Below are 55,395 nucleotides of genomic sequence, written 5' to 3' on the forward strand. Positions count from 1 at the left end.
TCCGCAGGCACGGGGCTCGCGCCGTCGTTGCTCACGGAGAGCCGGGTCCGGTCGCCGACGTTCCGCAGCCGGATGGAGCACCGGCGGGCCGCGCTGTGCCGCAGCAGGTTGGTGACCGCCTCACGCAGGACGACCGCGAGCTCGTGGTCGACCTGCCGGTCGAAGGGACCCGGCGAGGCCAGCACCGTGACCTTGACCCCCAGCGAGATCAGCAGGCCACGGACGACGGTGAGCTCCTCCAGCACGGACAGGCCGGAGGCCTCGCGGCTCAGCTTCCGGACGTCCGCGATGGACTGCCGCGCGATGTCGAGCACGTCGCACACCTCGCGCCGCGCCTTGTCGTCGTCGCGGCCGATGAGGTGCGAGGCGAGCTCCGCCTTCAGCGTGATCGCGGAGAGCCCGAGCCCGATGACGTCGTGCAGGTCACCGGCCAGGCCGGCGGACCGCTCCGGCGCCCGCGACCGCCGGCGCCGGGCCCGCCGGACCAGCACGGCGGCCAGGACCACCCCGCACGACAGAGACGTGATCAGTGCCGCGGACCACGGCAGGAACACAGCGGCCACCACCGTCGCGACGGCAGCCGTAACCCACGCCGCCCAGAAGACGGCGCTCCGATGACACACAAGCCAGACCCGCACAACAATCCCCCGTTTCGGACCGACGCAAGCGGTTGTCAAATACGTTATACAGCTCCCATGTGTGCTCGATGTACATCAATACGTCGCGGTTTCAGCACGGCTGCCCCCGCAACGGCTCCCACCAGCCGCGATGCTCCCGATACCAGTCCACGGTGGCGCGCAGCCCGGTCCCGAAGTCGCGCCGCGGCCGGTAGCCCAGCTCCTCGGCGATCTTCCGGCAGTCGACCGAGTAGCGCCGGTCGTGGCCCTTGCGGTCCGCCACCCTGCGGACCATCTCCCAGCCGGCGCCGCAGGCGTCCAGCAGCAGCTCGGTGAGCTCCAGGTTGCTGAGCTCGGTGCCGCCACCGATGTTGTAGACCTCCCCCGGGCGGCCCTTCCTGCGGACCAGCTCCACGGCGTCGACGTGGTCGCCGACGTGCAGCCAGTCGCGCCGGTTGCCGCCGTCGCCGTAGAGCGGGACCGGGCGCCCGTCGAGCAGGTTGGTCACGAAGAGTGGGATGACCTTCTCCGGGAACTGGTACGGACCGTAGTTGTTGGAACAGCGCGTGACCCGCACGTCCATGCCGTGGGTCCGGTGATAGGAGAGCGCCAGCAGGTCGCTGGAGGCCTTCGCGGCCGAGTACGGCGAGTTCGGGCGCACCGGGTCGGTCTCCGGCCACGATCCGCGCGCGATCGAGCCGTACACCTCGTCGGTGGAGATGTGGACGAACACCGCGTCCTCGCCGTGGTGCCGCCGCGCCGCCTCGAGCAGCGTGTGGGTGCCGAGCACGTTGGTCCGTACGAACGTGTCGGAGCGGTCGATCGAGCGGTCCACGTGCGACTCCGCGGCGAAATGCACGACGGTGTCGTGGGCGGCGACGATCCGGTCCACCACCGCGGCGTCGCAGATGTCGCCGTGGACGAAGCCGAACCGTGGATCCGCCTCGACGTCCGCGAGGTTGGCCCGGTTGCCGGCGTAGGTCAGCAGGTCCAGCACGGTCACCCGGACGTCCCCGAGGTCCGGGTCGCCGAGCAGCCGGCGGACGTAGTGCGAGCCGATGAAGCCCGCGCCGCCCGTGACGAGGATTCCCGCACCGCTCATGAGGCGAGGTGCACGGTGCTGTGGTCGCCGAGCACGAGCCGGTGGGCGGAGGGGGTACGGGGCGCCGGCGCCACGGTCGCGCTGCGCCCGATCAGGGACGCCTCGATCCGGCGTACCCCGTCGATCCGGGCGTTCTGCAGCACGATGGAGAAAGCCACCTCGCTGTCGTCGATCCGGCAGTTGTCGGCGATCGAGGTGAACGGGCCGATGTAGGAGCCGGTGATCACGGTGCCCGCGCCGATCACGGCGGGGCCGACGATGCGCGAGCCGCACACCTCCGCGCCCTCCTCGACCCGCACGCGGCCGACGATCTCGCTGGCCGCGTCGACCTTTCCGGCCACCCCTGGCTCCAGGGTGTCCAGCACCGAGCGGTTGACCTCGAGCATGTCCAGCACGTTGCCGGTGTCCTTCCAGTAGCCGCTGATGGTCGTCGACCGCACGTCACAGCCCTGGTCGATCAGCCACTGGAGGGCGTGCGTGATCTCCAGCTCGCCACGCCGGGACGGCTTGATCGACCGCACCGCCTCGTGCACGGCGGGGGTGAAGAGGTAGACACCCACGAGGGCCAGATCGCTCTTGGGCCGCGACGGCTTCTCCTCCAGCCGCAGGACACCGCCGTCCGGGCCCAGCTCGGCCACCCCGAACGCGGTGGGATCGTCGACCTTGGTCAGCAGGATCTGGGCCGCGGGCCGGTCGGCGCGGAACCGCTCGACGATCTCCGTGACGCCGCCGACGACGAAGTTGTCGCCGAGGTACATCACGAAGTCGTCGGCGCCGAGGAAGTCGCGGGCGATGAGCACGGCATGGGCCAGGCCCAGCGGCGCGTGCTGGGGGATGTACGTGACGTCCAGGCCGAAGCGGGAGCCGTTGCCGACCGCCGCCCTGATCTCGCCGCCGCCGTCGCCGACGATGACGCCGACCTCGCGGACACCGGCCTCGGCCAGGGCTTCCAGGCCGTAGAACAGCACCGGCTTGTTGGCCACCGGCACCAGCTGCTTCGGGGACGTGTGAGTGATCGGCCGCAGACGGGTTCCGGCACCACCGGCCAGCACGAGAGCCTTCATGCTCTCCGACGCTAGGGCCGTCCCCTCGAGTACCGCTGGGGGCCGGTACGCCGCCCACCCGGAGAGTGAAGCATGTGAATTTTTCATACCTCAGGTGGTGATGTCATCACTGGGCCACTCTCCGCCACAGTGGCACCATGCAACGAGGTCAATACCATGCGCACACGGCGCTAGTGCGCCAATGGAGCGAAAGGGAAGACATGCAGATTCGGGTACTCGGATCGCTCAATGTGACCGAGAGGGGAATGTCGGTCGTGCCCAGCGCCGGCAAACCCCGGCAGGTACTCGCCTTGCTGGCCCTCCGCAACGGACACACCATCTCCGTACCGACCCTGATGGAGGAGATCTGGGGCGATGCGATCCCCCGCAGTGCGACCACCACCCTGCAGACGTACATTCTCCAGCTGCGCCAGCAGCTCGCCCGCAGCCTGCCCGCCGGCGGCCGGACCGCCAAGGAGGTGCTGAGCACCAGCTTCGGCGGATACCGGCTCGAACCCTGCACCGAGTACTTCGACCTCGGCGAGTTCGAGCGGCTGGCCGCCCTCGGCGACGCGGCACTCGACGAGGGCGACGCCCCTCGCGCGTCCGACCTGCTCGGGCGGGCGCTGTCGCTCTGGCGGGGCCGGCCGTTCCAGGACGTACCCATCGGGTCCGTGCTTGCGACGGAGCTGCTCGGGCTCCAGGAGGCCCGCATGCGCGTCCTGGACCAGCGGATCGTGGCGGACCTCCGGGTCGGCAAGCACGCGACGCTCATTCCGGAGCTGCGCAAGCTGACCGCCACGAACCCCCTGCAGGAGAACCTGCACGCGCAACTGATGCTGGCGTTGTACCGCTCCGGGCACACGTGGCGGGCCCTGGACATCTTCCAGCAGCTCCGCAAGACGCTCGTCAGCGAACTCGGTGTGGAGCCCTCGCACCGCATCCAGGGCCTGCACCGGGCGATCCTGGCCGGCGATCCCGCGCTGGACCTCGAACGCGTCTGACCGCTGGGCCGGATCCACGAAAGTCCCGGTCCAGCGGGAGGGACCGGGGTCATCCGCCGAATCGGCACGACGCTGCACCGGCGCTCGAGCAGCACTCATCATGCTGCCCGCAACGGGCCGGTGCAGCGTCCGGTCGCGAGCGAAAGGATCGTCACCCATGAGTCTGCGACTCGTCGAACTGGACGAGGGATTCTCCTGCTACGTCAGCGGGGAATTCGAGGCGCGCTTCATCTACGCCGAGATCTTCCAGGACCACAACTACGACCACGAAGCTCTGCCCGAGCGCCCGGTCATCGTCGACGTCGGCGCCAACATCGGGTTGTTCTCCCTGTTCGTCAAGCGCCGCTATCCGCAGGCGTCGGTGATCGCCTTCGAGCCGGCGCCGGAGAACGTGGCGGCCCTGCGCAAGAACCTGGACCTGCACGAGGTGGACGGAGTCTCGGTGCACCCGGTCTGCCTGGGGGCGCAGCCGGGCGAGGCCCAGCTCACGTACTACCCGCAGATGCCGGGGAACTCCACCCTGCACCCGGGCGAGAAGGAGCTGCAGAAGTCGCTGATGAGCGAGCGGCTCGGGGCCGAGCAGGCCACCACGCTGTTCGCCAGCGCGCAGATGACGGTCGGCGTGGAGCGGCTGTCGGACGTGCTGTCGCGCGAGCACCCGGAGGTCACGGCCGTCCACCTGCTCAAGGTGGACGTGGAGGGCGCCGAGCTGGACGTCCTGCGCGGCATCGACGACCGGCACTGGCCGCACATCGGCACCGTCCTGCTCGAGGCGGCGGACTTCGGCGACCGGCTCGAGGAGGTCACCGGGCTGCTGCGGAGCAAGGGTTTCGACGTCTCGGCCGAGCCGGTCAAGTTCATGTGGGAGGAGCTGCGCTTCCACTACGTCACAGCGACGCGGAAGGCCTGACGCACGAAAGCGGGCGGGCCGGCATCACGCCGGCCCGCCCCCTCATGCGCCCGCTACTCCCACTTGGGGAGCAGGCCCGAGTCGGCCATCTCCGCCAGGGGACGCGCGCACCGGTCCTTCTCCGACATCACCGGCGGCTCGGTCAGGTCCCACGGCAACCCCAGTTCCGGATCCAGCGGATCGACCTCCAGCTGGGTGCCGGGCACGAAGACCGTGGAGACCGCGTACGAGACACAGGTGCCGTCGGCGCGGGCGTGGAACGCGTGTCCCACACCGTCGGGAATGTAGAGGGCGCGCCGGGACTCCTGGCTGAGCTCCGTGACCACGTACCGTCCGAAGGTGGGTGAACCCACCCGCAGATCGACGATGATGTCGCGGATCGCGCCGCTGACGCAGGTGACGAACTTCTCCTGGCCCGGCGGCACGGTGGCGCTGTGGATGCCCCGCAGCGTGTTCCGTCGCGAGATCGAATAGTTGATCTGCCGCACGAGGAAGGGCCGCCCGAGGCGCTCCTCGAGCAGGTCGGCACGCAGCAGTTCCAGGAACGCACCACGGTCGTCCCGGTGCAGTTCCGGTTCGATCACGTACGCCCCGGGAATCGCCGTCTCGGTGATCCGCATACCCTCCTCCTCCTAGCTCCGGTGCCGCTCGGTCAGCGCCCGCAGCACGTCGACGATCTCGTGGGGTGCGGGCGCCTGCCGGAGCTCCCGCCGCAGCGACTCGGCACCCGCACGCAGGGACGGGTCCTCCAGGACCCGCCCCAGCTCCTTGCGCAGCACGTCCACACCGAAGCCCGCGCTGTCGATGACGATCCCGGCCCCCCGGCCGGCCACGAACCGGGCCGTCGTCGCCTCACTCCAGAACGGCATCGGCACGATGATCTGGGGTACGCCGAAAGCCGCCGCCGCGGCGAACGTGCCCCCGCCGCCGTGATGGATGACCGCCGCGCAGGTCGGCAGCAGATGCGCGAGCGGCACGTACTCGACGAGGCGTACGTTGTCCGGCACCTCGCCCACCGTCGCCAGCAGGTCCGCGTGCAGCGTGGCCACGACCTCCACCTCCATCGCGGCGAGCCCCCGGACCACCTCGTCGAACGGCACCCCGGACTCCCGGAACAGCTGCCGTCCGCGGCCGCCGATGCCCAGCGTGAGACAGACGCGGGGACACGAGGGCCGGCCGCGCAACCACTCCGGCAGCACCTGGGACCCGTTGTACGGCACCCGCTGGATCGGCTCGTAGTGCAGGTCCAGCGGCAGCCGCAAGGCCGGTGGCATCGGGTCGATCGTCCACTGCCCGAGCAGCAGGTCCTCGGTGAACGGCAGGCCGTGCGCGGCGAGCATGGGACTCATCAGGGCCGCGACCGGATCGTCTTCGGTGAGCTCGCCCGCCGCGGTGCCGTGCGAGTGCCGCCACTGCGACCGCAACCAGGCGATGTTGTCCTGGCCCCAGAGGAACCGGGCGTGGGCGGCACCGGTCAGCCTGGCAGCAACCGCCGCGGCGACGCAGAACTGGTCCCACACGACGAGGTCCGGCTCCCAGCCGCGGCAGATGGCGAGCAGGTCGTCGAGCATGGGGGTGAACAGCCGCAGCATCGACGTCAGCCCCGACCACTGCCGTTCCCAGCCGTCGGCGTGGGCGGTGTCCAGCGACAGCGCGTCGCTGAGGGTGTCGAGCATCGCGAAGTTGTCGTTCCACCGCATCGCGTCGGCCAGGATTTCGCTCGAGGCGAACGGCACGGCCGCCAGGCCCGCCTCGGTGACGAGCCGCGTGGCATCCGGGTGGATGGCGACGCGCACCTCGTGACCGGCGTTCTGCAGGGCCCACGCGAGCGGGACGACGGGATGGACGTGGGCGGTCGCCGGAAAGACGGTGAACAGGACACGCACGGGCTGCTCCTCAGGCGGTGGTGAGCATGTCGGACAGCGAGGCATCGAGGTCCCGGCGCGGTTCCCAGCCGAGGAGCTTGTGCGCCTTGGCCGTGTCGAGCAGCAGCAGGTCGACGTCGCGGCGGGCCGTACCGCCCGGCCGGTCGGTGATCCGCACCGGCAGGCCGCTGAGCGCGACCAGCCGGTCGACGAGGTGCCGGACCGGCAGGGCACGGCCGGAGCCGATGTTCAGCACCTCGCCCCGCACCGCCTCGACGGGCGCCGCGGCGGCCGCGACGACCGCGTCGGCGAGGTCGCGGATGTCCACGAAGTCGCGCTGGGCGGTCAACGGCGGCAGATCGAGCTCGAGCACCGCACCGGCGGGGCGCGGGCCGCGGGCGAAGTCGGCGAGCCGGCCCGCCACGCCGCCCAGCAGGCTGCCGCGCGGCAAGCCGGGGCCGGTGGTGTTCGCCGCTCGCAGCACCACGGCCGCCGGCTCGCCGTCCCGGCTCGCCGCCAGGGCGACCTCGGTGCCGCGCAGCTTGCTCCGGCCGTAGTCGGTCACAGGCCCCGTCGCGAAGGTCTCCGGCGTGGGACCGTCGCCGGCCCCGGCTCCGTACTCGTGAACGCTGCCCAGCTGGATCAGCAGGGGTGCCGGTCGCAACCCGGCCAGGCCCCGGGTCAACCGGCGCACCAGCTCGACGTTGCCGGCCTCCAGCTCCGCCGGGGTGGGCTGCCACACTGCACCGGCACAGTTGACGACCACATCGGCGCGCGAGCGCCGGACGAGCCGCGCGATCTCCTGCGGGTCAGTGCCGGTGATGTCGAGGACCTGTGCGGGCGGGCCGGGGCTGCCGGGCATCCGGCGGGCGAGGACCGAGACGTCGGCGCCCACCGCCGTCAGCGCGGCGCACACGTGCCGGCCCACGAAGCCGGTACCGCCGATCACCAGCACTCTCCGGTTCACCAGCTTCGTCGTCATCGCCATGCCGTCCCCTCGCCAGTGCCGTCTGTCCGGACACGATCACCGCGTCCTCTCGATTCCGCCTCGCGCTGGGATCGAGCGCGGCGGTCCACGGGCAGTCGAGCCTGCTTCGAGGCGACCCGGCGACAGTGCCCCGGAGCGGCACATACAGGCGCGGAGAGGAACGACATGGCGGATCGAGACGAACAGTCGGCCGAGCACGGGGCGGCCACCCGGGCGGCGCCCGGGCGCGCGTACGCGGTGGTCGCGGACGTGACCCGGTGGCCACTGATCTTCGGGCCGTCGGTGCACGCCCAGGTGCTCGAGGCCGGCGAGCGCGAGCAGCGGATCCGGCTGTGGGCCACCGCGGGCGGCGAGGTGCGCAGCTGGGTCTCGCGCCGCCGGCTGGACCCCGAGCGGCACCGGGTCGACTTCTCCCAGGAGAACCCGGCTCCGCCGTTCGCCTCCGTGGGGGGCTCCTGGCACTTCGAGCCGGCGGACGACGGCTGTCACATCGTGCTCGGCCACCGATGGTCGACCACCGAACCCGGCGCCGGCACGCGGCAATGGATCACCGAGGCCCTGGACCGCAACAGCAACGAGGAGGTGGCGGCGGTGCGCTACTGGGCGGAGGCCCCCGACATCGACGAGCTCGTCTTCTCCTTCACCGACGAGGTCACCATCGCCGCGCCCACGCGGGACGTCTACGACTTCCTGCACCGCGCCGATCTGTGGCCGGACCGTATCCCGCACGTCCGCCGGCTCACCCTGACGACCGCCGAGGCCGGTGAGATGTTCGCCGGCGCCGAGACCCAGACGCTGGACATGGAGACGCTGGCTCCGGACGGTACGGCGCACACCACGCGTTCCATCCGCCTGTGCTTCGACGGCGAGCTGATCGTCTTCAAGCAGACCACCGTGCCGCGTCCGCTGCTGGCCCACAACGGGACGTGGACGCTGTCGCCGGCCGCCGGGGGGACCCTGGTCACGGTCCGGCACGACGTCGCGCTCGATCCCGAGGCGGTGGCGGAGGTGTTCGGCCCCGGCGCCACCCTTGCGCAGGCTCGGGCCACGGTGCAGTCGTTGCTGCGTACCAACAGCATGCTGACGCTCGACGAGGCCCGGCGCCATACCGCTCAGGTCGAGGCCTGACGCCGATCGCGCCGGGCCGTTGTCACAGGGGCAGCGGCGCCGGCGCGTTCTCGTCGAACCAATGCCGCTTGCGGTCGAAGACCGAGCCGGACAGCGCCACCCGCGGCGGCACCGACCGGTCTCCCCACAGCTCTTCCCAGTCCCCGTCCGCACCGGTCACAACCGCCGGGTGGCCGGTGCCGGCGAGGTAGCCCCGGAGCCCGGCCCGCAGGGTTGCCGTGTCGCGCACGCACAGCAGCAACCGTTCCGCACGCGCGGGCCGGCCGTGCCGCAACGTCCACGCCACCGCGGCCGGGTCGGTCGCCGGCTCGTCGTCGAGGTCGAGCAGGAGCCGCCTGGCCTGCGCGGCGAGGCCCTCGGGCGTACCCGCCGACAGCGGCACCAGCACCGGTTCCTGAGTGGCCGGTGGGGGCAGGCGGCGTACCGGTGGCTCCTCGAGGATCACCTGGGAGATCGTGCCGCCGAGCCCGAACGAGTTGACCGCCGCGCGCCGCAGGCCGGGACCACCCGGCCAGGCGACGCCGTCCGCGGAGACCTCGATGCGGCCCCCGCCGGTGGGCAGCGCCGGATCGGCGTCGCCCAGGCCGGCGACGCCGGGAATCCGGCCGTGCCGCAGCACCAGGGCGGTCTTGACCATGCCGATGAGTCCCGACGCGGCCTCGAGGTGACCGATGTTCGCCTTGACCGAGCCCACCCGGACCCGGCCCTGCGGTCCTTGGTCCAGCGCCTGCGCCAAGGCCTGCAGCTCGACCCCGTCGCCGCCCGGCGTACCCGTGCCGTGCGCCTCGAGGAAGCCGATGTCGCAGACCCGGATCCCGGCGGCGGCCGCTGTCCGGCGCCACAGCGCCTCCTGGGCGGCCGCGTCGGAACCCGTCAGCCCCCCGGCACGGCCTTTGTGCGCGGTGCCCACCGCCCGGATCACCGCGTGCACCGGATCGCCGTCCGCCAGCGCGGCGTCCAGGGGTTTCAGCAGGACACAGGCGCCGCCCTCGCCGCGTACGTAGCCGTCGCGGCTCGCGCTGAACGGGACGGATTCGCCGGTCGGTGACAGCGCCCCGCCGCGATACGCGTTGTTGGCGTAGAAACCCGCGTTGATGACATTGGCGGCGCCGACCAGGGCCATCGGGTACTCCCCCGCTTGGAGGCCACGGACCGCGATGCCGAGCGCGGCGAGCCCGGACGAGCAGGCGGAGTCGATGACCAGGCTGGGCCCGGTCCACGCGAACTGGTAGGACACCCGGTTGGCCAGGAACGCCATGAGGGTGCCGGGGAGCGCGGCGCTGTCGGCCCGGCCGGCGAGGTTGATGAGCTGGTCGTAGTCCGACATGAACGCGCCCGCGAAGACGGCGATCGGGGCGTCCCGCAGCCGGACCGGGTCGTAGCCCGCGTTCTCCACGGCGTGCTGGGCCAGTTCCAGCAGCATCCGGTGCTGAGGGTCGAGCCAGGCCGCCATCCGCGGCGCGATGCCGAAGAAGCGCGCGTCGAAGTCGTCGATGCGCTCCAGCAGCGCGGCGCGCGCGGTGGCGGCGAGGCTCCGGTCGAGGCCGGGCCACCGCCCGGGCGGCACCTCGGTGAAGCGGCGCTCGCCGGCATCGACCAGGCGCCAGAGCTCCGCCGGCGTCTCGGCGCCCGCCACCCGGCACGACATGCCGATGACGGCCACGGGCGGGGGCGTGGTGTCACCCATGGCGGGGACCGCCGCCGTACAACATGCGGATTCTCCGTTCCGATTCGGCCGTGCGGGCGGTCGCCTCGTGGGCCGGGGCCTCGCGCCGCAGCGCTTCCGTGGCCGCCTCGAGGACGGGCGTGGCGAGGTGCGCCTTGCCGTGTTCCACGCTGGTACGGGTGCCCTGAGCGACGTACAGGGCGGCACGGTGGGCCTCGGCGACCACCCGGTCGTGGTCGGCGACCCGGACCCCGGCGCCGCGGACCGCCAGCTCCTGACCCCGATAGCTGCGGCCGGTGTGCAGCATCTCCCGGCCCAGGGCGGCGCCGAGCATCTGCGGCACGATGTAGGTGGCGCCGCCGATCGGGGCGAGGCCGTACATGGCGAAGGTCGTCGCGTACCGGGACCGGGCGCTGAACACCTGGATGTCGCAGTAGAGGGCGAGCAGCAGCCCGCCGCCGAGCGCGTGTCCCTGCACGGCGGCCACCACCGGGACCGGGCAGGTGAGCACCGACCGCAGGAACTCCCAGATCTCGTCCACCCGCTGCTCGAACCCGCCCAGCATCCGTTCCGGGGTGCCGCCGGCGCAGAAGATGTCGGGAAGTCCTTCCAGCACGACGGCCCGGACGCCCGGGTCGGCGGCGGCCTTCTCCAGGGCCGAGATCATGCCCTTCGCCAGGGCGGGCGAGATCCGGTTCCGGCCCGCCTCGTCGCCCAGCCGGACGACGGCGAGCGGCGGCGAGACGTCGAGCCGCACCGGCCCGGTCACGCTGGGCCCTCGGAGCCGGCGAGGGCGGCGAGACCGGCCAGCCGCCGCCGCAGGCGAGGGTCCTCGAGGCGGGTGCTCAGCACCTCGTGGGCCAGGGGGTAGTCGCTCGCCGGGTCGCCGAGGAGCGCACGGGCGTACCGTTTGAGGGCCCGGACGGCGTCGCCGTCGCTGGCATGCAGGCGACTGAGGATCCGGCGCAGTTCCCGCTCGGGGTTCAGCGCGCAGGTGTCCGCGAGGCCCAGGGTGGCGGCCCGCTCGCCGTCGACCTCGGTCGCCGTCAGGGCCAGCGAGACGGCTCGCGACGCGCCGACCCGGTGGGCCACGAACGGCAGGATCAGCGCCGGTACGAGCCCCAGCAGCACCTCCGTCATCCGGAAGCGGGCGCGGGTCCCGGCGATCACGTGGTCGCAGGCCGCGGCCAGGCCGACGCCGCCGCCGAGCGCCGCACCGTCCACCACCGCGACGGTGACCAGCGGCGAGGTTCGCAGCCGGTGGAACAGCCGGTGCAGTCCGGCCGTACGGGACGGCCAGTCGGCCTCCTCCACGTCGGCGAACGGCATGCCCGAGCAGAACGTCCCGCCCTCGGCCGTGATGACGAAGACCCCGGCGCCGGGAGAGCTCTCCGCGTCGTCGAGGGCGCCGAGCAGCGCGGCGACCGTGTCGTCGTCGAGCCGGTTACGGGCATCGGCGGACCGCAGCGCGACGCGGGCGACGGCGGCGCGGGAGGTGTCGACGGAGAGGACGCTCATCGCCACTCGTAGCGCCGGTGGTAGTTGTCGATCGACCGCAGCACGAGCACCGATCCCCGGGAGCGGACGGCCTCGAGATAGTCGTCGCAGCCGGTGAGGTCGACCTGGTGGTCGGCCCGGGGCACGAGACATTCCTTGGCCGCGGGCAGTACGCGCTCGTACTCCTGGAAGTCGAGCGAGCGGCGGACCGACAACCGGGGGCCGATGCTGTGCCCGGCGAGGCGCTCGGCGGCGCCCGCGACGATGCGCCCGCTGAAGAACTCCGACGCGCAGCCCGAACCGTACGAGTACAGCCCCACCTTCGCGCCCGCGGTGGCGGAAGCGGGTTCACTGTCGACGATCGCGGCGAGGGCGAGGTAGATGGACCCCGAGCAAAGATTGCCGACGGTACGGGCGTAGCCGAGCGAGGGCAGCACCCGCGCCTCGAAGTCCTCGGCCACGGCGGCGGGCGGCCGGGGCGCGAACTCACGCATCATCTTTCGGTGCGCGGCCTTGACCATGCCGGCGAACGGGGTGTGCATCGCGAGATAGTCGAAGGACTTCACGATGTCCGCGTCCGGCACCCGGCTCCGATAGGCGCGGAAGCTGTCGCCCAGGCACTCCAGGTAGGTCAGCAGCGAGAGGTCCGCGTGGTACAGGTCCAGGTCCGGCCTCGGCCGCGCGGTGTCCATCGTCTCGAAGCTGTTGACGCCGTACGCGCCGAGATCCAGCGCCAGGATTCCCGGCCGGTCCCCGATCAGCAGCGCCACGGCACCGTGGCCGGTGGTCGTCTCGGCGTACTCGGCGTGCGCGTCCATCGGGTTGACGTCGGTGGCGATCACGAGGGCCTTCGCGCCGGGGCTGAGGCCGGCCGCGAGGAAGGCCGCCGCCAGCTGCAACGCTCCGGTGGTGCCGTAGCACGCCTGCTTGACCTCCAGGATGCGGCAGGTGCGGGGCAGGCCCAGGTAGTGGTGCACGTACGAGGCGATCGACTTGCTGTAGTCGAGCCCCGACTCGGTCGCGGTGATGAGCAGCTCGATCCGGTCCCGCTCGGCCGGCTCGAGGTTCTCGACGATCCGGCGCGCCGCGTTGACCCCGTTCGTCACCGGGTCCTCCCACGGCATCTGGACGGAGCGCTCGTCCATCATGAGGTTGTCGTAGCGGCCCGGCAGCAGGCCGCGCTTCTCGAAGAGCATCCGGGTGGACACCTTCGCCACCCCGCAGTAGACGTCCATCGCCTCGATGCCGATCTCCGGCGCGGTCATCGGGCCGCCGCCCCGGCCAGCATGGTGATCAGGGCGCCGATGTCGGGCACGTCCGCGAGCGTGGAGAGCGGCTCGCCCGCGGCGAGGCGCTGCTGGAGCTCCACCATGATCTCCACCCGGTCCACCGAGTCCGCGCCGAGATCCTGCAGGTTCTTGTCGTCCGTGATGTCGGCCGGAGCCACGCCGGGCAGCAGGCCGGTGATGACGTCCGCCACCACCCGGCGGACCTCGTGCTCGGCAGTCATGGTCGTCCCTCCAGGAGCTGGTGCACCGCCGCGACGGCGAGCAACTTGCCCGTGGCCTGGTCGCGCAGGGTCACGTCGACGATCTCGTCGCCGGGCCGGCCGGCGTGCCGCCACAGCCGTACGGTCAGGGCGAAGACCGAGTCGAGATCCGCGTTGCCGAAGTAGCCGAGGCGGTGGTCGAGCACGGTGCGCCGCAGGAACGAGGCCTTGTCGCGGCCCAGCTCCAGCCACAGCCGCAGCAGCGCGGTGTCCACGACGGAGAAGTACGACGCGAAGTACACCAGCCCCACACCGTTGAGGTCCCGCACCGGGTCGAGCAGGTAGGTGCTCGAGTGCTCCGGCGTGGCCAGAACGTAGCCCGGGACGCCGTCGGGGTAGAAGGTCCCGTCCTGGCGTGCCCGCCCGGTGATCGCGCGCGGCGAGTGCACGCTGGGCAGGCGGGGCAGATGGCGGTGCTCGAACCCGACCGGCGACGCCTCGACCAGGCCCTTGTTGCTGCCGGGGCGGGTACGCGAGACCCACCGGTTCAGGTTCTCGACGTACATGCAGCCGGGGCGCGGGTTCTCGTAGAACTCCTCCGGCTCCAGCATCGTCTCGCCCACCGGCGCGCCCGCGCGGCTCAGCCGGTGCAGGGTCAGCACGGACTGGCTGCCGAGGTCCATGACGCGGGAGGTGACGTCCAGCTCGTCGCCGAACGTCAGGCCGTACGGGTGCAGCCCGGGATCGCCCCGCACGTGGAAGTAGTAGAACGACAGATAGCTGGGGTTGCCCTCGGCGTTGCGCGCGACGTAGACGTTGGTGCGGCAGGCGGCGTTCACCGCCTCCCACGTCCAGTCGCCGAGCTGGGCGAAGATCAGCGAGCTGCCGCCGCACATGCTGGGGGTGATCGTCACCCGGCGGGTCAGGCAGCTCTCGTCGAGCGCTATCGGCTCGCGGGTCAGCGGCGCCGACGTCATCGCCCGGCCCCCTGCCCAGCAGCGGGCACCGTGTCGGCGAGGTGGCCGGCGAGCCGGTTCACCGTCGGGTGGTCGTAGACGGAGTCCACCGTCTCCTCGGTGCCGTACCGGGCGTTTACCAGCGTGACGAGCTCCACCCCGAGCACCGAGTCCAGGCCCAGCTCGGTGAAGGTGGCGTCGTCGTCGATCTCGGCGAGCTCGCAGTAGAGGATTCCGGCGAGGTGCTCGCGCAGCTCGGTACGGATGGATTCCACGTTCACGGGGACGGTCACTGCTGTCTCCTTGTGCTGTGTCGGCGTCAGACGACGGCCGCGAGGCGGTCCGCGTCGGTGTCGTAGAAACCCAGGAAGGTGAGAAGGCTGCGGGCCTCGACGTTGAGGTGGCTGCCGAAGCGCACGAAGTCCATGAGCTGACGGACGGTCAGCCAGGCGTAGCGGGGTGGCACGTCGAGCGGGAAGTCCTCGCCGACCTCGACGATCAGATACCGGCTCGTGGCGTGGTAGAACCGGCCGCCCTCCTCGGAGTGCACGGCCTCGAACCGGATCCGCCCGGCCGGCGCGTCGAGCACCTCCTGCAGGAAGAGGGGACGGGTGGTGGCCGATCGGTAGTTCTCCGGCTGGCACTGCACGGTGGGCGCCATCTCGACGCGGTCGAAGGCACCGGTCTCGACGCGGGCCTGGACCAGCAAGTGCACGACGCCGTCGATGCGCCGCGCGAGGTAGGCGATCACGCCCTCGCTTCGCGGCGCGAACATCGGCTGGGACCAGCCTCCGACCTCGCGGTTGGTGGCAGTGACGTCGACGCCGAGAACGGTGAAGTGCTGACCGTCGTCGTGCTGGACGACCCGGTCGGTTCGCGACCAGCCCCGCACCGAGGACAGCGGAATCAGCCGCCGGGTCAGCGTGCAGTGCCCCTTGGCCTCGGTGAACCAGCTGAGCAGCTCGGCGAAGTCGTGGTGGGCCCGGGCACCCACGGCGGCGGACCGGGCAAGCGCCCCCCGGAAGTCGTCGCCACCGCCGCCGGACGCGGACCGCCGCACCGCCACGGCGCCCGACAGCACCGTACGGGTGTCCATGTTGATCAGGTTGTCCTGGTGCAGCAGGGCCGCGATCTGATCGGCGCTGAGCCAGCAGAAGTCGTCCAGCAGCGGCACGTCCTCCTCCGTCTGCACCAGCATGTTGCGGTTGCGCTTGGCCAGGAACCACGAGGCCTGCTCGGACTGGAGGGCGTCGAAGAGGACGCGGCCGCCGCGGGGCGCCACGAAGTAGTCGAGGTACGGCACGGCCTTGCCGCCGTGGACCCCGGTGTAGTTGCTCCGGGTCGCCTGGACCGTGGGCGACACCTGGACGAGGTTGACGTTGCCCGGCTCCATCTTCGCCTGCACCAGGAAGTGCGGGCGGCCGCCGAACTCCTTCACCAGCATGCCGAGGATGCCGTGTTCGGGCTGCACGATGATGGGCTGCTGCCAGGCGTCGACCTCGCGGCCGGCACCGGCGACGTCGAGGCCCTGGACGGAGAAGAACCGCCCGCTGCGGTGCAGCAGGTTGCCGGTCGTCTCGTCGGAGTACCAGTTCGTGAGCCGGTCCAGGGGCACCTCCGCCACGTGGTAGGCATTCGCCCGCCGGCGCTGCGCCAGCCAGGCATGGAATTCGGACAGGTGGGAGAACACGCGAAGGGCCTTTCGGTCGTCCGGCTTTGACCACTGTCGGCGGCGGGACTCGAGCAAGGCTCGACGGTCCGTGGAGCAGCGTTCCCGACCCCGGCTCGATCACGGGTCGAGCGGGCCGCGGCAGGCTGGCGCCCGGCCGTACCCGCACCGGCGCCGCTCGGGCGCCCGAAGGAGGCATCCATGAGCAGCGCCCGCGTCGCGCTCGTCACCGGCTCGTCGTCCGGCATCGGGGAGGCGGTCGCCCGCCGGCTCGCCGACGACGGATACCGCGTCGTCGTCAACTCCGCCCGTTCCGTCGAGGCCGGGGAGAAGATCGCCGCCTCCCTGCCGGATGCCGTCTACCTCCAGGCCGACGTGGCGCAGGAACAGGACTGCCACCGGCTGGTCCGGGAGACGCTGGACCGCTTCGGGCGCCTCGACGTCCTGGTGAACAACGCCGGGACCACCCGGGCCATCCCGCACGCCGACCTCGAGGCGGCGACGCCGCAGGTGTGGCGGGACATCTTCGCGGTCAACGTGTTCGGCACGTGGCAGCTGACCGTCGCCGCCATGCCCGCGCTGCGGTCGAGCGGCGACGCCTCGGTCGTGAACATCTCATCGCTGGCCGGCAACCGGCCCGCCGGCAGCTCGATACCGTACGCCGTCAGCAAGGCCGCGATCGAACACATGACCCGCCTGCTCGCCGCGACCGTCGGTCCCCGGGTACGGGTCAACGCGGTGGCGCCGGGGCTGGTCGAGACGCCGTGGACGCGGGGCAAGGACTTCTTCGCGCCGATCGCCGAGCAGGTCGCCCAGCTGGCCCCGCTGCGCCGGGTGGGCCTGCCGGAGGACGTGGCACAGGCCGTGCTGGCGCTGCTCGGGGCCGCGTACACGACCGGCCAGGTGCTGCTGGTCGACGGCGGCTCTCACCTGCGCTGAGAGGAAACCCCGTGTCTTACGACGAGGTCCACCGCGTCCAGTTCGACGACGGCCTGGAGTGTTACGCCACCCACGAGGCGGAGGCGCGGTTCCTGCACCGAGAGATCTTCCAGGACGACACGTACGCGCGCTGGAAGCTGCCCGACGCGCCGGTCGTGCTGGACGTCGGCGCCGGGATCGGGCTGTTCACCCTGTTCATCAAGCGCCGCCACCCCCGCGCCCGGGTCATCGCGATCGAGCCGGCCCCGCAGAACGCGGCACTGCTGCGGCGCAACATGGAGCTGCACGGCCTGACCGGCGTGACCGTGCACGAGGTCTGCCTCGGTGCCCGTGGCGTCCCCGCGGCGCCGTTCACCTTCTTCGCCGAGATGCCGGCCAACTCCACCCGCTACCCCGAGCAGTACGACCTCCAGCGGGAGCTGACGGCCCGCCAGTTCGGCGCCGACCAGGCCGCGAGGATGTTCGCGCCGACGCTTCTGTCCGTACCGGTGGAACCGCTGTCCGGTCTGCTGCGCCGGGACCATCCGCGGCCGGGACCGGTCGATCTGGTGAAGATCGACGTGGAGGGCGCGGAACGCGACGTGCTGGCGGGCATCGAGCCGGGCGACTGGGCCCGCTTGCGCTCCATGCTCGTCGAGACGAGCGGGCACGACGGGGCGCGCGCGGCGGTGGAGGAGGCACTGCGCCGTCACGGGCTGGCCGTGACCACCGTGCCCTCCCCCTTCATGTGGCCGGAACTCGAGATCTGCAACGTGACCGGGCGGCGCTGACCCGGGCGGCGGGCCTCAGGCGCAACAGGTCAGGGGCCCGCCGTGGAACTCCACCATCTCCTGGAAGATCACGCCCATCTGCCGGGCCATGGCCGCGATGTCCAGCTCGGCGCCGTGCTGCTGGTGCAGCTCCTCGGCGTATGCCCGGTGCAGGTTCGGCACCAGCCGCTCCGACTCGCCGAGGCCGGCGAACTCCCCGAGGTCGGCCTGCCGCGCGGCCTCCAGCGGCTTCAGGCCCGCGGCCAGGCCGTCCCGGGCGAGGCGCTGAACCCAGGCCAGGTAGCGGGCCGTCGCGTCGAGGACCTCGGGGCCGCCGACCGGCCCGTGGCCTCCCACGATCACGGCCGGGTCCAGCGCCCGCAGTTGCTCGACGGCGCCCAGCGAACCGGCGATCGAGCCGAGCGGGCAGAACGGCGTGACACCGGACATGGCGATGTCGCCGGTGAACAGCACCTTGTGCTCGGGCAGCCAGACGACCGTGTCGTTGGTCGTGTGGGCGTTGCCGACGTGCAGGAGTTCCGCGGTCAGGGCGCCCACATGGACGGTCAAGCGGTCGGCGTACGTGACCGCCGGCAGCACCACCTCGACGTCTCCCCAGGTGACCCCGGGCCACAGCTCGGTGAGGTGCAGGCCGGCGCGGTCCATCTCGTTGCGGGCGTGCCGGTGGGCGACGACGGTCGCCTCGGGGAAGACGTAGTTGCCGAAGGTGTGGTCGCCGTGGGAGTGCGTGTTCACCAGCAGCCGCGGCGCGGGGCGACCGCCGGCGACGACGTGCTCGCGCAGCCGGCGGGCCCGCCGTTCGGTCGCCGCGGTGTCGATCAGAGCGGCCGTGCCCTGCGAATGCAGCAGGCCGGCGTTGCTGACGCACCAGCCGCCCTCCGGCTGGAGGTAGGCGTACACGCCCTGGGCGATCTCACGCAGCTCAGGTGTGGTGGACATCGGACCTCGCAAAAAGATTATCGGCGTACGCGCGTGCCGCGGCGTCGAAGCCCAGCACGACGTGCGAGGCCATGGAGTGGATGTCACGCCAGTGCCGCTGCAAGGGGGCGGAAACGGCATGCGCTGACGTACCCGCGGAGCGGAAGAGGCGCTCAGCGGCGGTGGTGAGGACGTCGGCCGCGAGGGCGCAGTCGCGCAAGTTCCGGACCTCGAGCTCGGGCGTCACAGTGCCCGCGTCCGCCACGGCCGCCACCCGCTCGAGCAGCAGCCCGGCAGCGTCGACCTCGCCGGAGGCACGGGCGAACACGGCGTCGTACGGCACCCGGGCCGCGGCGGGCTGCACGGCCTTCGCCGCGACGACGCCCCGCCACGCGGCCAGCATCCCGCGCGCGGCGCCCAGCGCCGGACCGGCGAAGGACAGGGCGTTGACGGCGCGCAGCGGCACGCCGCCGCGGCGGTCCTCGATGATCTCGGCGCGGCGTACCGCCCGGTGCTCCGGGACCACGACGTTCTCGACGATGGCGGTGTGGCTGCCGGTCGCCCGCATGCCCACATCGGACCAGGTGTCCTCGACGCGCAGGTCCTTGCGGGGAACGGCGACCATCAGCGCCTCCGCGGGGCCGGACGCGGGCGCCAGGACGCACAGCAGCGCCCAGTCCGCATGCTGCACCGCGCTGACGTAGGGCCAGCGGCCGCTGAGACGCCAGCCGCCGGCCACGGGGTCCGCTGTGCCACCCGGGATGAGCGATCCCGCCAGGACGGCGTCCGGGCCTTCGGCCCACACCTCCCGCGCGCCCTCCCCGGGCAGGAAGGACGCCATCCGGGCGAGGTGGGCGCCGACCGACGCGCACCAGGCGGTGGAGGCACACGCCGCGCCGATCGCGGCCACTGCCCGGGTGAGGTCGCCGAACGAACCCCCGGCTCCGCCGTACGCCCGCGGCACGAGATGACGCCGGAATCCCGCTTCGCGCAGCGCGGCGACGACCTGCGGGGTCAGCTCGCGGCCGGTCTCCGCCGCGGCGGCGTCCCGGGCCACCAACTCCACGAGGGCGGCCTGCACGGCGACGGGACCGGCCGCGGCCTGTGCCGGGGCGCTCATCGCCGGTACGCGGTCGTGAACCGCATGACCGCGGTCCAGACGATCCGCCCGGACTCGTCGCGGATCCGGTCCACCGCCTCGAACACGGCGCGCTTCGCCTCGTCGTGGCGGTCCGCCGGGATGGCCTCCACCGCCGCCCGCGCCGCCATCGAGCCCATCCACCCCCACCAGTGCTCGGGGGTGGCGAAGACGTTGTCGTACCGGCGCTCGGCGTACTCGACGTCGGCGTACCCGGCCTCCTCGAGCTGACCGATCAGCCAGTCCGACCACCGGCGCGGCTCGAGGTGCTGAATCGGATCCGCCGGCGGCGCCACCGGCATGAAGCTCACCAGCGCCTCCTGTACGGGCGTCCAGCGGAGCCGGTCATTGGCGACGAAGGTGCTCAGCGCGAGCCGGCCGCCAGGTCGCAGGATCCGCGCGTAGTGCCGGAAGGCACCCGGGATGTCCTGCAGCAGGAAGGCCATCATGCTGCCGATGACGAGGTCCGCGGAGGACGGGTCGACGTCAGGTGCCTCGGCGTCGCCGACGCGGACCTCGACCATGTCCAGGCCCCGCCGCTGCGCCTCCTCGGCCGCCAGCCGGACCATGACGGGCGCGATGTCGATACCGATGGCGCGGCCCGACGGACCGACCCGCTCGGCCGCCGGGAAAAGGGCCGCGCCGCGCCCGCAGCCGATGTCCAGAACGGTTTCCCCCGGGCGCGGGGAGGCGTGGTGCACCAATTGCGCGCCCACCTCGGTGAAGAAGTCCAGATCGGTGCCGTACGTCGGCGCCGCGCGATCGAACAGGCCGGCCAGATTCTGTTTCTGCTGAATGCCGCTCACCGCGCCAGAATGACACGGTGGACATTCGCTTTCCACCGCGTTCGACCGGCGGTGTACCGGCCCTCGAGGTGAGCGGCCGGGGCACCCGCGGGCACGCCGGAGCCGGGGTGGGACACGCCCACCCCGGCCCGGTTCCGGACCCTGCCCGGCGCCTCAGCCCTCGACGCGCCGGAGCTTGACCACGGGGATCACGCGATCCGTCTGCGCCTGGTAGTCGGCGTAGCCCGGAGCGACCTTGCTGACCTCGGCGAAGAGCTGGTCACGCTCGGCCGGCGGCGGGATGACCGCCTCCGCGGTGTACGCGTCCGGACCGACCTCCACCGTGACCTGCGGGTTCTTGCGGATGTTGTGGTACCACGCGGGATGACGATCGCTGCCGGCCGCGGAGGCGACGACCATGGCCTGGCCGTCGATCTCCACGTAGCCCAGCGGGGTGGTACGCGGCTCCCCCGTGCGGGCGCCGGTGGTCGTCAGCAGGCAGAGATTGGCGTCGGCGAACATTCCGCCGACCTTTCCGCCGTTGGCGCGGAACTCGGCGATGAGATTCCTCTGGAAATCCTCGAAACCCGGCGGCAGGGCCGCCTTCTCCTTGCTCATGACACTCCTGTCGATCGAGCCGTGGCCGCCGATCACACGGCTTCCCGGCGGAAGGTGCGGACTCCCCAGAACAGGCACAGCACGGCCACCGCAACGGTGAGCAGCGCGCCGTACACCACCGTGCCGGACGCGACCTTTCCGAGGACCACCGCCCGGACCGCGTCCACCGCGTAGCTGAGCGGGTTGACGCGGGACAGCCAGTAGAGCCACTCCGGTCCCTGGTCCATCGGCAACAGGGCGCCGGAGAGCAGGAGCACCGGCATGACCGTGCCGCCGAGGAGCGGTCCGAAGACGTACTCGTGGCGGACCTTGAGGGCCAGCGTGTGCGACGTGGCCGCGATCGCGGTGCCGGCGAGGACTCCGACCAGGAGCACCAGGAGGATCTCGCCGAGGTTCGCGCGGAAGCCGAACGCCGCGGAGACGGCCAGCAGGATGACGCACTGGATCAGGAGCACCGCGACGTCGCGCAGCACCCTGCCGAGCAGCAGCGCCACGCGGCTCACCGGGGTGACGCGCAGGCGCTCCAGGACGCCGGTGCGGATCTCCGGCATGAGGACGTAGCCGGCGTACGCGCAGCCGAACAACGCCATCTGGATGACGAGCCCGGGCACGAACCACTGCCACGAGTCGCCCGCGCCGCCGAAGCCGCCGAGCAGGGGCCCGAACAGCAGCAGGAACAGCATCGGCTGGGCCGTACCGAGCACGATGACCAGCGGTTGGCGGACCAGCGGCCGCACCGACCGCATGAAGACGACTCCGGTGTCATGCAGCACGCGCATCGGGCTCCTCCCGCAACGATCGGCCGGTCAGGGTGAGGAAGACGTCGTCCAGGGTCGGGCGCCGCACCTCGACGGAGTCCGGGATGAGCCCGGCCCGGTCCAGCTCGCTGAGCAGCCGCGGCAGCACCGTGTTGCCGCCGGGGACCCGCAGCCTGACGCTGGTGTCCGTGGTGGTCAGCTCGGCGTCCTCGGCCACCCGGGCCGCGATCACGGCGACCTCGGCCGGCTGCGGGGTGCCCAGCACGACGAGGTCGCCCGCGACCCGGCGTTTCAGCGCGTCCGGGGTGCCCTCCGCGACGATCACGCCGCCGTCGATGACCAGCAGGCGGTCGCAGAGGGCGTCGGCCTCGTCGAGGTAGTGGGTGGTGAGGAAAACGGTGGCACCGTGGTCGTCCCGCAGGGCGCGGACGTGCTCCCACAGGTTGCTGCGGCTCTGCGGGTCGAGGCCGGTGGACGGCTCGTCGAGGAACAGCAACTCGGGGCTGTGCACCATGCCGAGCGCGAAGTCCAGCCGCCGCCGCTGCCCGCCGGACAACGTCGACACCAAGCGCCCGCTGAGGCCGCCGAGGTCGAGCCGCTCCAGCAGGTCGGTGGCGCGGCGCCGGGCGTCGGCCGAGCGCATGCCGTAGAGCTGGCCCTGTGTCACCAGCTCGTCCACGACGCGCTGGTCGTCACCGGAGCCGTTGCCCTGGGCGACGTATCCGATGTGGCGGCGGACGTTGGCGGGGTCGGTCGCCAGGTCGAAGCCGGCGATCTGCGCCTCGCCGCCGGTGGGCCGCAGAAGCGTGGTCAGCATCCGCAGCGTGGTCGTCTTGCCGGCGCCGTTCGGGCCGACGAAGCCGACGATCTCGCCGCGGCTGACGTCGATGTTGACGCCCCGGACCGCCTCGACGGTCTCCTTGCGCGACGTGAAGGTACGGGTCAGATCCCGCGCTTTGATCATGCGCCACCTCCGGCGCATCGAACCGCGGCAATACGAATGGATGGGGTGGGGGTCATAGAAGACCTTTCGAACCGGTGCCTCCATGTCTGACGCTGTCCGCCACCGACACGCGACACTGCGGCCAGCAGACCACATTCGAAAGGTGGACTGCAACCCTTTCCCGCCGTTCTTTCCGTACCTTCACGCCATTGTCGCAACCATTTTTGGGCATGCCGTTCCACCGCTGCCGGTCGGTCGCCCGCAGCGGTGAAAAAGGTGTGACCTCAGCCCGCCGGAAGCGCGTCGAGAATAGGCAGGAGCTGTTCTTCCTCGTAATCCAGATGCGCCTCGACCGCGGCGGTGAGCCGGTCGACCTCGGCACGCACGGCGGACCGGTCCGCGTCGTCCGAACCGATCACCCGCTGCAGTTCCCCGAGCAGCTTCGCCATCGCCGCGTGCTCCTCGCGCAGCCGCCGCACCGCGTCGGCGAGCTCGGGATGATGCTCGTCCACCACCGGGAACATCTGGGCGTCCTCGCTGCGATGGTGGTGATCGAGGCCGCCGCAGAGGGTGAGGCAGTTGATGCGCAGCTGCGCGCCCAGGCGGGTGCCCGGCCGGGCCGCCTCGCTCCGGATGACCGCCATCTCCCGGCGGAAGGCGTCGTGGATCAGCTTCAGGTTGTCGCTCCAGGTCACGCCGCTCGGGCGGCCGCTGACCGGGTTCAGCGCGACGACCGGCAGCGGCGCCGTGGCGGCCGACCGCTCCCCGGCGAGGCCGGGATCCAGCGCCGCCGCCCGGTCGACGACGGCGTCGCGCTCGTCGTCCGGCAACGGCATCGCGCGCGCCTCGATCGTGAACGCACCGTTCTCCACCGTCACCCGGGGATCGGCGAGCACGTCCTCGTACCACTGCGGGAGCGGGCCGGTGCCGTCGGGCACGGCGACCACGAGGGTGCGCCGGCTTCCGTCGAGCAGGAACTCCAGCGCGGCCGTACGTGGTCCGCCGGTCTCCCGGTCCACCGTGGTCAGAAGCAGGATCCGCTTGTTCTCGAGGACCCCCGTGACGCGTCCCCGATGGGTCCGGAACTCGTCGATGATCTGCTGAGCGATGTCGGTCGGCAAAAGGTTGCACTCCATTTCCTGGGCAGGGTGAATCGCATTTTCGCGGGCATGGAACAGTCCGCCACGGCGTAACCAGGAAGAAGGTGTGGCGGGACGACGGAGGAAACACGTCGTCCGAAGGGGGGCCGCGGGCCCGCCCCGGGATCAAGCCAGGGCCGGGAACCCTACTCGCTCATGGCACTTGGCCGACCCGGCAGTCACGCCGACACAATACCACAGTTGACATTTCAGATGCTCCGGTAAGCAGCGGCAATGAGGCGTCCGGCGCGGGAATCCAGCGTGCCGATTCCCGTCGAGCCGCGGTTGGGCACGTACCCGAAGGCCAGCCGCCGGTCCGGATCCGCGAAGGCGAACGAGCCGCTGGCCCCGGCCAGGCCGAAGGCGCCGGCCAGCCCGGCGGACGCCGGGAAGAGCGGCCCGTCCGGCAGCATCACGCCCAGCCCCCAGGTCGTCGGCAGCAGCAGGCTGCGGCACGGCCCGTCCGAGTGCACGCTGCGCATCTGGTCGAGCAGCCCCGGCCCGATCAGGCGTATGCCGTCGACCTCGCCGAGGAGCGCGGCGAAGAACCGCGCCATCGACCCGGCGCTCGCGACGCCGTCGTACGACGGATTCTCGAGCTGGACCCGCTGCGCCTCGGTGAGCGAGCCGTCGATGGCCATGCTGCTGATGCTCACCCGGTGGGTCAGCGACGAGGGATCGGCCAGCGCCGCGAGCAGCGCGGTCGTCCCGGGGTTCAGGCCGCCGGACATGAGCTCCTCCGCGCGCGAGGGCACCGACGCGGCCAGCCTCGGCACGGCTGCCGCGGGAAGCCCGATGTACGCCTCCAGGCCCAGCGGCTTCGCGATCTCCCGCGCGAAGAAGCGGCCGACCGTCTCGCCGGTGGTCCGCCGCACCACCTCGCCGATCAGGTGCCCGAACGTGGTGGCGTGGTATCCGTGCGCGGTCCCGGGCTCCCACTCGGGGCGCGCGGCGGCCAGCGCCTCGACGACCGGTGTCCAGGTCCGCAGCCCCTCGCGGGTGATGGGACGGTGGTCGAGCGCGACCACGCCCGAGCGGTGGCTGAGCACCATCCGTACGGTGATGCTGTCCTTGCCCGCCGCGGCGAACTCTGGCCAGTAGCGGGCGATCGGCGCGTCGAGGTCCAGGTCCCCGCGCTCGGCGAGCAGCAGGGCGGCGCCGGTCACCAGCGCCTTGGTGGGCGAGGCGAGCACCGCCATCGTGTCGCGCTGCCACGGCCGCCCGGTGCCCGGGTCGGCGACGCCCTGCCAGAGGTCCACCACCTGACGGCCGTCCACATAGACCGCCAGCCCGGCACCCGTTTCGAGGCCCGCGGCGAAGTTCTCCGCGAAGGCCTCGGCGACCTGTTCGAACCCGGGGGCGACGGCACCGTTCGTTCCCGCCGGCACCCCGCTCACCAGCGCACCAGCAGTTCGCGCGGGCCGCGGGCGCGGGTGCCCAGGCGCCACGGCACGTCCTCGGCCGTCCCGGCGAAGCGCAGGCCGGGCAGCCGCCGTACGAGCTGGTCGAAGGCGACCCGGAGCTCGAGGCGGGCCAGCTGGGCGCCCAGGCAGTGATGCGGGCCGAAGCCGAACGACAGGTGGGGGTTGGGGGCGCGGTTCAGATCGACGGTGGCGGCCCGGTCGAACGCCGACTCGTCCCGGTTGGCGGAGACGATGTTCGCGATCACCGAGTCGCCCTTGCGGATCAGCCGGCCGCCCAGTTCCAGGTCCTCGGTCGCGATCCGTGGCGGACTGTAGCCGCTGCCGAGCGCGACGAAGCGCAGCAGCTCCTCGACCGCGGCGTCCACGAGCTCCGGCCGGGCGACGAGGTCGGACCAGAGCCCGGTGGAGAGCAGCGTGTAGACGAAGTTGGCCACCTCGTTCGCCGTACTCTCGTGCCCGGCGACCAGGATGCTGCCGGCGAGGCCGATGAGCTCCTGCTCACTGAGCCGGTCCTCGTCCTCGTCCCGGGCCGCGATCAGCTGGGAGATCAGGTCGGGCCGGGGCCGCTGCCGGCGCTCCTCGATGTGGGCGACCAGATACTTCTCGAGCGCCGATCCCGCCTCGGCCATCTCCTCGGCCGTCGCGCCGGTGGTGCTGAAGAGGATCTCGGCGAAGCGCTGGAACAGCCGCCGATCCCCGACCGGTACGCCGAGCAGCTCGCAGACCACGGTGACCGGCAGCGGCATCGCGAAGTGCTCGACGAGGTCGGCGGGCGCGCCCCCGGCCGTCATCGCCGTGATCAGCTCGGCGACGACCTGCTCCACCCGTGGGCGCCACCGGCCGATGCTGCGCATGCCGAACGCGCCGGCCACCAAGCGGCGTACCCGGGTGTGCTCGGGGGGATCCATGGCCAGCAGGTTTCCCGGCAGCGTGCGGGCCGGGCTCGTGCGGGGAATGTCGGCGCCGACGGTCTCCGCCCGGGAGAAGCGCGGGTCGCTCAGCACCGTGCGCACGTCCTCGTAGCGGCTGACGAGCCAGCCCTGTCCGCCGAACGGGAGTTCCACCCGCAGCACCGGGCGGTCGGCGCGAAGGGCGGCGAATTCCTCGGGTACGTCGAGCGCGCGCAGCTCGAAGGGAAACTTGACGGCCTGTTCGGGCGCCGTGGTCATGGGCACGTCCTTCGCGGCGGTGGTGTACGCATCCGTGCCGCACGCTGCCGGACCCGGCTCGAACCCGGGTACACCGCGGGTCGAGGGCGCCCGCCGGCGGCATCGGTGTTCGAGCCGCCTTCGAGCGGGCTGCGATCGGGGGCGCCGACCCTCGTTCGAAGTTCGTCGGCGGCTGTCCCCGGCGCTGAAATGGGAGGAATCGTGACCGACGTCGTCACCTGGCCCCAGGATCGGGCCTGCCCGTACGACCCGTCCCCCGGCTACCGGCCGCTGCGGGAGGACCGTCCGCTGTCGCAGATCCGGCTCTACGACGGACGGACCGCCTGGATCGTCACCGGCCATGCCCTGGGGCGGAAGCTGCTCAACGATCCGCGCATCTCCTCCGATCAGCAGCATCCCAACTTCCCGTTCCCCGCGCCCCGCTTCGCCGGTAGCCAGGAGTTCCGGACGCCGCTGCTGGGCGTCGACGGCGAGGACCACAAGATCCACCGGCGCGGGCTGATCCCGAGCTTCAGCTTCCGGCGGGTCTCGGCGATGCGTACCCACATCCAGGAGACCGTCGACGAGCTGATCGACGGCCTGCTGCGGCAGGGGCCGCCGGCCGATCTGGTGGAGGGCCTGGCCGTGGCGGTGTCCTCGCAGACCGTCTGCGCGCTGCTGGGCGTGCCGTACGAGGACAACCAGTTCTTCAAGGACCAGGTCTACAAGGTGCTGCGCAGCTCGACGAACGAGGAGGCCGAGACGGCCAGCATCGCGCTGCAGAAGTACCTCGGCGAGCTCTTCGACCGCAAGGAGGCCGAGGGCTCCACCGGCGACCTGCTCAGCGACCTGCTCGAGGACCAGCGCAGGCAGCAGACCGTCGAACGCCACGAGCTCATCGGCATCGTCGTCCTGCTGCTGCTGGCGGGCTACGACACCACGGCGAGCATGATCTCGCTCAGCACGTACACATTGCTGCAGCACCCCCGGCAGCTCGAGGAGCTGCGGGCCGACCCGTCGCTGATGCCGACCGCGGTCGAGGAGCTGCTGCGGTTCCAGTCCGTCGCGGAGGGCGTGCTGCGCGTCGCCACGGCGGACATCAAGGCCGGCTCGGACGTCATCAAGGCCGGCGACGGCGTCGTCTTCTCCAACTCCCTGATGAACCGCGACGAGGCCGTCTACGCGCGGCCGGACGAGCTCGACTGGAGCCGCTCGGCCCGCCACCACTTCGCCTTCGGCCACGGGATCCACCAGTGCGTGGGGCAGAACCTGGCCCGGGCCGAGATCGAGCTGACGCTCTCGACGCTGTTCCGGCGCATCCCGGACGTGCGGCTCGCGGTGCCGGCCGACGAGGTGCCGATGCCGCCCGGCACGACGGTGCAGGGCCCGACCGAGCTGCTGGTGACGTGGGGCGGGGCGGGTGACTGAGATGCGCATTCTCATCGACCGTGACTCCTGCATGAGTGCCGGCCAGTGCGTGATGACCGCGCCGGGCGTGTTCGAGGAGGACGACGAGGGGCTCAGCACGGTCGCGCCCGGCCACGAGCGCGACGGCCACGATCCCCTCGTCCGCGAGGCGGCTACCGCCTGCCCGGTGCAGGCCATCACTATCTCGGACGACCAGCAGGAGGACCGATGACCCCGACCGACACCCGCTCGCTGTACCTCGACCTGTTCGAGAAGGTGGTCACGAACGTCGTCTACCGCGACGCGCCCATCCCGAGCGCCTGGGTGCCCGGCACCGACTTCGACCCGGAGAAGCGCGAGAACGGCCTGGACTGGCCGAGCACGGCCCACACCATGGTGGGGCTCAAACGGATCCGCAACGTCCGGAGGGCCCTGGAGACGGTGCTCGCGGAGGGTGTGCCCGGGGACTTCATCGAGACCGGCGTGTGGCGCGGCGGGGTGTGCATCTTCGCCCGGGCGGTGCTCAAGGCGTACGGGGCCACGGACCGGCGCGTCTGGGTGGCGGACTCCTTCGAGGGGATCCCGGACACCGGCGCGGAGGGCCACGCGATGGACCGGGAGATGGCCCTGCACCGTGCGAACGACGTCCTCGGCGTGTCCCAGGACACCGTACGGCGCAACTTCGAGCGCTACGACCTGCTGGACGACCAGGTCCGCTTCCTGCCCGGCTGGTTCAAGGACACCCTGCCTGCGGCGCCGATCGGGCAGCTGGCGGTGATGCGCCTCGACGGAGACCTGTACGAGTCCACGATGGACGCCCTCGAAGCGCTGTACCCACGGCTGTCGCCCGGCGGCTACGTCGTCATCGACGACTTCTGCATCCCGGCCTGCCGGAAGGCCGTGGAGGAGTTCCGGGACGCCCACGGCATCCGCGACACGATGGAACCGATCGACGACTACAGCGTGTTCTGGCGCCGCGGCCGGTGATGCCGACAAGAGGCGGGGTGGTACGGGCCAGGCCCGTGCCACCCCGCCTGGCGTCTACGCCGTCAGTGCGGCGGCCTCCGCGGCGTACCGCAGGACGGCCAGCTGTCCGGCCAGGTCCGTCTGGTTGGCCGTGACCAGCACGCTGAGCAGCGTGACACCGGCTTCCGCGTACGCCCTCATGCCCTCCGCGATCCGTGGGAGCGGGCCGAGCAGCGCCGTACGGTCGATGAAGCCGGCCGGGACCGCGGCGGCCGCCCCGGCGTGGTCGCCGGCCCGCAGCCGCTCGTGGAAGGCCGCCATCTCGCGCTCGAAGCCCATCCCGGCGGCGAGACTGCCGTAGAAGTTGCCCGCGCCGCCGATTCCGAGCAGGTGCGCGTAGTGGCGGCGCAGTCCGTCGGCGGCGGCCTCGACCGTGTCCGCGACCGACACGGCAACGAAGGGAATGACCTCGAAGCCGTCCATCGTGCGCCCGGCGCGGCGCCGCCCCGCCTCGAGCTGCGCGACGGACGCGGCGACGAGTTGCGGGGTGGTGAAACCGCTGACCCAGCCGTCGGCGATCTCACCGGCAAGGCGCAGGCTCTGCGGCCCGGCCGCGCCCAGATAGACGGGTACGCCGGCGTTGAGCGGCTCGACGAGCAGCTGCAGCGGTGCCTCCTCGCGGCCGTGTGCCGGCAACGAGAAGTGCTTGCCCGAGTAGCGGACCGGTCCCCCGGCCAGAGCACGCCGGACGATGTCGACGTACTCGCGGGTGCGGCCGATCGGATGGTCGAACGGTACGCCGTACCAGCCGTCGGAGACGTGCGGGTTGGACACGCCGAGGCCCAGCCGGAACCGGCCGCCGCTGAGGGCGTCGAGGGTGGCGGCGGTCAGCGCCGCGGCACCCGGCGGGCGGGCCGGGATCTGCATCACGCCCGAGGCCAGGCCGATGCGCTCGGTACGACCGGCGACGAGACCGAGCACGCTCGGGGCGTCCGCGCGGTAGCCCTCGGAGGCCAGCGCGAGGTCGTATCCGAGCCGCTCGGCCTCGACCGCCAGATCCGCGGCTCCGTGCCGGGGCAGATTCACGCCGAGACGCATGCGTATCTCCTCTCGTGGAAGGTCAGCCCGCAAGGGCGGAAACCGGCGGCTGCACCTCGTGGCCCTCGCCGCGGAATTGCGCGACCCACCGGTGCACGGATTCGAGGTCCGCCGCAGCCGGGCCCGGTCGCACCGGAAGCAGGGCGCCGACCGCGCTGGTCCCCCGCTTCACCTCGGGATGGCGGCGGGCCACCGTGGCGAGGCTCTGGCCGGGCCCGACCTCCGTGACGAAGTACCGGCCGGAGCACAGCAGCTTGTCGAGCGTGGGCCAGAACCACACCGGCGCCACGGGCTGGGTGGCCCACATCAACCGGTCCTCGACCGCGGCGCCGGCCACCTCCCCCGTCGTGAACGCGGACCACATCGGAATCCGCGGCGGGTGCAGCGCGATGGCGCCGAGCGGACCGGGGTCCGAGAACAGGGGCAGCAGGGCGGGGCTGTGGAACGCGCTCGTCGCGGCGACCGGAAGCACCGTGAAGCCGCCGGCCCGGAGGTCCCGCGAGACCTCGTCGATCGGCTCGCGGAAGCCCGCCAGCACGGTCTGCCGCGGGGCGTTGACGGCGCCGACCGCCACGGCGGGATGCCGGCTGAGCACCGTACGGATCTCCGGCTCGGTCGCGGCGACCGTGACCATGCCGCCCGCCGGCGTGGCGGCCAGCCGCTCGACCCGGTCCCGCATCACCGCGACCGCGTCGGGCAGCTCGAAGATGCCCGCGAGGGTCGCGGCCACCAGCTCGCCGACGCTGTGCCCGAGCAGGGCGGCCGGCCGGACGCCCCAGCTCAGCACCATCCGCCCCAGGGCGTAGCCGATCGTGAACAGCAGCGGCTGGGCCCGGGTGACGTGATGCAGCTCCGGTCCCGGGTCCACGGCGAGCCACATGTCGCGCAGCCGCCCGTCGTCGGCGAAAAGCTCGAGGACCCGGTCGGCGGTGGCGCTGAACACCGGGTCGGCGCCGTACAGGCCGGCGGCCATCCGGGCGTGCTGGGCCCCCTGACCCGGGAAGAGCAGGACCGGCTCGCGGCGTAGGGACATGTCTCGAGCTTCGTGACGGCTGTTCGACTTTGGCTAGAGCACCGCTCTACCGGGCTTGGACGGGCCGGCGCCAGGCTCGGCGGCCATGAGATGGGACGATGTCTATCTGCGTGCCTGCACCACCTGGTTGCCGCCGGTCGTGCCGGCCGAGGCGGCGGTGGCCCGCGGGGACGTCAACGCGGCCGCGGTCCGGCGTATGCAGGTCACCGGCGTCACCGTCGCCGCGGAGGCCGCGCCCGAGATGGCCGTCCGCGCCGCCCGCCAGGCGATCGAGCGCAGCGGGTGCTCCGCCGGCGACATCGGCCTGGTCCTGCACTCGTCCGCGTACTACCAGGGGCACGACCTGTGGGCGCCGGCCTCGTACGTGCAGCGGATGGCGGTCGGCAACCGGTGTCCCGCCGTCGACGTCGGACAGACCTCCAACGGCGGCATGCTCGCGCTCGAGCTGGCGTGCGCGTACCTCGTGGCCCGGGCGGACCGCGCCGCCCTGCTGACCACCGCGGACCGGTTCTGCCCGCCGGGAATCGACCGGTGGCGCTCCGACCCGGGCACGGTGCTGGGTGACGGCGCGAGCGCGGTGGTGCTCGGACGCGGCCACGGCTTCGCCCGCCTCGTCTCCCTCGTTACCGTCGCGGAGCCCGAGCTCGAGGAGATGCACCGCGGTGCCGACGCGGCCGGGCCGGCGCCGCTGACCACCCGCAGCCCCGTCGACGTCGAGGCGACCACGCAGGCGTATCTGCGTACCGCGGCGGGCAAGCGTCTGGTCACCACGATGGCCGCGCGGCAGGCCGAGTCGCTGGAGGCGGCGCTCGTGGAGGCCGACGCCAAGCTCGGCGACATCGACTGGTTCGTGCTCCCGCACTTCGGACGCCGCCGGATGGACGTCAACTACTTCCGGCGGCTGGGGATCGATCCGCAGCGGTCCACCTGGCCGTGGAGCCGGGGCATCGGCCACCTCGGGGCGGGCGACCAGTTCGCCGGCCTGGCCCACTTGCTCGGCAGCGGCCGGCTCCGGCCCGGTCAGCGCTGCCTGGTCCTCGGCGTGGGCGGCGGATTCACCTGGAGCAGCGCCGTCGTGGACGTGCTCGAGCCGGAGTGTAGCTGGGCGCCATCGCGAGTATAGGAAGCCGGCGCAGGCTCCGACGTGCGGTGCGTCCACTCCGGGCGCGACCGCAGGGAGGAGCCGCGACAATGACCATCGACGACCTTCGCAGGATCCTGACCGACTGCGCGGGCGAGGACGAGTCCGTCGACCTTCAGGGCGACATCATCGACGTCCCGTTCAGCGAGCTCGGATACGACTCGCTGGCGCTCATGGAGACCGCCAGCCGGATCAAGCAGGAGTTCGGCGTCGAGCTCACCGACGAGCAGATCGCGGACGCCGGCACGCCCCGCGCGCTCCTCGGCCTGGTCGCCGGTGCGGCATGACGGGCGTGGCGGGCCGGACCGACCCACGGAAGGATTGCGGTGGCTAGACGGACGGTGATCACCGGGATCGGGGTGGTGGCGCCCGGCGGCGGCACCACCAAGGATTTCTGGGATCTCATCACCTCGGGGCGCACGGCGACGAGGCGGATCACCGCCTTCGACCCCGGCGCCTTCCGGTCGCAGGTGGCGGCCGAGTGCGATTTCGATCCGGCGGCCGAGGGGCTCAGTCACCGCGACATCCGGCGGATGGACCGGGCGACCCAGTTCGCGGTCGTGTGCACACGGCAGTGCCTGGAACACAGCGGGCTGGTGCTCGACGACGTGGACCCTGCCCGCATGGCGGTCAGCATCGGCACGGCGGTCGGCGCGGCCACCAGCCTGGAGAACGAATACCTCGTCCTGTCCGACACCGGGCGGGAATGGGTGGTCGATCACCGGTACGCCTCCCCGCACCTGTTCAACCACTTCACCCCGACGACCATCGCCACCGAGGTCGCCTTGCAGGTCGGCGCCGAGGGACCGGTGAACGTCGTCTCGACCGGCTGCACCTCCGGGATGGACTCGGTCGGGTACGCCCACCAGCTCATCACCGAGGGCACCGCGGACATCGCCGTCGCCGGCGCCACCGAGGCGGCGATCAGCCCGCTGGCGGTGGCGTGCTTCGACGCGCTCAAGGCGACCACGCCCCGCAACGACGACCCGGCGACGGCGGCCCGGCCGTTCGACCGCACCCGCAACGGGTTCGTCATCGCGGAGGGCGCGGCGATGTTCGTCCTCGAGGAGTACGAGCACGCGAGGCGCCGCGGGGCGCCGATCATCGCGGAGATCACGGGATATGCCAACCGCTGCAACGCGTACCACATGACCGGGTTGCATCCCGAGGGCCGCGAGATGGCCGAGGCGATCGCCGCCGCCATGCGCGAGTCGCGGATCGGGCCGGACGACGTCGGCTACATCAACGCCCACGGCTCCGGGACCAAGCAGAACGACCGGCACGAGACGGGCGCCTTCAAGCGGGTGCTCGGCGCGCGCGCGTACGACGTGCCGGTCAGCTCGATCAAGTCCATGGTCGGGCACTCGCTCGGCGCGATCGGCTCGATCGAGATCGCCGCGTGCGCCCTCGCCATCGAGAACAGCGTGATCCCGCCGACGGCGAACCTGCACGAGAAGGACCCGGAGTGCGACCTGGACTACGTGCCGCTGGTGGCGCGGGACCAGGAGCTCGACACGGCCGTCACGGTGGGCAGCGGCTTCGGCGGCTTCCAGAGCGCGATGGTGCTCCGCAAATGGCAGGGGGCGAGGCGATGACCGCCGTCTTCACCGGGATCGGCGTCCTGGCGCCCAACGGGATGAGCACGGAGGAGTACTGGACCGCGACGCTGGAGGACCGCAGCGGCATCGCGCCGCTGGAGCGCTTCGACGCCTCGGGATACCCGGCGAGCCTCGCCGGCCAGATCAGCGGCTTCGAGGCCGGCAAGCACCTGTCCAGCCGGCTGCTGCCGCAGACCGACCGGGTCACGCAGCTCGCGCTGGTGGCCGCCGAACGCGCCCTGCAGGACGCCGAGGTGGATCCGGCGGCGCTGCCGACGTACGACATGGGCGTGGTCAGCTCCAACGCCACGGGCGGGTTCGAGTTCACCCACCGCGAGATCCGCAAGCTGTGGACGCGGGGACCCGAGCACGTCAGCGTCTACGAGTCGTTCGCCTGGTTCAACGCCGCCAACACCGGCCAGATCTCCATCCGGCACGGCATGCGCGGTCCCGGCAGCGTCGTCGTCGCCGAGCAGTCCGGGGGGCTGGACGCGGTCGCCCACGCCCGCCGTACGGTCCGGCAGGGCATCCCGCTGACCGTCACCGGCGGCATGGAGTCCTCGCTGGATCCCTGGGGCTTCGTGGCGCACCTGTCCAACGGCCGCATCAGCCACGTGGCCGACGCCCGGCGGGCGTACCTGCCGTTCGACTCGGCGGCCTGCGGGTACGTGCCGGGCGAAGGCGGGGCGTTCCTCGTCCTGGAGGACGCCACGGCGGCGTCCGCCCGCGGCGCGGCCCAGGTGTACGGCGAACTGGCCGGCTGGGCGTCGACCTTCGACCCGAGGCCGGACAGCGGCCGGCCGTCCAACCTGCGCCGGACCATCGAGCTCGCCCTGGCCGACGCCGGGGTGGCCGCCGGCGAGGTGGATGTCGTGTTCGCCGACGCCGCCGGCATCCCGGAGCTCGACCGCGGCGAGGCGGAGGCGATCGGTGCAGTGTTCGGGCCGGACGGCGTTGCCGTCACGGCCCCGAAGACACTCACCGGCCGGCTGTACGCGGGCGCCGGACCGCTCGACATCGTCTGCGCGCTGCTGTCCATCCGCGACGGTGTCATCCCGGCCACGGCGCACACGACAAATGTCCCGGACGACTACCGGCTGCGGCTGGTGACCGGTCAGCCGCAGGCGGCCGCCGTACGGACCGCCCTGGTGCTCGCCCGCGGCAAGGGCGGCCACAACGCGGCGGTGGTGATCCGGGGCCTGCCGGACTGAGGTTCCGCAAGCGAATGTCCCGCTCTCCGACGGAGGGCGGGACATTCGCACATCTGCGGTCAGGCGATGCTGAGGTTCATCCGGGCCGCCGCCACGACCCGCTCGAGGTCCGCGGCCAGGCGCTCGAACTCGCCCGGCGTCAACGCCTGCCCGGCGTCGCAGCGAGCGGTCTCCGGGGCGCCGTGCACGTCGATCATGATTCCGTCCGCCCCGGCGGCGGCAGCGGCGAGGGCCATCGGTGCGACCACGTACGCCTGACCCGCCGCATGGCTGGGGTCCACCACCACCGGCAGATGGGTGAGCCGCTTGACCACCGGCACCGCCGTCAGGTCGAGCGTGAACCGGCTGGTGGTCTCGAAGGTGCGGATGCCCCGTTCGCAGAGGATCACCTCGGGGTTTCCCGCGGCGAGGATGTGCTCGGCGGCGAGCAGCCACTCCTGGACGGTCGCGGCCATCCCGCGCTTGAGCAGCACCGGCCGGCCGCAGCGCCCGACCTCGGCGAGCAGCGGGAAGTTCTGCATGCTGCGGGTGCCGACCTGCAGGATGTCCGCGTACCGGGCCACCAGGGCCACGTCGGCCGGGCGCAGCACCTCGGTGACGATCGGCAGCCCGGTGCGGGCCCGCTCCTCGGCCATCATCAACAGGCCCGCCTCGCCGAGCCCCTGGAACGAGTACGGCGAGGTCCGCGGCTTGAAGGCACCGCCGCGCAGGACTCCCGCGCCGGCACGGGCCACCGCCGAAGCGACGACGGCGAGCTGGTCGCGGCTCTCCACCGCGCAGGGACCCGCGATGACGGTCAGCCCGCCGTCCCCGATCGCGGTCCCGCCGACCCGGACCACCGTCCGTTCGGCGGTGAAGTCCCGGTGCGCCAGGGGGAAAGGCGCGCCCGTCTCCACCACCCGCAGGACGCCCGGCAGGGCGGCCAGGGCGGCGCCGGGCACCGGCGTGGCCGGGGCGACGACCAGCGTGCGGCCGGGCCACGACACCACCACCGCCTCCTGACCGGGCGTGCCGGCCCGCCGGGCGACGGCGGCGACCATGTCCGGGAGCGCCGTGGCGCTGATCTCGACGATCATCGCCCTGCTCATTCGGTACTGCCCGCGGCGACGGCACCGGACTCCACCAGGGCGGCACCTTCGGCGCAGACCACGTGTTCCGAGACGCTGCGCAACTTCTCGCAGGTCTCCTCGTACTCGCGCACCGGGGACGACTGCTCGACGATGCCGGCGCCCGCCCGCAGCCAGGTGTCGCCGCCACGCTGGTAGATGCTGCGCAGAACGAGCGCCGCGTCCATGCTGCCGTCGGCGCCGGCGGTGAGCACCGCGCCGGCGTACAGGCCGCGTGGCTGCACCTCGTAGCGGCGGATCGCCTCGTAGGCGCCGGCCTTGGGGATGCCCGAGGCGGTGATCGAGGGGAACACGGTCGCCAGGGCGTCCCACGAGGTCCGGCCCGGGGCGAGGCTGCCGCCGACCATCGAGCCGAGATGCTGCACGCTGCCGCGATGCTTGATCGCCATGAAGTCCTGCACGGCGACGCTGCCCGGGCGGCACAACGCGCCGAGCTCGTCGACCGCCGCCTTGACGGAGGTCGCGTGCTCGTAGATCTCCTTCGGGTCGCGCAGCAGGTCGCTGCCCAACCGCTTGTCCACGTCGGGCTCGCCGGTGGCGGCGCGGGTGCCGGCAAGCGGCTGGGTGTGCACCTCGCCGGACGGGCTCACGGCGAGGACGATCTCCGGCGAGAAGCCGCCGGCGCGCAGGTCGCCGAGGTCGAACAGGAAGGACCGGGCCGGGTTGTTGCGCAACCGTCCGAGGACGTAGGTGCCCAGCAGGTCCACCCGGTGGTCGACCGGGACGACGCGGGACAGGATGACCTTCTGCAGCTTGCGGTTCCGGATGTCGCGGACGGCGGCGGCCACGGCACCCCGGTAGTGGTCCGGCTCGTCGGCGATGTCGACCGGGCGGACCCGGGCGGCCATGTCCTCGGCGTCGACGGCCGGAACGGTACCCAGCCAGGCCGGCAGGTCGTCCAGGCCCGAGCCGACGAGCACGCGGCCCGCGACGCCGTGCGGGCCGAAGGTGACCTCCGCCTGCGGAACGACGAGGTGCAGCAACGTCCCCGGCCCGGCCGCGACGGGATCCCCCGCGAGAAGGTACGCCAGCTCGAACGCCGCCCAGCCGTACGCCCGCCAGCCGGCCACCGGCAGCCCGCCGAGCAGCCGCTCCACCGTGCGCAGCCCGTCGCCCGACCACGGCTCCGTGCGCGTAGTGCCCGCCCGCCGCAGCGTCACGCCCGAGCGGTCGGCGACCAGTTCGGCCGCGACGCCCCCGGCGACGGTGAACCGGCCGTCGTTCTCGTACAGCATGTAGCGGTCGAACGCGCCGGAGCGGACCAGCCCGGCGGCCGCCATCAGCGGCCCGGCGGAGGAGTCCACCTCGAACGTCTCGTATTGCACCTGCTCGGGCAACTGTCCAGCCTCTCTCAGCGTTGACGATGGCCGCGGGCGGGACCGGCCGCGGCGAACCTTTCCCGCAGGCGTCGCTTGTCGACCTTGCCGACCGGAGTCAGGGGGATCTCGTCGAGGACCTCCAGCTGCTCCGGAATCTTGAATCCGGCGACGCCCTTGCCGGTGAAGACGGTGGCCACCTCGTCGAGCGTCAGCGTGGTGCCCGGACGCAGGACGACGCACAGGCACAGGCGCTCGCCGGTCGAGGCGTCGGGAACCGGGAACGCCGCGGCCGCGGTCACCTGCGGGATGAGCCGGGCCAGGTCCTCGATCTCCGCGGCGGCGATCTTCTCACCGGCCCGGTTGATCACCTCCTTGGTCCGCCCGCGCACCACGAGGTTGCCGCTGGAGTGGACCTGCACCACGTCGCCGGTGCGGTACCAGCCGTCGGCGGTGAAGCCCGCCAGGTTGTGCGCGCCGCCGCGGAAGTACCCGCGCGGCGTGCAGGGACCCCGGGTGAGCAGCTCCCCCTCGTCGGCCGGCTCACCGCCGGGGCCGACGATCCGGATCTCGTCGGCCGGGCTGACGGGCCGGCCCTGCGTGGCGGCGATGACGTCGGCCGGATCGTCCAGCCGGGTGCAGTTGAGCAACCCCTCCGCCATGCCGTAGACCTGCTGGACCGTGCAGCCGAAGGCGTCGGTCAGGCGGACGGCCACCTCGGCGGGGCAGCGGGCGCCGCCCACCTGCACGAGGCTCAGGCTCGACAGGTCGAAGCGAGCCGGGTCGTGGTGCGTCAGCCACCGCTGGGCCACGGCCGGCACCATCGCCACCGCCGTCACCCGGTGCCGTTCGATCGCCGCGAAGGCCGCTTCGGGTTCCGGCGTCGGCAGGATGACCACTGTGCCGCCGGCGGCCAGCGTGCCGAGGATCCCCGGGCAGCCCAGGGCGAAGTTGTGGCCGGCCGGGAGGACCACGAGGTAGACCGTGTGCTCGTCGAACCCGCACAGCTCACCCATGCGGCGGAAGTTGTACTCGTAGTCGTCGTGGGTCCGCGCGATCAGCTTCGGCAGCCCACCGGTCGTACCCCCGGACAGCAGAAGGAGCGCGACGTCGTCCGGGGCCGGCCGCTGCTCGGGCCCGGCGCCGCCGGGGTTCCGCGCCTGCGTGCGCAGGGCGACCGAATCCGGCATCGCCGGCTCACCGACCACGAGCACCCGGCACGCCCGGCCCCATCGGGACGCGACGCGGTGTGCCAGCGCTTCGTGGTCGAAGCCCCGGTAGTGGGCCGGCACCACGACGGCCGCGGGTTCCGAGACCTCGGCCAGGTGGGACAGCTCGTGCTCCCGGTAGGCCGGCAGGGCCATCACCGGGGCCACGCCCAGGCGCGCGCAGCCGAGCACGAGCGGCACGAACTCCCAGCAGTTGGGGACCTGGAGGATCACGTTGTCGCCGTCATGCAGGCCCAGCTCCGACAGGTGCGCCGCCACCGCCGAGCTCGCCTCGGCCAGCTCGGCGTACGTGTGGGACCGGCCGTCGGCGATCACCGCCACGTCGTCGCCGGCCCGGGCCGCCCAGCGGTCCGGAAGATCGCCGAGCACCTGGCGCCGCCAATAGCCGGCGCCGAGATATGCGGCGGCGTACGAGGCCGGCCACCGGGACTGTCCGTCGCGACGCATGAAAACCTCCAGAGTCGGCTGCATGCCAAGGCTGCCGACACGGGCTCGATTCCAGCTCGAGACCCCTGCGGCGCCGGTGTTATGGTCGGGCGGGGTGCTGAGGGTCGGGAGCGCATGAGCGAGTTCATCGAGGCGGAGATCTACGCGCAGCTCGCCCGGGTCGGAAAGGCGCTCGCCAGCCCCGTACGGCTCCGATTGCTCGATCTGCTCGAAGAGGGCGAGACCGACGTGGAGGGTCTCTCGCGGGCCGCCGGAGTGAGCCTGAAGAACACCTCTGCGCAGTTGCAGCAGCTGCGCGCCGCCAACCTGGTCGGTACCCGCCGGCAGGGCACCCGCATCTTCTACCGGCTGGCCGGGCCGGAGGTGTCCGCGCTGCTGGGCAGCCTGCAGTCCTGCGCCGAGGCCCGGCTGGCCGATCTGCGCAGCGCCATCGGCGACCTGCTCGGCGATCCCGATGAACTGCAGCCGATGACCGCCGCCGAACTGCGCAGCCGGCTCGACGATCCGGACGTCATCGTGGTGGACGTGCGATCCGCCGCCGAATACGCCCAGGGCCACGTTCCGGGTGCGATTTCCCTGCCCGCCGCGGAATTGAAGCAGAAGGTCGACGAAATCCCCCGGGACGTCGAGATCATCGCCTATTGCCAGGGGCCCTACTGCGTCCTTTCCCCGGACGTCGTCCGCTTTCTGCGCAGCAATGGACGGACCGCCCGCCCGCTCGACGGCGGAATGACCCGCTGGCTTCGCGAGGGCGGCGCGCGGAGCTGACTCAGGTGCCTGCGGGGGCCGGCACCGGCGCCGCGGGCGCCTGGGGGACGACCGCCGGGCGGGGCAGCCGTGATTCGAGCCGGACGAGCGACGCTGCCGAGACCGCCACCCCCGCCGTCAGCACCAGCCACATGGCGCTCGGGGACAGCGTCAGCAGCGAGGTCAGCACCGCGGGTGCCAGGGCGGTCGGCACGGCCCAGGACAGCTGGTAGACGGCCAGATGACGGCCGCGCGTGGCCTCCGGGGCGGCGTTGGCCACCAGGGCCGAGGCCGTCGCACCGTGCAGCAGCTCCCCGACGGTGAACAGCACCGTGGCCGCGAAGACGCCGACCAGCAGCGTCCGGCCCGAGGCGACGAGGCCGAGCGCCTCGAAGAGCAGGAAGGACAGGCAGAAGATCACACCGCCGAGCGCGGCCGCCCGGGTACGCCGGAACCCGACCAGGAACCGGCTGACGGGTATCTGCAGCGCGGCGATGCCCACGGTGTTCACCGCGTACAGGACTCCAACGAGCGAGTCGGCGGCGCCGAGGTCCTGGGTCACGTAGACCGGCAGGCTCACCGACAGCACCATGTATCCGAAGGCGACCGGGACGTTCAGCAGCGTAAGGGCCAGAAACGGCCGGTTGGCGAACACCAGGCGGTAGCCCCGTTTGGTCCGCGTCGTGCCATCGTGCACGGGCCGGGGACCCGGGATGGTCCGCATGACCGCGGCGGTGATCAGGAACGCGGCGCCGCTGCCGAGCACGATCGCCTGGTACGCGGCGGAGCTGCCCAGCCCCAGCGCAGCGCCGGCGAGCAGGCCGCCCGCACCCAGCCCGGCGTTGCGCAGGCTGCGCTGCGCGGCGATGAGACGGTCGCGGTCGGTGCCCTTGGCGATCTCGGCGATGAAGGACTGGATCGACGGCGGGAAGCTGCCGTCGCCGAGGGCCACGACGGCGACCACCAGGAACATCTGGACGGGCGAGTCGACCCACGGGTAGCACGCGAAGCCCGCGGCGCGGACGAGGTAGCCGCCGATCACCACGGCCCGGGCGCCGTAGCGGTCGACGAGGATGCCGGCGATCGGATTGCTGACCAGGGCGAGCAGCGCGGCGGCGCTCATGATCACACCGACCTGGGTGATCGGCAGCCCGGTGACGTGGTGGAAGTACAGCAGGGAGATCGGCAGGTACATGCCGCTGCCGGTGGCGTCGACGACCATGCCGGCCATGTAGCGGGCCCGGATCGACCGGGCGGTGCCGCCGCTCACCCGTGCGCCGCGATGTCGGTCTGCCGCTCGAAGCGCTCGCCCAGTTCGCGCAGCCGGCGCTCGCACTCGTCCCGCCGGGCGCCTGACGCCACCGCGGCCACCAGGAAGTCGGCCGAGCCTCCCGCTGTGGGAAGTTGCTGGCCCGGCACGGCGTACAGCCAGAAGCGCTCCACCCACTCCTCGGCCGGGACCGCGGGCAGCGAGCGCACCAGGCCGGGTCGTTTCATCATGAGCACCTGCCCCGCCATCCGGCCCGGCACCGGCCGGGGACCGCCGCCCACCGACTCGCGCAGGGCGGGGAGGGGCAGCCCGAGCTCGGCCCGGATCGTGTACTCCCCGAGGTTGAACCCGAACATCGCCTCCAGCACCTCGCGGACCTTGGCGCCCGCCGGGCGGGCGGCGATCTCGCAGACGACCAGGCGGTCGTCCGGCGTCTGGAAGACCTCGGCGTGGAACGCGTGGTTGCGCAGCTGCGACCCGGCGCGCAGCGCCTCGAGCGCCTCGTCGACGAGTTCGAGCAGCCGCTTGGTCAACGGGTCGTCGATGTCGAGCGCCACGTCCACCCGGCTGCCGGGGTCGGTGCCGAAGGAGGCGAGGTCGTACTGGTACTGCGACGGCCAGGCCATCACCGTACGACCGCCGGCGACGAGACCGTCCACGTGACACATGCGGCCGGGGACGTACGCCTCCAGCACCAGATCGGCACGGAACGCGCTCTGTACGTACGCGTGGAACTCCTCCTGGTCGCGCAGGATGCGCAGGCCGACGGCGTTGTAGCCCGAGCGGTTCTTGAACACCAGGGGGAAACCGTGCCGGCCGGCGAAGTCCAGCGCCTCGGCGGCGGTGGCGGGCACGGAGTAGAGCGCCGTCTCGATGCCCCCGGCCCGCAACCGCGCCTTCATGGCGACCTTGTCGCGAAAGGGCAGCACGTCCGGGGGGCGGGCGCCGGGCAGGCCGAGCCGCTCGCGCAGCTCCGCCGCCAGCTCGAGATCGGCCTCGTGCAGCGCGACGACGTGGTCGGCCTCGTAGCGGTTCGCGAGGCTCAACGCGCGTTCCCGCACCGCCGCGACGTCGTCGAAGGTGTCCAGCCACTCGAGATGCCGGTAGCCGAAGTTACCCTCCGGCACCTGCTCGCCGAAGGGCGCGAGGCGGTCCCGGGCGGCCAGCACGACGACGGCGCCGTCATAGTCGTGCAGCCACCGGCCGTACGGAAAGGGCTCGAGAGGATTGCGATGCAGGATGAGCACTGTCATACCGCAACTCCGAGGGGTTGCACGGCCGCGACCTGCGCCGGCCGGGTGACGCCGTCGGGGCCGGTGACCAGGACCCGGACGGTTTCGCGCAGCACCTCGGCCCCGCGCCGGATGGCGGCATCCGGGTCGGGCGCGTGCACCGCGACGAGGCCGAGGCGGTCCCAGTTGTCGTGCAGCTCCCGCACGGCGTCACCGGGATGGGCCGTCACGCGGACCTCCAGGACGTCCGGCAGCGCGGCGGCGGCCTCGACACCCTCGACGGACTCCACCCGACCGGGTTCGCTGATCAGGAAACGTGAGCTGCCCGCGCCGCGTGGCTGCGGCGCCTCCGGCAACTCCTCGACCAGCCCGAAGGGCCACGCCAGCGCGTACGTCGACAGGTCCAGCCCGTAGACGCCGCGGACGAGGTCCGGGATGGCGTCCCCGCCGATGCGGTTGTGGCTCTCGATGACGACCGGACCGTCCGGGCCGACCCGCAGCTCGGTGTGGCAGACGCCGTCGCGGATACCGATCGCGTCGAGGAACTGCACGACGTACTCGCTGATGTCGTCCCACTGCCGCCGCGGGATCCGGGCCGGCACGACGTGGCCGAGCTCGGCGAAGCCCGGTGCGACGAACTTCTCCGTGACGGCGACGATGACGTGCCGGCCGGCGAAGCTGAACGACTCGACGCTGAACTCCGGGCCGTCGACGTACTGCTCCATCAGGAAGTCGTCGATGAAGAACAGGGTCGAGCCGCGGTCGGTACGCCGGCCCTGCAGGTCGCGTACCTGGGCCCAGACCCGGTCCACGTCACCCGCCTCGCGGACCAGGAAGATGCCGAAGCTCGCGGTGCCGTCGACCGGTTTGACGATGAACGGGCCGTGCTCGGCGAGGAACGCCTCCAGCGACGCCCGGTCGGTCACCCGCTGCGCTTCGACCGTGCGTACGCCCCGCTCGCCGAGGTGGCGGCGCATCTCCCACTTGTCGCGGATGCGGTGGGCGACCGCCAAGCTCGTGCCGCCCAGCCCGAACATGTCGTTGACCCGCCCGGCCGGCTCCAGGCCGGGCTCGGTCAGCGACAGAGCCACCCGGAAGCCGGGATCGCGGGCGAGCTCGCGCACCACCGGCTCGGCCTGCTCCCAGTCGGTGTAGTCGACCACCCGCACGACATCCGCCAGCGTCTCCTGCTCGGCGGTGAGCTTGCTCGGGTGCTGGAGCAGGAGCACGGTGAGTCCCAGCTTCTTCGCCTTGCGCACAGTGTCGTCGGTCGCGCCGACGAGCAGAAGGTTGCCCTGCGGGTTCATCCATCAGTCCTTTCACCGGGCCAGACGCTGAGATACCGCTCGCCCGTGTCGGGCAGCACGGTGACGATCGTGCGGCCGGCGTTCTCGGCGCGGCGGGCCAGGCGCTGGGCGGCGTGCACCGCGGCGCCCGACGAGATGCCGGCCAGCACACCGACGTGGCGGGCCAGCCACCGGGCCGTACCGATCGCCTCGCCGTCCTCCACCGTCAGCACCTCGTCGATGAGGTCCCGGTCGGTGGTGTCGGCGATGAAGCCGCCGTTGAGTCCCGGGATGGCGTGGGTCCCGGGCTCGCCGCCGGACAGCAGCGGCGAGGTGGCCGGCTCGACGGCGACCGCGCGCACCTGCGGCTTCTGCTCCTTCAGGTACGCGGCGGCGCCGCAGAGCGTGCCGCCCGTGCCGATGCCGCACACGAGCACGTCGACCGCGCCACCGGTGTCGGCCCAGATCTCCGGCCCGGTGCTCTCGCGGTGCGCCCGGACGTTGTGCGGGTTCTCGTGCTGGCGGGGGAACCACGATCCCGGGGTCTCACGGTGCAACTGCTCGGCGCGGTCGATGGCGCCCTGATACCGCAGGTCACGCGACGTGAGCTCGACCTCGGCCCCGAGCGCGCGCAGCAGCGCGATGCGCTCCTGGGTGGCGCTGTCCGGCAGGACGATGACGCAGCGGTATCCGCGCGCGGCGGCCAGCGCGGCGAGGGCGATGCCGGTATTGCCGGAGGTCGCCTCGATCACCGTGCCGCGGCCGGGCACGAGAGCGCCCTCCGCCTCGGCGGCCCGCATCATCCACAAAGCCGCCCGGTCCTTGACGCTGGCCAGCGGGTTGGTGAACTCCAGCTTGGCCAGGACCTGGACGTCCGGTGCCGCACCGGGCACCGGCAGGCGCAGCAGCGGGGTACGGCCGATGAGGTCCTCGATGCCGTCGGCGATGCGGACTCCCGGCACCGGGAGCACCTGCGCGCTCACCAGGAACCCGCCGAGGCCGTGTGCCGCAGCAGTTCGACGGCCTGCCGGCGGCCGTCGTCGCGCACGGGGACGACGGCCGCCGGGGCCAGCGCGCGGGCGCGGGACGGCAGGTCGTCGATGATCAGCGCCTGGGCGCCCACGACGGCGTCGTCCCCGATGGTCACCGGGCCGAGCACCGTTGCGTTGGCGCCGAGGACGACGCGGTCGCCCACGACGGGATGACGCCGATCGCCGGGAGCCCTGGCGTTGTCGCGCCACCAGCCGATCGCCCCGAGGGTGACCTGGTGGTAGATCGTGACGTCGTTCCCGACGACCGCGGTCTCCCCGATCACCACGGCCGAGCCGTGATCGATGAAGACGCGCCGGCCCAGGACGGCACCCGGATGGATCTCCGTGCCGGTGAACGCCCGGACCAGCAGCATGAGCATGCGGGCGGCGAGCCGCCGGCCACGCCGGTGCAGCCGGTGGGCCAGCCGATGCGTCCAGACCGCCGGCAGGGCCGGATGCAGCACGGCCTCCCAGCGGTTCCGGACGGCAGGGTCCCTTGCGACGACGGCATCCAGGTCCTCGGCCAGGATCCGGCGCAGCGGCGCCCCGCTCGTCACGGCTGCCCCGCTCGGGTCGGCCGGCCGGGGTCGGGATGTGAGCGCCATCGTGACGAAATGCTAGTGAAGAAGAGCACGCTGTTGTACCCCTATCCTAAAGATTATTGGAATTAGGTCAGCCGGGCGGCGTCGGGCCGGGCGGCGATCACGTCCTGGTCGAAGTTGACCGCGCTGCACCACCGTCCGGGCCCCAGCCGGAGCCAGACGTCGCTGACGATCTCGCCCTCGACGACGTTGTCGCCCACGGTCCAGCCGTCGGCACGGTGGCCGGTCACCCCGTCGGGCCACAGCACCTCGACGATGTCGCTGCTCAGCGTGGGGCCGACGCGCACGTTGGCGTCACGCCAGATCGGTCCGGCGGAGAAGTGGTCCATGATGGATCCTTACGTTCGTAGGGTCAGAGTCGAGTAACGAACCAGCACCTGGGCCACCATCTCGCCCATGCGCGCGCGGCACTGCTCGTCGGCCGCCGTCTCCTGGGGCCCGAAGGCCTGCGGATCGGTGACGATCACGCCCAGCGGCGTCGGCCAGGCCCGCAGCGCGTGGGCGACCGTCCGCAGGGTGGTCAGGGTGGAGACCGCGCCCTGGACGCCGGCACCGACCGCGACGCAGCCCACCGCGCGGCCGTCCAGGAACGGGCGCGGCCCGGCGAGGTCGTTCACGTAGTCGAGGGCGTTCTTCAGCAGCCCCGAGACCGTCCCGTGGTAGGCCGGCGACACCAGCACGACGCCTTCGGCGCCTGCCAGGGCCTCGAGGAAGTCCGCGATCGCCGGCTCCGAACCGGACAGTCCGGGCCGGTAGAACGGGAACTGGAGCGCGGCACCCGGGAAGCAGCGGGTGGCCGCCCCGAAGACCTCGCCCTGCCGGGCACACCACTGCGCCACCCGGTCGCAGGTCGAGCCGGCCCGCAGGGAGCCGCTGAGCACGACGATCGACGGCTCGCTCATCCGCAAACACCGCCGCCGGTCAGCGCCCGCTGCGGGCGCCATCCCATGACGGCCCGCGCGGAGGCGTCCTTGGCGCCGCGCCGCCGCATCAGCCGGTCGCGCAACCGGGCCCGCAGCCGGCCCGCGCCCTGGTCCATGGCTCCCTGGCGCCGCGACTGCAGCACGACCGGCGCCGTCCGGGCGACTCTCGCACTTTGGTACGCCCGCAGCCCGGCACCGACCTCACCGGCCTCGCCCAGCGCCGTGGCGAGCACGACGGCATCCTCCAGGGCCATGTTGGCGCCCTGCCCCAGCGCCGGCACCATCGGATGCGCCGCGTCGCCCAGCAGCACGACCCGTCCGTCGGCCCAGCGGCGCAGCGGCGCCCGGTCGTGGATGTCGCTGACCGCGAGCTCCTCCGGGCTGGACGCCGCGATCATGCGCGCCACCGGCGGATCCCAGTCCGCGACGAGGTCGAGGAGCGCCTCGTGGGCCCGGGCCGCCCCCATCCGCGGCCACACGCCGGGCGGCGCCGTGATCTTCGCCGTCCAGTAGCGCAGCCCGGGCGCGACCGGCGAGACGAAGAGCTGCAGTCCCCGGCCGTTGGCGACGAACGTGGCGGGCTCACCGGCCAGCGGCGACCGCCCGCGTACGGAGCTGTAGCCGCGGTACTGCGGCGGGCTCTGCCCCACCATGCGGGCGCGGACCACCGACCTCAGCCCGTCCGCGCCCACCACCAGGTCGGCACCCAGCTCCCGGTCGTCCGCCGTAGCCACCCACGCGCGTTCCTCAGTGGTCCGGTACGAGCGCACGACGGCACCGTGGCGAATGCGCACCCCGGCCCGGCGCGCCTCCTCCGCCAGCTCGAGCTGCAGGACGCTGCGCAGCACCGCCACCATGGGCAGCCCGAACTCGTGCACCACCGCACCGATCGGTTCCCGGGCGAGGATCCGGCCGGCCGAGTCCAGCAGCAGCCGGACCTCCCCGGCGCCCACGACGTGTCCCACCCGGCGGATCCGGGCGCCCAGCGCGGGGCTGATCGCGTCGAGGGCCGCCACGCCGTTCGGGTACAGCATCAGGCCCGCACCGGCGCCGGCCGGTTCGGTCGCACGCTCGGCCACGGTCACCTCCCAGCCGCACCGCCGCAGGGCGAGCGCGCAGGCGAGTCCGCCGATCCCCCCGCCCACGACCACGGTCTCCCCCGTCACCGTCACCGCAACCACTTCCCCTCCGGGCGCCCGAACGCACCCGTCGTGCCGTCCCAGATGGTGTTCCCGCGGCGGATGGTGCGCCGGACCCGGCCGGTCATCGTCCAGCCCTCGTACGCCGACCAGCCGCACTTGGCCCGTACGTCCGCGGACGAGAACATCCAGGTCTCGCCGGGCGCGAAGAACACGAGGTCGGCGTCGGCGCCGGCGGCCAGCCGTCCCTTCCCGCGCAGGCCGAAGAGCTCGGCGGGGCCGGAGGAGAGCAGCCGCACGAGCCGGGCGACGGCCACGTCGGGGTCTTCCAGCGGGCGGCGCCGGCGCATGCCGGTCCACACCGCCACGGCGAGTTCCTGCACACCGGGCAGCCCGGGCGGGGACTCCTGAACCGTCCGCGTCTTCTCGTCCCGGGTGTGCGGCGCGTGGTCGCTGCCGATGGTGGCGGCGTGGCCCGCGCGTACGGCCTCCCACAGCCGGTCCTGATCGGTGCGGCCGCGGATCGCCGGCGACAGGCGGGTCCGGGCACCGAGCCGGTGGGTGTCGGCGTCGGTGAAGGACAGGTGGTGGCCGGTGACCTCGAAGGTCAGCGGCAACCCGGCGGCGGCTGCCGCGGTGACCAGGTCCGCCTCCTCGGCGCTCGACAGGTGCAGGATGTGCGCCCGGGTGCCGTGCCGGCGGACCAGCTCGATGACCCGGGCCACGGCGGCGATCCCGCCGCTGCGGGGCCGGTGCCGTTCGTAGGCGTGGTATCCGGACGGCTCGCCCCACCACCGGTCGAGCAGCGCGAACAGGCCGCCGTCCTCGGCGTGCAGCACGAGGCGGACGTCGCGTCCGGCCGCCGCCACGAACGCCTTCTCCAGCTGGACCGGATCGCTGAGCACCGTCGGTGCGGTGTGGTGGCCGGCCATGAAGATCTTCGCGCTGGTGGCGACCCGCGGGTCCAGGTCGGCGAGCCGCTCCGGATGCTGCGGGTCGACGCCGATGTGAAAGGCGTAGTCGACGAGCGAGGTGCCCGCGACGAGGGCGGCCTTCGCGTGCACCGCCGCTTCGTCGAGCGTGGGCGGCACGGTGTTGGGCATGTCCAGCACGGTGGTGACCCCGCCCGCGGCGGCGGCACGGCTGCCGTGCGCCCAGTCCTCCTTGTGCGTCAGTCCCGGCGTACGGAAGTGGACGTGCGAGTCGATGAGGCCCGGCAGGACGTAGTCGTCGCCGGCGTCCAGGACGGACACACCCGGTTCCGGCGACGGCGGGTCACCCGTGACCGCGACGATCCGGCCGTCGCGGATGAGGACGTGGCCGGGGCGTACCCCCTCGGGCGTGACGATGCGGCGGCCGGTGACCACCGTGCCGGGAGCGGTCACCGGGCCCACCCCGCCGCCACGATGTCCCGGCAGAGCTCGTTGGTCGGCCCCATGAGCGCCACCGCGCGGGCGTCGAGGACCAGGCGATTGATGTCCGAGGCGGTGGTGTAGCCGGCCGAGCCGAGCAGGTGGGCGAGCTCCAGGCAGACCTGCTCGGCCGTGGTGGACGCGAACATCTTGCTGTGCAGGGTGGTCAGGCCCGGGTCGGGCGAGCTGCGCGCCCCGCTGCGTTCGATCATCGCCTCGACCGCCTCCACCCGGGTGGCCGTGTCGGTCAGGCGGTGCCGCACCGGCAGGGCGGCGACCGTTCCCCGCCGCACGACGTGCTCGAGGGCCAGGTCGAGGGCGGCGCGGGCGATACCCGCCGCCACCGCGCCGAGCGTCGCGCCGTACTCGCGGACCGCGGCGATGATGTCGGCGGCGCGTCCCTCCGGGCCGAGCCGGTCCTCGTCCGCGACGACGCAGCCGTCCAGGGAGACGAAGCCGGTGGCCGAGCCGCGCATGCCGACGAGGTCGAGGCTCAGGTCGGCGCTCAGGCCCGGGCAGTCCCCCGGCACGAGGAAGAACGACTGACCCGGCGAGCCGTACAGACTCGGGTCGCCGTGCGCGGCGTCGTCCGTACGCACGAGGACCAGGTACAGATCGGCGATCGAGGCGGCCGTGGTGAACGACTTCGCGCCGGTCAGCGTCCACCGGCCGTCGCGGCGGCGCTCGCCGGTGCTGGTGATGTGGTGTTTCGCCGCGCCCGCCCCGGGTTCGCTCCAGGCGGAGGCGGCGAGGCGGGACCCGTCGGCCAGGGCCGGCAGGAGTTCGCGCCGCTGCCGGGGGCTGCCCCACTCGGCGATGCGGGCGCTGACCGCGAAGTGCTGGAAGGCGACGATGGCCAGCGACGGGTTCACCATGGCGAGGCGGCGGACCACCTCGTTGACCTCCGGGGCGCCCCCGCCCGTGCCGCCGTACCGGGCCGGAACGGCGGTGCCGAGCAGCCCGGAACCGCGCAGCGCGGCGAGAGCCTCTGGATCGGGAACCCCGGTGCGGTGCGTACGGGCGGCCGAGGCGCACAGCTCCGCCGCCAGTTCCGGTGGCAGACCCGGGCTCACGCCGGTGTCGCCGACAATGCCAAGCATCGCGAGATCTCCTCGAAGTGCAGCCGGGCCAACGGCTCCAGCAGGAACGAACCTTGGAAGTCGACGTGCTTGCCCGCGACCGAGGCCCAGATCAGCGCGGGCCGGCCCGACACCTCCCCGGTGGCCGCGGTGACGCACGTCCGGCCGCCCGCGGTGACGATCTCGGTGGCGCCGGCCAGCACCCCGGCCTCCTCGGCCACCGCCGCGGTGACACTGCCCGGGATCCGCAGGGCGGAGGCGAGGCAGACGGCCCCGGTCAGCGCGATCGTCGGATGCCAGCTCGGCACCGAGATCGCCCGGGCGGCCACCTGCCCCCCGCCGATCGGCAGGATGGCCGCGACCTTCGGGAAGGCGCCCTCGCGGGGCCACCCGAGCCGGTCGGCGGCGGCCAGCCGGATCCGCACCATGCGGGCGAACAGCGCCTCGTCGGCCGCGAAGAGCTGGTCGGCGACGGCGATGCCGAGGTGCCGCGCGTCGACGAAGACGTACGGGTTGCCCGACGACACCAGGGACACCTCGTGGCGCTCCCCGTCGCTGATCAGCGTCGTCCGCGGCGTACCGGTGACGAGCAGGTCCGTCAGCGGCACCGGCCGGCGCCGCACGAAGTGGACGGTGAACCCGATGGTGTCCCGGGCGACCCGGTCCACCTCGCACACGACCTGGTCGTCGTTGTTGAGCACGTGGACCCGGACCCGGGCGCCGGGCACGAGCCGCGGCACCATGCTCATCCGCTCCGCGGCGGCGACCGCCGACAGGATCGAGTGGCCGCAGGAGCCCCGCAGGTCGAACCGGCCGACCGCGCCGGGAAGGGCCTGCACGAAGCGGTACTCCAGGTCGAACATGGGGTGCGGCGACGGTTGCACGAGTGCGATTTTCAGTACGTGCGAGCCGCCGGCCGCGACCAGGTAGCGACGGGCCTCGGTGAGGTACTCCAGCAGCCCGTCCTGGTCCTCCGGCAGCCGGCCGCCGTCGACGACGAAGGTCGGGCACGGGCTGCCGGCGGCGAAGGCGAGGTGGCCGATCATGCGGTCACCACCGCGGTGTCGCCGATCCGGCGCCGGCCCCACTGGAACTGCTCGAGCCACACCTCGTGCACCAGCAGGGCCCAGATGGTCAGTGCCGCCGTGTCGTCGGGTCGCTGCGCCTGGGCGGCGAACAGGTCGTTCACCGCGGTGGGGTCGAGCCGGCCGCCGGCCACCAGGCGGCAGGTCGCGAGCATGTCGCGGGCGTAGTCCCACAGTGGCCAGCCCGGCCTGAGCATCGCGGTGATGGGGAGCGTGAACGGTTGCTTGGGCCGGTCGAGCACGGACCGGGGCAGCAGTCCCTCCGCCGCGGCGTACAGGACGCGTTTGCCCGTGCGCAGCGGCTCGGTCAGCCGCCGGGCGAGCTGCCGTACGCCCGGCTGGCAGAACGGCAGCCGCACCTCCACGGAGTGCGCCATGCTGAGGTGATCCACCCGTCGCAGGTGGTACGCGGGCAGCCGGTAGCGCTGCTCGAAGGCCATGATGCGGTCGAGCACGCCGCCCCGGCCGCCGCGCAGGACGTCCAGCGCCTCCCGCGGTACGCCCGGATCCTTGCGCACCTGTTCCCGATAGCCGGCGGTGTACAAGGCGTGGCGGCGATCGGCCGGGATGACCGCCAACGCGTCCAGATAACCGGTGTACCAGTCGGTGCCGGCCTCGGCGGCGCGCACAGCCGCCCGCATCCGGGCGTACCCTCCGAACATCTCGTCGGCCGCGTCGCCGGTCAGCGCCACCTTGAACCCGGCGTCGCGGACGGCGGCGAACAGCCCGTACGTGCTGAGGGTGATCGGGTCTGCGTTGGGCTGGCCGAGATGCCAGACCACGTCCTCGATCAGCGCCGGGAAGGTGAGCGGGTCCAGCTCGACCTGGTGGTGGGCGGATCGCGCTGCACGGGCCACCTCCTCGGCGTAGTGCCGCTCGTCGGAGGGCCACGTACCCCGGTAGGCGATGTTGAACGAGGAGACCGGCCGGTGCTGCGCCGCGAGCGCCGTCACCAGGCTGGAGTCCAGGCCCCCGGAGGTGACGACGGCAACCGGGACGTCGGCGACGAGCAGCCGGCCCACCTCGGTGGCGAGCCGCCGGCGCACGAGGTCCGCCGCGACGCCGAGGTCGGCGAGCGGCTCGCCGTCATCCGTGCCGCGTAGCCGCACCTGCGGGGTCCCGCCCAGCTCGCAGACGAGCGTCGCCGCCGGCGGGAGCACCCTGATCTCGTCGAACATGGTCTGGTCGCCGAACGGGGTCTTGGTCGCGAGGTACGCCTCCAGGCCGCCCTCCCACAGCCCGGTGCTCACGGCCTGGAACCCGAGCAGGGCGGGGATCTCGGACGAGAAGTACAGCGACCGGCGGACCGGATCCCAGCGGTAGTAGAGCGGCTTCATCCCGGCGTCGTCCGTAGCCAGTACCAGCGTCGGGGTCTCGCGCTGGTCGAGCACGGCGACCGCGTACATGCCGTCGAGCTCGTCGGTGAAGCCCGGCCCGTACGTGTCGAACAGCGCCGGGATGATGCCGCCGTCGCACCGGTCGGCGAAGGCGTAGCCCCGTCTTCGCAACCGTTCCCGCAGCTCGTAGTGGTTGTAGACCTCCCCGTTGAACACGACCGTGATCCGGCCGTCGAGGTCGTACGGCTGCTCACCGCCGTCGAGGTCCACGATCGCCAGCCGGTTGTTGCCCACCGCCCAGCCCGGCGCCCGGGCCGTACCCGCGCTGTCGGGACCGCCGTGTCGTTGCAGGGCCGCGACCGCCTTGATCTCGTGGAACGACGGGCTCGCGTTGAAATAGCCGTAGATGCGGCACATAGCTCTCCTACTCGGCCGCCAGGGACAGATACCGCTCGCCGGTGTCGGGGAAGATGGTGGCGATGGTCGCCGCGGACCAGCGCGGCTGCCGGGCGACGACCCGGCAGGCGTGGGCGGCCGCGCCGGAGGACACGCCGACGAGAAGCCCGTTGCTGCGGGCCAGTTCCCGCCTCGCGTCCAGCGCCGCCTCGTCCGGCACCGCAACGACCTCGTCGATCAGCGACAGGTCGGTGATGGCCGAGACGTAGCCCGCGCCGATGCCCGGGATGCCGTGCGGCCCCGCCTCGCCGCCCGACAGCACCGCCGAACCGGCCGGCTCGACGGCGACCACGTGCACGTCCCGGCGTTCCTTGAGGTAGCGCGCGACACCGGTCAGCGTTCCGCCGGTGCCGACGCCGCAGACGAACACGTCGATGCCGCCGCCGCACGCCTGCCAGAGCTCGGGTCCGGTCGTCTCGTAGTGCGCCCGGACGTTGGCCGGGTTCTCGTCCTGGTGGGCCAGCCACGAGCCGGGCATCGAGCGGTGCAGCTCCTCGGCGCGCCGCCAGGCCGCCGGCAGCCCCTCCTCGTGCGGCACCAGCACGATCTCCGCGCCGAGTTCCCGGAGGATCTGCCGGCGCTCGCTGGTGGCGTTGTCCGGCATGAGGATGATGCACCGCAGGTCCCGCCGGGCGCAGAAGGCGGCGAGGGAGATGCCGGTGCTCCCGGAGGAACACTCGATGACCGTCGTGTCCGGCCCGAGGCGCCCGGCGTCCTCCGCCGCCCGGATCATGGCGGCGACGGCGCGGTCCTTGACGTTGAGCAGCGGGTTGAAGGTCTCGAGCTTGGCCACCAGCCGTACGCGCGCCGGCAGTCCCGCCAGCCGTACGCGCAGCGCCGGTGTGCCGCCGGCGAGGTCCTCCAACGACTCGGCCGGCGGCCGGGTGCCCGTGGGCACTGCAGGGATGCCGCGCGCGGCGCGCAGATGGTTCGCGGCGACTTGCTCGAGGTGAGTGATGTCGCTCGAGACCGTGGCGAACGTGAAGCCTTCCGCAAGGCGCTGCGCCGCGGTGTCCCCGTCGGGGCAATGCATGCCGCAGGCGATCCCGGCCAGTTCCGCCGCGGTCGTGATCTCCTTCAGGGCCTGGGCCAGTGCATCGGCGGCCTCGGGGTCACCGAAGTAGGCGCCGCCCAGCGCCACGGTGAGGTCCGCGGGGCCGACGTACACGGCGTCGAGTCCCGGCGTCGCACAGATGGCAGCCAGGTTGGCCAGCGCGGCCGCCGTCTCGATCATGACGATGCAGGCGACGCCCTCGTCGATCTCCGCGGGCACAGAGCCCAGCCGCAGCTCGGCCCGGACCGGCCCGCCGAGGCTGCGTGTGCCGCGCGGCCAGTGCCGGCACGCGCGGACGGCGAGCTCGGCCTGCTCGGCCGTCTCCACCATCGGCACGATGACCGCGCGGGCGCCGGCGTCCAGCGCCACCCCGATGGTGGCCGGGTCGCCGGTCGCCACCCGGATGACGCCGGCCGAGCGGCGCATGGCGTCGACGGCGAGCATCGCGCTGCGCCAGCCGGCGGAGTCCGTCACGCCGTGCTGGCCGTCCACGCCGATGTAGTCGTAGCCGACCCCCGCGACGCGCTCGGTGCCCAGCGGGTTGTCGCAGGCGATCCAGTACCCGACGAGCCGGTCGCGTGCGCGGAGCCGGGCCACGAAACCGTCGGGCCCGTTCACAGCTCCTCCTGCACCGGGTAGCTGCTCTTGCCGTCGAGGCCGACCGGGACGTCGCCGGTGATGGAGACCCGGTTCAGCACGCGCTTGTGGTCGTCGTAGTCGTCGACGGCGTAGTGCTGCGTGTTGCGGTTGTCGAAGATGAGTACGTCGCCCGGCTGCCACGTCCAGCGAACGACGTGGTCGGGGCGGCGGACGTACGACTGGAGCACGTCGAGGATCGGCCGCGACTCGCGCACCGTCATGCCCACCAGTCGCTGCGCGAAGCCGCCGAGGAACAGGCAGGGCTCGCCGGACTCGGGATGCACGCGGACCACGGGATGCGCCGTCTCGAACCTCGCGGCGAGGAAGGCCTTGCGGACCTCGTCGCCGCGTTCGGTGCCGAGACGCGGCTGCTCGGCGTGGTTGGTGTGCACCGCCCAGAGCCGGTCGGCGATCTCGCGCAGCTCCGCGGGCAGCGCCTTGTACCCGGCCTCCGCGTTGGCGACGAGGGTGTTGCCCCCGTACGGCGGGAGCACGACACTGCGCAACGTGGTGCCGAGCGACGGCGTCGTCGTGAAGCTGATGTCGGTGTGCCAGTGGTTGGCCCGCTGGTCCTCGCCGTCGACCGGGATCACCTGCGGGTTGTCCTCGGCCGTACGCATCATCGGGTGCTTCTGCGTCAGGGGGCCGAAGCGGCCGGCGAAGGCCAGCTGGTGGGCGTCGGTGATGTCCTGGTCGCGGAAGACGAGCACTTTGTACGCGAGCAGAGCCGCCTTCACCTGCGCGAAGACGTCGTCGGTCAGCTCGGTGGCGAGGTCGGCGCCGGTGATGACGGCGCCGATGCGGCCGCCCACGCGGCGGATGTCGAGATCGGACATGCCTTTGCCTTCCTGTGGCGGATGTGCCACGACGCTAAGCACGCCGGATAGAGCTGCGGTCGAGGCTTGCTCAGACCGCGTGCCCGCTCTCCGGAAAAGGAGTAGCGGGCACGCGGCGGGGTGCCTGGATCAGGTCACTGCCTGCCGGCGTCTGGACGACGCGAAGCGCCGCAGCACCGG

56 protein-coding genes (2 of these 56 only partly in view) are annotated in these 55,395 nt (G+C 72.5%); 13 read left to right on the forward strand and 43 right to left on the reverse strand.

Translation table 11 applies throughout. The features are described 5' to 3' along the window. The 3 genes from AB0368_RS08100 to AB0368_RS08110 all read right to left on the reverse strand — a co-directional run. On the reverse strand, positions 1–566 hold the 5' portion of the coding sequence (locus AB0368_RS08100) for a histidine kinase (RefSeq protein ID WP_366153078.1). The gene continues 175 nt to the left of window position 1, outside the view; only the first 566 of its 741 coding nucleotides appear in the window; it begins with the start codon at positions 564–566; the stop codon falls past the left edge of the window. A 163-nt stretch (positions 567–729) separates the two neighbouring features. Next, a complete protein-coding gene (gene rfbB, locus AB0368_RS08105; RefSeq protein ID WP_366153079.1) occupies positions 730–1,719 on the reverse strand; it encodes a dTDP-glucose 4,6-dehydratase in 990 nt (329 codons plus the stop codon). Then, positions 1,716–2,783, reverse strand: a complete 1,068-nt coding sequence (locus tag AB0368_RS08110; RefSeq protein WP_366153080.1) for a glucose-1-phosphate thymidylyltransferase — start codon at positions 2,781–2,783, stop codon at positions 1,716–1,718. Before AB0368_RS08110 ends, rfbB begins: the two co-directional genes overlap by 4 nt. A gap of 230 nt (positions 2,784–3,013) precedes the next feature. Here AB0368_RS08110 and AB0368_RS08115 point away from each other — a divergent pair, with 230 nt between their 5' ends. Next, complete coding sequence (locus AB0368_RS08115) at positions 3,014–3,766, forward strand: AfsR/SARP family transcriptional regulator (protein ID WP_366153081.1); 753 nt, start codon at positions 3,014–3,016, stop codon at positions 3,764–3,766. A gap of 157 nt (positions 3,767–3,923) precedes the next feature. Further along, the gene (locus AB0368_RS08120) at positions 3,924–4,676 is read left to right on the forward strand and encodes an FkbM family methyltransferase (RefSeq protein WP_366153082.1); all 753 of its coding nucleotides are present in this window, start codon (positions 3,924–3,926) and stop codon (positions 4,674–4,676) included. A 53-nt stretch (positions 4,677–4,729) separates the two neighbouring features. Here AB0368_RS08120 and AB0368_RS08125 read toward each other — a convergent pair whose 3' ends face one another. Genes AB0368_RS08125 through AB0368_RS08135 form a run of 3 tightly spaced genes read right to left on the reverse strand, consistent with a single transcriptional unit; the run spans position 4,730 to position 7,529 of the window. Then, a complete protein-coding gene (locus AB0368_RS08125) occupies positions 4,730–5,296 on the reverse strand; it encodes a dTDP-4-dehydrorhamnose 3,5-epimerase family protein (RefSeq protein ID WP_366153083.1) in 567 nt (188 codons plus the stop codon). Positions 5,297–5,308: 12 nt separating this feature from the next. After that, entirely contained in the window at positions 5,309–6,562 is a 1,254-nt protein-coding gene (locus AB0368_RS08130) for a nucleotide disphospho-sugar-binding domain-containing protein (RefSeq protein ID WP_366153084.1), read from the reverse strand. A gap of 10 nt (positions 6,563–6,572) precedes the next feature. Further along, the gene (locus AB0368_RS08135; protein WP_366153085.1) at positions 6,573–7,529 is read right to left on the reverse strand and encodes an NAD(P)-dependent oxidoreductase; all 957 of its coding nucleotides are present in this window, start codon (positions 7,527–7,529) and stop codon (positions 6,573–6,575) included. A 165-nt stretch (positions 7,530–7,694) separates the two neighbouring features. Between AB0368_RS08135 and AB0368_RS08140 the strand changes: the two genes are divergently transcribed. Further along, the gene (locus tag AB0368_RS08140; RefSeq protein WP_366153086.1) at positions 7,695–8,657 is read left to right on the forward strand and encodes an aromatase/cyclase; all 963 of its coding nucleotides are present in this window, start codon (positions 7,695–7,697) and stop codon (positions 8,655–8,657) included. 22 nt (positions 8,658–8,679) lie between these two features. Here the strand turns inward: AB0368_RS08140 and AB0368_RS08145 are convergent, their stop codons facing one another. From AB0368_RS08145 to AB0368_RS08180, 8 genes are read right to left on the reverse strand one after another with little or no spacing between them, the layout of a single operon-like run. After that, positions 8,680–10,344, reverse strand: a complete 1,665-nt coding sequence (locus tag AB0368_RS08145) for a beta-ketoacyl synthase N-terminal-like domain-containing protein (protein WP_366153087.1) — start codon at positions 10,342–10,344, stop codon at positions 8,680–8,682. Next, entirely contained in the window at positions 10,337–11,092 is a 756-nt protein-coding gene (locus AB0368_RS08150; RefSeq protein ID WP_366153088.1) for an enoyl-CoA hydratase-related protein, read from the reverse strand. Before AB0368_RS08150 ends, AB0368_RS08145 begins: the two co-directional genes overlap by 8 nt. Continuing rightward, positions 11,089–11,841 carry an enoyl-CoA hydratase-related protein gene (locus AB0368_RS08155; RefSeq protein ID WP_366153089.1) on the reverse strand — a complete coding sequence of 251 codons (753 nt, stop codon included), beginning with the start codon at positions 11,839–11,841 and terminating at the stop codon, positions 11,089–11,091. The genes AB0368_RS08150 and AB0368_RS08155 overlap by 4 nt, the downstream gene beginning before the upstream one ends. After that, positions 11,838–13,085 (reverse strand): hydroxymethylglutaryl-CoA synthase, encoded by a 1,248-nt coding sequence (locus tag AB0368_RS08160; RefSeq protein ID WP_366153090.1) that lies wholly within the window; start codon positions 13,083–13,085, stop codon positions 11,838–11,840. Before AB0368_RS08160 ends, AB0368_RS08155 begins: the two co-directional genes overlap by 4 nt. Further along, the gene (locus tag AB0368_RS08165) at positions 13,082–13,330 is read right to left on the reverse strand and encodes an acyl carrier protein (protein WP_366153091.1); all 249 of its coding nucleotides are present in this window, start codon (positions 13,328–13,330) and stop codon (positions 13,082–13,084) included. Before AB0368_RS08165 ends, AB0368_RS08160 begins: the two co-directional genes overlap by 4 nt. Continuing rightward, on the reverse strand, positions 13,327–14,286 hold the full coding sequence (locus AB0368_RS08170) for an LnmK family bifunctional acyltransferase/decarboxylase (protein ID WP_366153092.1): 960 nt from the start codon (positions 14,284–14,286) through the stop codon (positions 13,327–13,329). The genes AB0368_RS08165 and AB0368_RS08170 overlap by 4 nt, the downstream gene beginning before the upstream one ends. Further along, a complete protein-coding gene (locus AB0368_RS08175) occupies positions 14,283–14,558 on the reverse strand; it encodes an acyl carrier protein (RefSeq protein WP_366153093.1) in 276 nt (91 codons plus the stop codon). Before AB0368_RS08175 ends, AB0368_RS08170 begins: the two co-directional genes overlap by 4 nt. 26 nt (positions 14,559–14,584) lie before the next feature. Continuing rightward, positions 14,585–15,955 (reverse strand): NDP-hexose 2,3-dehydratase family protein, encoded by a 1,371-nt coding sequence (locus AB0368_RS08180; RefSeq protein WP_366153094.1) that lies wholly within the window; start codon positions 15,953–15,955, stop codon positions 14,585–14,587. 180 nt (positions 15,956–16,135) lie between these two features. Between AB0368_RS08180 and AB0368_RS08185 the strand changes: the two genes are divergently transcribed. Together AB0368_RS08185 and AB0368_RS08190 are read left to right on the forward strand one after the other, a co-directional pair. Next, complete coding sequence (locus AB0368_RS08185) at positions 16,136–16,873, forward strand: SDR family oxidoreductase (RefSeq protein ID WP_366153095.1); 738 nt, start codon at positions 16,136–16,138, stop codon at positions 16,871–16,873. Between the two features lie 11 nt (positions 16,874–16,884). Beyond that, on the forward strand, positions 16,885–17,643 hold the full coding sequence (locus AB0368_RS08190; RefSeq protein WP_366153096.1) for an FkbM family methyltransferase: 759 nt from the start codon (positions 16,885–16,887) through the stop codon (positions 17,641–17,643). Positions 17,644–17,658: 15 nt separating this feature from the next. Here the strand turns inward: AB0368_RS08190 and AB0368_RS08195 are convergent, their stop codons facing one another. The 9 genes from AB0368_RS08195 to AB0368_RS08235 form a co-directional block, all read right to left on the reverse strand. Further along, positions 17,659–18,582, reverse strand: coding sequence for an MBL fold metallo-hydrolase (locus AB0368_RS08195; protein ID WP_366153097.1), 924 nt, complete (start codon positions 18,580–18,582; stop codon positions 17,659–17,661). Beyond that, on the reverse strand, positions 18,566–19,681 hold the full coding sequence (locus AB0368_RS08200) for an acyl-CoA dehydrogenase family protein (RefSeq protein ID WP_366153098.1): 1,116 nt from the start codon (positions 19,679–19,681) through the stop codon (positions 18,566–18,568). Before AB0368_RS08200 ends, AB0368_RS08195 begins: the two co-directional genes overlap by 17 nt. Then, on the reverse strand, positions 19,678–20,505 hold the full coding sequence (locus tag AB0368_RS08205) for a methyltransferase domain-containing protein (protein WP_366153099.1): 828 nt from the start codon (positions 20,503–20,505) through the stop codon (positions 19,678–19,680). The genes AB0368_RS08200 and AB0368_RS08205 overlap by 4 nt, the downstream gene beginning before the upstream one ends. A 153-nt stretch (positions 20,506–20,658) precedes the next feature. Further along, positions 20,659–21,102, reverse strand: coding sequence for a nitroreductase family deazaflavin-dependent oxidoreductase (locus AB0368_RS08210; RefSeq protein WP_366153100.1), 444 nt, complete (start codon positions 21,100–21,102; stop codon positions 20,659–20,661). Positions 21,103–21,134: 32 nt separating this feature from the next. After that, on the reverse strand, positions 21,135–21,881 hold the full coding sequence (locus tag AB0368_RS08215) for an ABC transporter permease (RefSeq protein ID WP_366153101.1): 747 nt from the start codon (positions 21,879–21,881) through the stop codon (positions 21,135–21,137). Continuing rightward, positions 21,865–22,824 (reverse strand): ATP-binding cassette domain-containing protein, encoded by a 960-nt coding sequence (locus AB0368_RS08220; RefSeq protein ID WP_366153102.1) that lies wholly within the window; start codon positions 22,822–22,824, stop codon positions 21,865–21,867. Before AB0368_RS08220 ends, AB0368_RS08215 begins: the two co-directional genes overlap by 17 nt. Before the next feature lie 263 nt (positions 22,825–23,087). After that, entirely contained in the window at positions 23,088–23,924 is an 837-nt protein-coding gene (locus AB0368_RS08225; RefSeq protein WP_366153103.1) for a nitroreductase/quinone reductase family protein, read from the reverse strand. 227 nt (positions 23,925–24,151) lie between these two features. Beyond that, positions 24,152–25,339 (reverse strand): serine hydrolase domain-containing protein, encoded by a 1,188-nt coding sequence (locus AB0368_RS08230; protein WP_366153104.1) that lies wholly within the window; start codon positions 25,337–25,339, stop codon positions 24,152–24,154. After that, positions 25,336–26,535: a cytochrome P450 gene (locus AB0368_RS08235; protein ID WP_366153105.1), complete on the reverse strand. Its 1,200-nt coding sequence runs from the start codon at positions 26,533–26,535 to the stop codon at positions 25,336–25,338. The genes AB0368_RS08230 and AB0368_RS08235 overlap by 4 nt, the downstream gene beginning before the upstream one ends. 201 nt (positions 26,536–26,736) lie before the next feature. Here AB0368_RS08235 and AB0368_RS08240 point away from each other — a divergent pair, with 201 nt between their 5' ends. Genes AB0368_RS08240 through AB0368_RS08250 form a run of 3 tightly spaced genes read left to right on the forward strand, consistent with a single transcriptional unit; the run spans position 26,737 to position 28,908 of the window. Then, complete coding sequence (locus AB0368_RS08240; RefSeq protein ID WP_366153106.1) at positions 26,737–27,942, forward strand: cytochrome P450; 1,206 nt, start codon at positions 26,737–26,739, stop codon at positions 27,940–27,942. A gap of 1 nt (position 27,943) precedes the next feature. Then, the gene (locus AB0368_RS08245; protein ID WP_366153107.1) at positions 27,944–28,153 is read left to right on the forward strand and encodes a ferredoxin; all 210 of its coding nucleotides are present in this window, start codon (positions 27,944–27,946) and stop codon (positions 28,151–28,153) included. Beyond that, a complete protein-coding gene (locus AB0368_RS08250; protein ID WP_366153108.1) occupies positions 28,150–28,908 on the forward strand; it encodes a TylF/MycF family methyltransferase in 759 nt (252 codons plus the stop codon). Before AB0368_RS08245 ends, AB0368_RS08250 begins: the two co-directional genes overlap by 4 nt. 54 nt (positions 28,909–28,962) lie before the next feature. On the opposite strand, the gene AB0368_RS08255 is transcribed toward AB0368_RS08250, so the two are convergent. Together AB0368_RS08255 and AB0368_RS08260 are read right to left on the reverse strand one after the other, a co-directional pair. Beyond that, a complete protein-coding gene (locus AB0368_RS08255) occupies positions 28,963–29,985 on the reverse strand; it encodes an LLM class flavin-dependent oxidoreductase (RefSeq protein WP_366153110.1) in 1,023 nt (340 codons plus the stop codon). Positions 29,986–30,007: 22 nt separating this feature from the next. Beyond that, a complete protein-coding gene (locus tag AB0368_RS08260) occupies positions 30,008–31,018 on the reverse strand; it encodes an acyltransferase domain-containing protein (protein ID WP_366153111.1) in 1,011 nt (336 codons plus the stop codon). A gap of 85 nt (positions 31,019–31,103) precedes the next feature. Between AB0368_RS08260 and AB0368_RS08265 the strand changes: the two genes are divergently transcribed. The 4 genes from AB0368_RS08265 (at position 31,104) to AB0368_RS08280 (ending at position 34,968) form a co-directional block, all read left to right on the forward strand. Then, positions 31,104–32,141 (forward strand): ketoacyl-ACP synthase III family protein, encoded by a 1,038-nt coding sequence (locus AB0368_RS08265; RefSeq protein ID WP_366153112.1) that lies wholly within the window; start codon positions 31,104–31,106, stop codon positions 32,139–32,141. 68 nt (positions 32,142–32,209) lie between these two features. Further along, a complete protein-coding gene (locus AB0368_RS08270; RefSeq protein WP_366153113.1) occupies positions 32,210–32,446 on the forward strand; it encodes an acyl carrier protein in 237 nt (78 codons plus the stop codon). Between the two features lie 39 nt (positions 32,447–32,485). Further along, the gene (locus tag AB0368_RS08275; protein WP_366153114.1) at positions 32,486–33,754 is read left to right on the forward strand and encodes a beta-ketoacyl-[acyl-carrier-protein] synthase family protein; all 1,269 of its coding nucleotides are present in this window, start codon (positions 32,486–32,488) and stop codon (positions 33,752–33,754) included. Further along, complete coding sequence (locus AB0368_RS08280) at positions 33,751–34,968, forward strand: ketosynthase chain-length factor (protein WP_366153350.1); 1,218 nt, start codon at positions 33,751–33,753, stop codon at positions 34,966–34,968. The genes AB0368_RS08275 and AB0368_RS08280 overlap by 4 nt, the downstream gene beginning before the upstream one ends. Before the next feature lie 59 nt (positions 34,969–35,027). Here the strand turns inward: AB0368_RS08280 and aroF are convergent, their stop codons facing one another. From aroF to AB0368_RS08295, 3 genes are read right to left on the reverse strand one after another with little or no spacing between them, the layout of a single operon-like run. Next, a complete protein-coding gene (gene aroF, locus AB0368_RS08285) occupies positions 35,028–36,056 on the reverse strand; it encodes a 3-deoxy-7-phosphoheptulonate synthase (protein ID WP_366153115.1) in 1,029 nt (342 codons plus the stop codon). Next, positions 36,053–37,432: a salicylate synthase gene (locus AB0368_RS08290; protein WP_366153116.1), complete on the reverse strand. Its 1,380-nt coding sequence runs from the start codon at positions 37,430–37,432 to the stop codon at positions 36,053–36,055. The genes aroF and AB0368_RS08290 overlap by 4 nt, the downstream gene beginning before the upstream one ends. A gap of 14 nt (positions 37,433–37,446) precedes the next feature. Then, positions 37,447–39,087, reverse strand: coding sequence for an AMP-binding protein (locus AB0368_RS08295; protein WP_366153117.1), 1,641 nt, complete (start codon positions 39,085–39,087; stop codon positions 37,447–37,449). Between the two features lie 114 nt (positions 39,088–39,201). Here AB0368_RS08295 and AB0368_RS08300 point away from each other — a divergent pair, with 114 nt between their 5' ends. Further along, positions 39,202–39,855, forward strand: coding sequence for a metalloregulator ArsR/SmtB family transcription factor (locus tag AB0368_RS08300; protein ID WP_366153118.1), 654 nt, complete (start codon positions 39,202–39,204; stop codon positions 39,853–39,855). A gap of 1 nt (position 39,856) precedes the next feature. Here the strand turns inward: AB0368_RS08300 and AB0368_RS08305 are convergent, their stop codons facing one another. From AB0368_RS08305 to AB0368_RS08375, 15 genes are all read right to left on the reverse strand, one after another. Further along, on the reverse strand, positions 39,857–41,104 hold the full coding sequence (locus tag AB0368_RS08305; protein WP_366153119.1) for an MFS transporter: 1,248 nt from the start codon (positions 41,102–41,104) through the stop codon (positions 39,857–39,859). Then, on the reverse strand, positions 41,101–42,357 hold the full coding sequence (locus AB0368_RS08310) for a hypothetical protein (protein WP_366153120.1): 1,257 nt from the start codon (positions 42,355–42,357) through the stop codon (positions 41,101–41,103). Before AB0368_RS08310 ends, AB0368_RS08305 begins: the two co-directional genes overlap by 4 nt. Further along, positions 42,354–43,643 (reverse strand): ATP-grasp domain-containing protein, encoded by a 1,290-nt coding sequence (locus AB0368_RS08315; protein ID WP_366153121.1) that lies wholly within the window; start codon positions 43,641–43,643, stop codon positions 42,354–42,356. The genes AB0368_RS08310 and AB0368_RS08315 overlap by 4 nt, the downstream gene beginning before the upstream one ends. Then, complete coding sequence (gene cysK / locus AB0368_RS08320; protein ID WP_366153122.1) at positions 43,640–44,605, reverse strand: cysteine synthase A; 966 nt, start codon at positions 44,603–44,605, stop codon at positions 43,640–43,642. Before cysK ends, AB0368_RS08315 begins: the two co-directional genes overlap by 4 nt. Then, the gene (epsC, locus tag AB0368_RS08325; protein WP_366153123.1) at positions 44,602–45,258 is read right to left on the reverse strand and encodes a serine O-acetyltransferase EpsC; all 657 of its coding nucleotides are present in this window, start codon (positions 45,256–45,258) and stop codon (positions 44,602–44,604) included. Before epsC ends, cysK begins: the two co-directional genes overlap by 4 nt. A gap of 62 nt (positions 45,259–45,320) precedes the next feature. Further along, positions 45,321–45,584 (reverse strand): hypothetical protein, encoded by a 264-nt coding sequence (locus tag AB0368_RS08330; RefSeq protein ID WP_366153124.1) that lies wholly within the window; start codon positions 45,582–45,584, stop codon positions 45,321–45,323. A gap of 9 nt (positions 45,585–45,593) precedes the next feature. Then, positions 45,594–46,157, reverse strand: coding sequence for an NADPH-dependent FMN reductase (locus tag AB0368_RS08335; protein ID WP_366153125.1), 564 nt, complete (start codon positions 46,155–46,157; stop codon positions 45,594–45,596). Further along, a complete protein-coding gene (locus AB0368_RS08340) occupies positions 46,154–47,350 on the reverse strand; it encodes an FAD-dependent monooxygenase (protein ID WP_366153126.1) in 1,197 nt (398 codons plus the stop codon). The genes AB0368_RS08335 and AB0368_RS08340 overlap by 4 nt, the downstream gene beginning before the upstream one ends. Further along, positions 47,347–48,702, reverse strand: coding sequence for a dihydroorotase family protein (locus AB0368_RS08345; RefSeq protein ID WP_366153127.1), 1,356 nt, complete (start codon positions 48,700–48,702; stop codon positions 47,347–47,349). Before AB0368_RS08345 ends, AB0368_RS08340 begins: the two co-directional genes overlap by 4 nt. Next, positions 48,699–49,829 (reverse strand): acyl-CoA dehydrogenase family protein, encoded by a 1,131-nt coding sequence (locus AB0368_RS08350; RefSeq protein ID WP_366153128.1) that lies wholly within the window; start codon positions 49,827–49,829, stop codon positions 48,699–48,701. Before AB0368_RS08350 ends, AB0368_RS08345 begins: the two co-directional genes overlap by 4 nt. Beyond that, a complete protein-coding gene (locus tag AB0368_RS08355) occupies positions 49,799–50,854 on the reverse strand; it encodes a PrpF domain-containing protein (protein ID WP_366153129.1) in 1,056 nt (351 codons plus the stop codon). Before AB0368_RS08355 ends, AB0368_RS08350 begins: the two co-directional genes overlap by 31 nt. Continuing rightward, the gene (gene asnB / locus AB0368_RS08360; protein WP_366153130.1) at positions 50,851–52,647 is read right to left on the reverse strand and encodes an asparagine synthase (glutamine-hydrolyzing); all 1,797 of its coding nucleotides are present in this window, start codon (positions 52,645–52,647) and stop codon (positions 50,851–50,853) included. The genes AB0368_RS08355 and asnB overlap by 4 nt, the downstream gene beginning before the upstream one ends. 7 nt (positions 52,648–52,654) lie before the next feature. Further along, positions 52,655–54,358 (reverse strand): pyridoxal-phosphate dependent enzyme, encoded by a 1,704-nt coding sequence (locus AB0368_RS08365; RefSeq protein WP_366153131.1) that lies wholly within the window; start codon positions 54,356–54,358, stop codon positions 52,655–52,657. Continuing rightward, on the reverse strand, positions 54,355–55,215 hold the full coding sequence (locus tag AB0368_RS08370; RefSeq protein ID WP_366153132.1) for a TauD/TfdA family dioxygenase: 861 nt from the start codon (positions 55,213–55,215) through the stop codon (positions 54,355–54,357). The genes AB0368_RS08365 and AB0368_RS08370 overlap by 4 nt, the downstream gene beginning before the upstream one ends. Positions 55,216–55,344: 129 nt before the next feature. Beyond that, on the reverse strand, positions 55,345–55,395 hold the 3' end of the coding sequence (locus AB0368_RS08375; RefSeq protein ID WP_366153133.1) for an acyltransferase. It continues 1,119 nt past the right edge of the window; the window shows 51 of its 1,170 coding nt (coding positions 1,120–1,170); its start codon lies beyond the right edge, outside the window; the stop codon is at positions 55,345–55,347.

Source organism: Actinoplanes sp. NPDC051475 (assembly GCF_040689425.1).
Classification (GTDB): domain Bacteria; phylum Actinomycetota; class Actinomycetes; order Mycobacteriales; family Micromonosporaceae; genus Actinoplanes.

Excerpts from the sequence above, each read along its gene's own strand:
- rfbB (WP_366153079.1), bottom strand. The coding sequence starts at position 1,719 with ATGAGCGGTGCGGGAATCCTCGTCACGGGCGGCGCGGGCTTCATCGGC.
- AB0368_RS08110 (WP_366153080.1), bottom strand. The coding sequence starts at position 2,783 with ATGAAGGCTCTCGTGCTGGCCGGTGGTGCCGGAACCCGTCTGCGGCCG.
- AB0368_RS08120 (WP_366153082.1), top strand. The coding sequence starts at position 3,924 with ATGAGTCTGCGACTCGTCGAACTGGACGAGGGATTCTCCTGCTACGTC.
- AB0368_RS08125 (WP_366153083.1), bottom strand. The coding sequence starts at position 5,296 with ATGCGGATCACCGAGACGGCGATTCCCGGGGCGTACGTGATCGAACCG.
- AB0368_RS08135 (WP_366153085.1), bottom strand. The coding sequence starts at position 7,529 with ATGGCGATGACGACGAAGCTGGTGAACCGGAGAGTGCTGGTGATCGGC.
- AB0368_RS08140 (WP_366153086.1), top strand. The coding sequence starts at position 7,695 with ATGGCGGATCGAGACGAACAGTCGGCCGAGCACGGGGCGGCCACCCGG.
- AB0368_RS08145 (WP_366153087.1), bottom strand. The coding sequence starts at position 10,344 with ATGGGTGACACCACGCCCCCGCCCGTGGCCGTCATCGGCATGTCGTGC.
- AB0368_RS08155 (WP_366153089.1), bottom strand. The coding sequence starts at position 11,841 with ATGAGCGTCCTCTCCGTCGACACCTCCCGCGCCGCCGTCGCCCGCGTC.
- AB0368_RS08160 (WP_366153090.1), bottom strand. The coding sequence starts at position 13,085 with ATGACCGCGCCGGAGATCGGCATCGAGGCGATGGACGTCTACTGCGGG.
- AB0368_RS08165 (WP_366153091.1), bottom strand. The coding sequence starts at position 13,330 with ATGACTGCCGAGCACGAGGTCCGCCGGGTGGTGGCGGACGTCATCACC.
- AB0368_RS08170 (WP_366153092.1), bottom strand. The coding sequence starts at position 14,286 with ATGACGTCGGCGCCGCTGACCCGCGAGCCGATAGCGCTCGACGAGAGC.
- AB0368_RS08185 (WP_366153095.1), top strand. The coding sequence starts at position 16,136 with ATGAGCAGCGCCCGCGTCGCGCTCGTCACCGGCTCGTCGTCCGGCATC.
- AB0368_RS08195 (WP_366153097.1), bottom strand. The coding sequence starts at position 18,582 with ATGTCCACCACACCTGAGCTGCGTGAGATCGCCCAGGGCGTGTACGCC.
- AB0368_RS08200 (WP_366153098.1), bottom strand. The coding sequence starts at position 19,681 with ATGAGCGCCCCGGCACAGGCCGCGGCCGGTCCCGTCGCCGTGCAGGCC.
- AB0368_RS08210 (WP_366153100.1), bottom strand. The coding sequence starts at position 21,102 with ATGAGCAAGGAGAAGGCGGCCCTGCCGCCGGGTTTCGAGGATTTCCAG.
- AB0368_RS08215 (WP_366153101.1), bottom strand. The coding sequence starts at position 21,881 with ATGCGCGTGCTGCATGACACCGGAGTCGTCTTCATGCGGTCGGTGCGG.
- AB0368_RS08220 (WP_366153102.1), bottom strand. The coding sequence starts at position 22,824 with ATGATCAAAGCGCGGGATCTGACCCGTACCTTCACGTCGCGCAAGGAG.
- AB0368_RS08235 (WP_366153105.1), bottom strand. The coding sequence starts at position 26,535 with ATGACCACGGCGCCCGAACAGGCCGTCAAGTTTCCCTTCGAGCTGCGC.
- AB0368_RS08245 (WP_366153107.1), top strand. The coding sequence starts at position 27,944 with ATGCGCATTCTCATCGACCGTGACTCCTGCATGAGTGCCGGCCAGTGC.
- AB0368_RS08250 (WP_366153108.1), top strand. The coding sequence starts at position 28,150 with ATGACCCCGACCGACACCCGCTCGCTGTACCTCGACCTGTTCGAGAAG.
- AB0368_RS08255 (WP_366153110.1), bottom strand. The coding sequence starts at position 29,985 with ATGCGTCTCGGCGTGAATCTGCCCCGGCACGGAGCCGCGGATCTGGCG.
- AB0368_RS08260 (WP_366153111.1), bottom strand. The coding sequence starts at position 31,018 with ATGTCCCTACGCCGCGAGCCGGTCCTGCTCTTCCCGGGTCAGGGGGCC.
- AB0368_RS08265 (WP_366153112.1), top strand. The coding sequence starts at position 31,104 with ATGAGATGGGACGATGTCTATCTGCGTGCCTGCACCACCTGGTTGCCG.
- AB0368_RS08270 (WP_366153113.1), top strand. The coding sequence starts at position 32,210 with ATGACCATCGACGACCTTCGCAGGATCCTGACCGACTGCGCGGGCGAG.
- AB0368_RS08280 (WP_366153350.1), top strand. The coding sequence starts at position 33,751 with ATGACCGCCGTCTTCACCGGGATCGGCGTCCTGGCGCCCAACGGGATG.
- aroF (WP_366153115.1), bottom strand. The coding sequence starts at position 36,056 with ATGAGCAGGGCGATGATCGTCGAGATCAGCGCCACGGCGCTCCCGGAC.
- AB0368_RS08295 (WP_366153117.1), bottom strand. The coding sequence starts at position 39,087 with ATGCGTCGCGACGGACAGTCCCGGTGGCCGGCCTCGTACGCCGCCGCA.
- AB0368_RS08300 (WP_366153118.1), top strand. The coding sequence starts at position 39,202 with ATGAGCGAGTTCATCGAGGCGGAGATCTACGCGCAGCTCGCCCGGGTC.
- AB0368_RS08310 (WP_366153120.1), bottom strand. The coding sequence starts at position 42,357 with ATGACAGTGCTCATCCTGCATCGCAATCCTCTCGAGCCCTTTCCGTAC.
- AB0368_RS08315 (WP_366153121.1), bottom strand. The coding sequence starts at position 43,643 with ATGAACCCGCAGGGCAACCTTCTGCTCGTCGGCGCGACCGACGACACT.
- epsC (WP_366153123.1), bottom strand. The coding sequence starts at position 45,258 with ATGGCGCTCACATCCCGACCCCGGCCGGCCGACCCGAGCGGGGCAGCC.
- AB0368_RS08330 (WP_366153124.1), bottom strand. The coding sequence starts at position 45,584 with ATGGACCACTTCTCCGCCGGACCGATCTGGCGTGACGCCAACGTGCGC.
- AB0368_RS08335 (WP_366153125.1), bottom strand. The coding sequence starts at position 46,157 with ATGAGCGAGCCGTCGATCGTCGTGCTCAGCGGCTCCCTGCGGGCCGGC.
- AB0368_RS08350 (WP_366153128.1), bottom strand. The coding sequence starts at position 49,829 with ATGCTTGGCATTGTCGGCGACACCGGCGTGAGCCCGGGTCTGCCACCG.
- AB0368_RS08355 (WP_366153129.1), bottom strand. The coding sequence starts at position 50,854 with ATGATCGGCCACCTCGCCTTCGCCGCCGGCAGCCCGTGCCCGACCTTC.
- asnB (WP_366153130.1), bottom strand. The coding sequence starts at position 52,647 with ATGTGCCGCATCTACGGCTATTTCAACGCGAGCCCGTCGTTCCACGAG.
- AB0368_RS08370 (WP_366153132.1), bottom strand. The coding sequence starts at position 55,215 with ATGTCCGATCTCGACATCCGCCGCGTGGGCGGCCGCATCGGCGCCGTC.